The organism is Nosocomiicoccus ampullae, from assembly GCF_001696685.1.
Lineage (GTDB): Bacteria > Bacillota > Bacilli > Staphylococcales > Salinicoccaceae > Nosocomiicoccus > Nosocomiicoccus ampullae_A.
Genome location: NZ_MBFG01000001.1, coordinates 297,062 through 337,531, shown reverse-complemented (window position 1 = coordinate 337,531; position 40,470 = coordinate 297,062). Strand labels below are relative to the sequence as shown.

General features: G+C 33.8%; 44 protein-coding genes (1 of these 44 running past the window's edge). 3 read left to right on the top strand and 41 right to left on the bottom strand.

The annotated features are described in order from the left end of the window. Positions 1 to 17 precede the first annotated feature (17 nt). Entirely contained in the window at positions 18 to 344 is a 327-nt protein-coding gene (locus BBS29_RS01725) for a hypothetical protein (RefSeq protein WP_068128461.1), read from the bottom strand. 90 nt (positions 345 to 434) lie between these two features. Between BBS29_RS01725 and recU the strand changes: the two genes are divergently transcribed. Further along, positions 435 to 1,034: a Holliday junction resolvase RecU gene (gene recU / locus BBS29_RS01720; RefSeq protein ID WP_068128459.1), complete on the top strand. Its 600-nt coding sequence runs from the start codon at positions 435 to 437 to the stop codon at positions 1,032 to 1,034. A 4-nt stretch (positions 1,035 to 1,038) separates the two neighbouring features. After that, positions 1,039 to 3,285: a transglycosylase domain-containing protein gene (locus BBS29_RS01715; protein WP_068128458.1), complete on the top strand. Its 2,247-nt coding sequence runs from the start codon at positions 1,039 to 1,041 to the stop codon at positions 3,283 to 3,285. Positions 3,286 to 3,322: 37 nt separating this feature from the next. On the opposite strand, the gene nth is transcribed toward BBS29_RS01715, so the two are convergent. The 30 genes from nth to BBS29_RS01565 form a co-directional block, all read right to left on the bottom strand. After that, positions 3,323 to 3,988 carry an endonuclease III gene (nth, locus tag BBS29_RS01710; RefSeq protein ID WP_068128456.1) on the bottom strand — a complete coding sequence of 222 codons (666 nt, stop codon included), beginning with the start codon at positions 3,986 to 3,988 and terminating at the stop codon, positions 3,323 to 3,325. A 2-nt stretch (positions 3,989 to 3,990) separates the two neighbouring features. Beyond that, positions 3,991 to 4,590, bottom strand: coding sequence for a DnaD domain-containing protein (locus BBS29_RS01705; protein WP_068128455.1), 600 nt, complete (start codon positions 4,588 to 4,590; stop codon positions 3,991 to 3,993). 62 nt (positions 4,591 to 4,652) lie between these two features. Beyond that, the gene (locus BBS29_RS01700) at positions 4,653 to 5,837 is read right to left on the bottom strand and encodes a pyridoxal phosphate-dependent aminotransferase (RefSeq protein ID WP_068128454.1); all 1,185 of its coding nucleotides are present in this window, start codon (positions 5,835 to 5,837) and stop codon (positions 4,653 to 4,655) included. Positions 5,838 to 5,869: 32 nt separating this feature from the next. After that, the gene (locus tag BBS29_RS01695) at positions 5,870 to 8,368 is read right to left on the bottom strand and encodes an exonuclease domain-containing protein (protein ID WP_068128452.1); all 2,499 of its coding nucleotides are present in this window, start codon (positions 8,366 to 8,368) and stop codon (positions 5,870 to 5,872) included. A 9-nt stretch (positions 8,369 to 8,377) separates the two neighbouring features. Continuing rightward, positions 8,378 to 9,139, bottom strand: coding sequence for a biotin--[acetyl-CoA-carboxylase] ligase (locus tag BBS29_RS01690; RefSeq protein ID WP_068128451.1), 762 nt, complete (start codon positions 9,137 to 9,139; stop codon positions 8,378 to 8,380). After that, positions 9,126 to 10,307, bottom strand: coding sequence for a CCA tRNA nucleotidyltransferase (locus tag BBS29_RS01685; RefSeq protein WP_068128449.1), 1,182 nt, complete (start codon positions 10,305 to 10,307; stop codon positions 9,126 to 9,128). Before BBS29_RS01685 ends, BBS29_RS01690 begins: the two co-directional genes overlap by 14 nt. Further along, positions 10,297 to 11,445, bottom strand: a complete 1,149-nt coding sequence (bshA, locus tag BBS29_RS01680; protein WP_068128444.1) for an N-acetyl-alpha-D-glucosaminyl L-malate synthase BshA — start codon at positions 11,443 to 11,445, stop codon at positions 10,297 to 10,299. The genes BBS29_RS01685 and bshA overlap by 11 nt, the downstream gene beginning before the upstream one ends. A 92-nt stretch (positions 11,446 to 11,537) precedes the next feature. Next, positions 11,538 to 12,236: a zinc metallopeptidase gene (locus tag BBS29_RS01675; RefSeq protein WP_068128442.1), complete on the bottom strand. Its 699-nt coding sequence runs from the start codon at positions 12,234 to 12,236 to the stop codon at positions 11,538 to 11,540. A gap of 53 nt (positions 12,237 to 12,289) precedes the next feature. Next, positions 12,290 to 12,871, bottom strand: a complete 582-nt coding sequence (locus BBS29_RS01670) for a DUF1405 domain-containing protein (protein WP_068128440.1) — start codon at positions 12,869 to 12,871, stop codon at positions 12,290 to 12,292. Between the two features lie 55 nt (positions 12,872 to 12,926). After that, a complete protein-coding gene (locus BBS29_RS01665) occupies positions 12,927 to 13,721 on the bottom strand; it encodes a menaquinol-cytochrome c reductase cytochrome b/c subunit (RefSeq protein ID WP_068128438.1) in 795 nt (264 codons plus the stop codon). 28 nt (positions 13,722 to 13,749) lie between these two features. Beyond that, complete coding sequence (gene qcrB, locus BBS29_RS01660; protein ID WP_040928134.1) at positions 13,750 to 14,424, bottom strand: menaquinol-cytochrome c reductase cytochrome b subunit; 675 nt, start codon at positions 14,422 to 14,424, stop codon at positions 13,750 to 13,752. Positions 14,425 to 14,443: 19 nt separating this feature from the next. Then, the gene (locus tag BBS29_RS01655) at positions 14,444 to 14,944 is read right to left on the bottom strand and encodes a ubiquinol-cytochrome c reductase iron-sulfur subunit (protein ID WP_068128436.1); all 501 of its coding nucleotides are present in this window, start codon (positions 14,942 to 14,944) and stop codon (positions 14,444 to 14,446) included. A gap of 113 nt (positions 14,945 to 15,057) precedes the next feature. Continuing rightward, positions 15,058 to 15,486, bottom strand: coding sequence for a DUF2487 family protein (locus BBS29_RS01650; RefSeq protein WP_068128434.1), 429 nt, complete (start codon positions 15,484 to 15,486; stop codon positions 15,058 to 15,060). 26 nt (positions 15,487 to 15,512) lie between these two features. Continuing rightward, complete coding sequence (locus tag BBS29_RS01645; protein WP_068128433.1) at positions 15,513 to 16,781, bottom strand: tetratricopeptide repeat protein; 1,269 nt, start codon at positions 16,779 to 16,781, stop codon at positions 15,513 to 15,515. Next, positions 16,774 to 18,069: a 3-phosphoshikimate 1-carboxyvinyltransferase gene (aroA, locus tag BBS29_RS01640; protein WP_084778767.1), complete on the bottom strand. Its 1,296-nt coding sequence runs from the start codon at positions 18,067 to 18,069 to the stop codon at positions 16,774 to 16,776. Before aroA ends, BBS29_RS01645 begins: the two co-directional genes overlap by 8 nt. Beyond that, on the bottom strand, positions 18,066 to 19,109 hold the full coding sequence (locus BBS29_RS01635) for a 3-dehydroquinate synthase (RefSeq protein ID WP_068128429.1): 1,044 nt from the start codon (positions 19,107 to 19,109) through the stop codon (positions 18,066 to 18,068). Before BBS29_RS01635 ends, aroA begins: the two co-directional genes overlap by 4 nt. Continuing rightward, on the bottom strand, positions 19,109 to 20,275 hold the full coding sequence (gene aroC, locus BBS29_RS01630) for a chorismate synthase (RefSeq protein ID WP_068128428.1): 1,167 nt from the start codon (positions 20,273 to 20,275) through the stop codon (positions 19,109 to 19,111). Before aroC ends, BBS29_RS01635 begins: the two co-directional genes overlap by 1 nt. 62 nt (positions 20,276 to 20,337) lie before the next feature. Further along, positions 20,338 to 20,784, bottom strand: coding sequence for a nucleoside-diphosphate kinase (gene ndk / locus BBS29_RS01625; protein WP_068128426.1), 447 nt, complete (start codon positions 20,782 to 20,784; stop codon positions 20,338 to 20,340). A 63-nt stretch (positions 20,785 to 20,847) separates the two neighbouring features. Next, entirely contained in the window at positions 20,848 to 21,804 is a 957-nt protein-coding gene (locus BBS29_RS01620) for a polyprenyl synthetase family protein (RefSeq protein WP_068128503.1), read from the bottom strand. Continuing rightward, on the bottom strand, positions 21,788 to 22,495 hold the full coding sequence (locus BBS29_RS01615) for a demethylmenaquinone methyltransferase (protein WP_068128425.1): 708 nt from the start codon (positions 22,493 to 22,495) through the stop codon (positions 21,788 to 21,790). Before BBS29_RS01615 ends, BBS29_RS01620 begins: the two co-directional genes overlap by 17 nt. Beyond that, a complete protein-coding gene (locus BBS29_RS01610) occupies positions 22,485 to 22,946 on the bottom strand; it encodes a hypothetical protein (RefSeq protein ID WP_068128423.1) in 462 nt (153 codons plus the stop codon). The genes BBS29_RS01615 and BBS29_RS01610 overlap by 11 nt, the downstream gene beginning before the upstream one ends. A 58-nt stretch (positions 22,947 to 23,004) precedes the next feature. Next, a complete protein-coding gene (locus BBS29_RS01605) occupies positions 23,005 to 23,277 on the bottom strand; it encodes an HU family DNA-binding protein (protein WP_040928142.1) in 273 nt (90 codons plus the stop codon). A 105-nt stretch (positions 23,278 to 23,382) separates the two neighbouring features. Beyond that, entirely contained in the window at positions 23,383 to 24,123 is a 741-nt protein-coding gene (locus BBS29_RS01600) for a hypothetical protein (RefSeq protein ID WP_068128421.1), read from the bottom strand. Next, positions 24,116 to 24,322 (bottom strand): DUF2768 domain-containing protein, encoded by a 207-nt coding sequence (locus tag BBS29_RS01595; protein ID WP_083286818.1) that lies wholly within the window; start codon positions 24,320 to 24,322, stop codon positions 24,116 to 24,118. Before BBS29_RS01595 ends, BBS29_RS01600 begins: the two co-directional genes overlap by 8 nt. Position 24,323: 1 nt before the next feature. Beyond that, positions 24,324 to 25,376, bottom strand: coding sequence for an NAD(P)H-dependent glycerol-3-phosphate dehydrogenase (locus BBS29_RS01590; RefSeq protein WP_068128419.1), 1,053 nt, complete (start codon positions 25,374 to 25,376; stop codon positions 24,324 to 24,326). Positions 25,377 to 25,392: 16 nt separating this feature from the next. Beyond that, entirely contained in the window at positions 25,393 to 26,703 is a 1,311-nt protein-coding gene (der, locus tag BBS29_RS01585; RefSeq protein ID WP_068128417.1) for a ribosome biogenesis GTPase Der, read from the bottom strand. 93 nt (positions 26,704 to 26,796) lie between these two features. Beyond that, positions 26,797 to 27,978: a 30S ribosomal protein S1 gene (gene rpsA, locus BBS29_RS01580; protein ID WP_068128415.1), complete on the bottom strand. Its 1,182-nt coding sequence runs from the start codon at positions 27,976 to 27,978 to the stop codon at positions 26,797 to 26,799. 55 nt (positions 27,979 to 28,033) lie between these two features. Beyond that, positions 28,034 to 28,630, bottom strand: a complete 597-nt coding sequence (locus BBS29_RS01575) for a lysophospholipid acyltransferase family protein (protein WP_068128413.1) — start codon at positions 28,628 to 28,630, stop codon at positions 28,034 to 28,036. Next, on the bottom strand, positions 28,620 to 29,276 hold the full coding sequence (gene cmk / locus BBS29_RS01570; protein WP_068128411.1) for a (d)CMP kinase: 657 nt from the start codon (positions 29,274 to 29,276) through the stop codon (positions 28,620 to 28,622). Before cmk ends, BBS29_RS01575 begins: the two co-directional genes overlap by 11 nt. Before the next feature lie 15 nt (positions 29,277 to 29,291). Then, positions 29,292 to 30,248 carry a LysM peptidoglycan-binding domain-containing protein gene (locus BBS29_RS01565; protein ID WP_068128409.1) on the bottom strand — a complete coding sequence of 319 codons (957 nt, stop codon included), beginning with the start codon at positions 30,246 to 30,248 and terminating at the stop codon, positions 29,292 to 29,294. Between the two features lie 158 nt (positions 30,249 to 30,406). Here BBS29_RS01565 and BBS29_RS01560 point away from each other — a divergent pair, with 158 nt between their 5' ends. After that, positions 30,407 to 30,652, top strand: a complete 246-nt coding sequence (locus BBS29_RS01560; protein ID WP_068128500.1) for a ferredoxin — start codon at positions 30,407 to 30,409, stop codon at positions 30,650 to 30,652. A gap of 78 nt (positions 30,653 to 30,730) precedes the next feature. Here the strand turns inward: BBS29_RS01560 and BBS29_RS01555 are convergent, their stop codons facing one another. The 10 genes from BBS29_RS01555 to deoB form a co-directional block, all read right to left on the bottom strand. Then, the gene (locus tag BBS29_RS01555; RefSeq protein ID WP_068128407.1) at positions 30,731 to 31,300 is read right to left on the bottom strand and encodes an ECF transporter S component; all 570 of its coding nucleotides are present in this window, start codon (positions 31,298 to 31,300) and stop codon (positions 30,731 to 30,733) included. Then, positions 31,297 to 32,949, bottom strand: a complete 1,653-nt coding sequence (locus tag BBS29_RS01550; protein ID WP_179853820.1) for an ATP-binding protein — start codon at positions 32,947 to 32,949, stop codon at positions 31,297 to 31,299. Before BBS29_RS01550 ends, BBS29_RS01555 begins: the two co-directional genes overlap by 4 nt. A 44-nt stretch (positions 32,950 to 32,993) precedes the next feature. Continuing rightward, positions 32,994 to 33,704, bottom strand: coding sequence for a response regulator transcription factor (locus BBS29_RS01545; RefSeq protein WP_068128401.1), 711 nt, complete (start codon positions 33,702 to 33,704; stop codon positions 32,994 to 32,996). 12 nt (positions 33,705 to 33,716) lie between these two features. Beyond that, on the bottom strand, positions 33,717 to 34,922 hold the full coding sequence (ccsB, locus tag BBS29_RS01540; protein WP_068128400.1) for a c-type cytochrome biogenesis protein CcsB: 1,206 nt from the start codon (positions 34,920 to 34,922) through the stop codon (positions 33,717 to 33,719). A 5-nt stretch (positions 34,923 to 34,927) separates the two neighbouring features. Continuing rightward, positions 34,928 to 36,586, bottom strand: a complete 1,659-nt coding sequence (locus BBS29_RS01535) for a cytochrome c biogenesis protein ResB (RefSeq protein WP_068128398.1) — start codon at positions 36,584 to 36,586, stop codon at positions 34,928 to 34,930. Between the two features lies 1 nt (position 36,587). Continuing rightward, complete coding sequence (locus BBS29_RS01530) at positions 36,588 to 37,130, bottom strand: redoxin domain-containing protein (protein WP_068128396.1); 543 nt, start codon at positions 37,128 to 37,130, stop codon at positions 36,588 to 36,590. An 81-nt stretch (positions 37,131 to 37,211) separates the two neighbouring features. Continuing rightward, complete coding sequence (locus BBS29_RS01525; protein ID WP_068128394.1) at positions 37,212 to 37,943, bottom strand: pseudouridine synthase; 732 nt, start codon at positions 37,941 to 37,943, stop codon at positions 37,212 to 37,214. After that, positions 37,936 to 38,487: an SMC-Scp complex subunit ScpB gene (gene scpB, locus BBS29_RS01520; protein WP_068128392.1), complete on the bottom strand. Its 552-nt coding sequence runs from the start codon at positions 38,485 to 38,487 to the stop codon at positions 37,936 to 37,938. The genes BBS29_RS01525 and scpB overlap by 8 nt, the downstream gene beginning before the upstream one ends. Then, positions 38,487 to 39,194, bottom strand: a complete 708-nt coding sequence (locus BBS29_RS01515; RefSeq protein WP_068128390.1) for a segregation and condensation protein A — start codon at positions 39,192 to 39,194, stop codon at positions 38,487 to 38,489. Before BBS29_RS01515 ends, scpB begins: the two co-directional genes overlap by 1 nt. A 137-nt stretch (positions 39,195 to 39,331) precedes the next feature. After that, positions 39,332 to 40,470, bottom strand: partial view of a phosphopentomutase gene (deoB, locus tag BBS29_RS01510; protein ID WP_068128389.1) — the 3' portion only. The gene runs 34 nt beyond the window's last position; 1,139 of the gene's 1,173 nt are visible here — the last part of the coding sequence; its start codon lies beyond the right edge, outside the window; the stop codon is at positions 39,332 to 39,334.

Below are 40,470 nucleotides of genomic sequence, written 5' to 3'. Positions count from 1 at the left end.
CCCTAATATAAGTACTCTCATATAATCTCCTTATTTATAAAATAATTAAACCACATATTAATAAATTTAATCTTTTCATTATAAAGTCTTGGTTTTAACTCTTTTTTATGACACGCCATTGCAAGCTCTGTAATCTGTTTTGAAAGTTTTAACTGTGTAGAATCGTTAAAGTATCGATCAGTCGGCAATGACTCTATAAATGATGCAAGGGCATCTGCTTCTAATAGAAATGGTTGGATCTCATCATCAAAATGATACTCATACCCATCTTGTGCGAATCTGTATTTACGTTTTACGTCATCAATATATTTTAAAAGACACTCTTTAGTGTACGGTCTATTCAACGTTATCACCCTTTAAAACATTAGATTTATGTATGTATATTATTGTATAATAACTAAACATGAATGAATATAGCCAAGGAATGATCTAATGTGAAATACCCTGCTGGTATTCAAAAAAGTAATGTTACTAGTAATTCAAGGAAGAAAAAAGTACAATATGGACATCGTGGGATGACTCTTGAAAAAGATATTGACACGACAAATAAGTATTATTTAAATACGAATCGCGCAATTATTCATAAAAAACCGACGCCGATTACTGTTGTAAATGTCGATTACCCATCGAGACAAAAAGCTAAAATTACAGAAGCATATTACAAAACTCCATCTACAAGTGACTATAACGGTATTTATAGAGGGAAATATATCGACTTTGAAGTAAAAGAAACACGAAACGAAACTCGCTTCCCTTTTATTAATATCCATGAACATCAAGTTGAACATATGAGAAAATGTCACGAGCACGGTGGCATTGTTTTTATTATTATGAGATTTCATGCACACGACGAAGTGTTTTTATATCCGATTGAGAAGTTTTTAATCCACTGGGACAATTACAAACTTAAGAACGGTAGAAAATCCATTCGTTATGAGGACGTAAAACGTGACAGTCATATTATTACAGAAAAATTTAACCCGCGCTTTGATTATCTTCAAGTGGTAGATGAATTATATTTTGGAATGAGGTAGCAGAATGAAAGATCCTTTATCTAGAAATAAAAGGAATAAAATGAATAAGAAAACATTGTGGAAACGAATTGCACTAATCTTTATGATGGCAGCTGTTTCTATCTTTGTTTTAGGGATAGTCGTATTTGCTTATTTTGCATCGACTGCGCCAGCATTTAGTGTTGAAAAGCTAAAAGACCCTATCCCTTCAAGAGTATTTGACCGTAACGATGAACTCGTTACAACAATTTATCAAGGTATTGAACGTGAATATATCGATATTACCGATACACCAGAACTTGTTACGGATGCAGTCCTTGCGGTTGAGGATAATAGATTCTATGAACATGGAGCGATTGACTTCAAACGTCTTGGCGGTGCTGTTATTAGTAACATAACAGGTGGATTTGGTTCTCAAGGTGCGTCGACGATTACTCAACAAGTTGTAAAACGTGCGTTTTTAACTGAAGAAAAAACGATTAAACGTAAAGCTCAAGAAGCATATTTATCGTACCGACTCGAGCAAGAATATGCGAAAGACGATATTTTAGAAATGTATTTAAATAAAATATATTATTCAGATGGTATTTACGGTGTAAGAACAGCAAGTTTATATTATTTCGATAAAGAACTCGATGACTTAAACTTAAAAGAAGCGGCTTATTTAGCTGGATTACCAAACTTACCAAACGTTTATAACTTATATGTAGACGCTGAAGCAGGTAATAAACGTGCGAACCAAGTACTCGCGCTTATGTTACACCACGGACGTATTACTGAAGATGAGTATAACGAAGGAGTAAATACTGACTTAACAACAAATTTAGTTGCAAGATCTGATGAAGAACGTTCTTCAACTGAACCGAAAGACCCACAATATGCATCATATATAAACGTCGTGAAGCAACAACTTGAACAATCAGATGAGTTTAAAAATATAGATATTTCAGAGCTACTCTCGTCTGGTATAGATATTTACACAAATATGGATGCAAATATTCAGCGTACGTTACAAAACACTGTAAACGATAAAGACTTTTTCTATGGTGATAAATTTAAAAGCGATGATTTTAATATCGCATCTTCAATTATAGATACACAGTCAGGTGCATTAATTGCGATTAGTGGTGGTCGAGATTATCAGGAAGTCGTTAAAGAAAACTTAGCAATCACTCAGCATAATACAGGTTCTACAATGAAACCGATTCTTTCATATGCACCAGCAATTGAAAATATGGAAGTGCCGACGAACTATACGATTCAAGATGAATACGAATATAGCCCAAAACATTTTGAAGGTAAAATTTATAACTATGATAATCAAGGTCATGGTACTGTCACGATACGTGATGCACTGCGTAAAAGTTATAACATACCAGCCGTTAAACTTTTTGAAGAAGTTCGTGAAGAATCAGGAGATAATGTACCTGAACAGTTCGCAAAAGATTTAGGGTTAGATTATTCAAAAAAATCTGATGGTAATTATACGTTATCATTTAACGATGTTCTCGGAGGTAACGAATCTAGATTTAGCCCACTTCAAATGGCGCAAGCGTATGCCGCATTTGGTAACGGTGGTACATTCAATGAAGCGGGAGCCGTTCGTTATATTATAAATTCTGAAAACGAGCAAGTTGATATGGAATATGAAAGCCACGAAGCAATGAAAGACTCTACTGCGTATATGATCACTGATATGTTAAAAGGTACGTTTCAGCCATATGGAAGTGCGGATTATATTAATATGAATGGTTTAAATATCGCGGGTAAAACAGGAACGACGTCATATTCAGAAAGTATGTTAGCTGAATATAATTTACCTTCAAACGCTGCAAAAGATGCGTGGATCGTCGGATATACTCCGGAATATACGATGAGTGTGTGGACAGGATTTACAAGTACTAAAAAAGACGGTGCGACGTCATTTGTCGGAACACAAGAACATATCACACCACAGTGGTTCTTCCAAAATATTATGACACAAATTAGCACGTATAACGGTCAAGACTTCACGATGCCAGAAAGTGTGACTTGGGTGGGTGGTCAAGAATTAGGTGTAGTAAATAGTTCTTTCCAATTTAACCCAAATCGAATTAGACGATACTATTACGAAGCACCTGAGGAAGAAACTGAGGTTGAAGAGGATAATACTGATGAAGAAGTTATCGATGAAACTGAGCCAGAAGAGCCTGTAGAGACACCAGAAAATGGTGATGATGGCAGTACGGATAATTCAGATACTACAAACCCAGACACCGATAGCGGTGAGTAAAATTTAATACAAATAAAAAAGCAAAGTAATTTAGAAATTACTTTGCTTTTTGTTTTAATAAATTTCTCTCTCTTTTTTGTCCTTCTCGGCACATGTACAAAAGTGGACATTCAAAACATTTAGGATTTCTCGCTAAACAATGATAACGTCCAAAGAAGATAAGTTGATGGTGCGCTTTACTCCATCTATTTTCTGGGATTTTTCTCATCAATGTTTCTTCGACTTGGTTTACATTATCTTTCCAACGTGCGATTCCTAGTCGTTTTGAAACGCGTTCAACGTGTGTATCGACAGCGATTCTTGGAGTGTCAAACGCGACACTTAATACGACGTTAGCTGTCTTTCGACCGACTCCTGCGAGTGTTATGAGTTCTTCGTAAGTCGTCGGTACTTCTCCATTAAATTTATCGATTAAATCTCTACATAACTTTTGTATGTTTTTTGCTTTCGTACGGTATAGTCCAATTGATTTGATATCGTTCTCTAGTTCTTCTAGTGGAACGCTTAAATAGTCTTCAGGTGTCTTATATTTTTGAAATAACGTATCTGTCACTTTATTTACAGATACGTCTGTTGCTTGAGCAGATAATAATACTGCAATTGTCAGTTCAAAATCATTTGTATAATTTAGCTCTGCTTCCGCATCTGGAAACATCTCATGGATAATATCGAGTGCTTCCATCGTCTTTACTTTACTCAGCACGACTAAATATCTCCTTTTAACCAATTTTTAAACGGAATAACCGGTTCATTGTTTGATTCTTTTTTTATACTATTCAGTATTTTTTCGACATAACTTAATGATGTAATATCATTTTTATAGGCAATATCAACGCCTTCCTTGATTTGATCTACAGAATATCCATCATCTCTTAACCACGCCGTCATACGTTCATACTCACTCGGCCCGAGCGTTCGTCCATATAGCTTTTCAATATATTGAAATAGATCACTCACATCATTTTTTGTATAAGTATGGGTAGCTTTATTTGTTATGATATTTTCAAGTTTTTTATACAGCGGATTAAAATCGTAACTTTCTACGTGTTTTCCACTAACCACTTTATTATTAATTCCAATAAATTGATTAGCAATTAAATGTTGTATTAACTTTGATAGTTCTTCACGAGTAAAAGTTGAACCGTCAATAATATCATCAAATGTAACTTCTGTTAGACCGTCATTACTATAACTCATTAGACGGATTAAAAGCATCGTCATCTTTTCATCGAGCCCAATAGTTGCATAGTGATCGATTAAAATTTTATTGACAGGAATATTTATATATTTAATATATTCATCCATCCTACTCTCTCCTAGTCGCTAACAATAAAGAGATATTAGCAACTAATATCTCTTTAGATCGATTATTTGTTTAAATATTTGTTAACAAAAGTTTGAATACGTTCTATCGCTTCAGAAAACTTTTCTTCACTTAATGCATAACTGAAACGTAAGTTTGACGGTATACCAAATGCAGATCCTGGTACGAGTGCTACGTACTGTTCTTTCAGTAGCTGTTCAGTGAACTGATCAACACTTTCGAAATTACATTTTTCAACGAGTTCACTCACATCAGGGAATAAGTAAAACGCTCCATTTGGTTTTGCACATTTTATATACGGAAGCTTTTGAAGTTGACTATATGCGTGATCTCTTCTTTTCTTAAATGTTTCATTATATTCTTTTAAGTATGAATTATCTAACTCATAAGCTTTTAATGCTGCGTACTGCGCAGGTGTTGTAACGTTTGAGACAGATTGACTTTGAAGTTTAGACATCGCTTTGATTAATTCTTTGTCACCACAAGCAAAGCCGATTCTCCATCCCGTCATTGCATATGATTTACTGACACCATTAACGACAATTGTATTTTGTTTCATCTTTTCACTCATTTGAGCGATTGAGTAATGCGCGCCTTCATAAACGAGCACTTCGTAGATTTCATCTGAAACGATAATAATATCTGTTTCATCTAAGTAATCTGCAAGTCGTTGAAGCTCTTCTTTACTATAAACTGCACCAGTAGGATTGTTCGGTGAATTTAATACGAGTGCTTTTGTTTTATCAGTCACGTACTGATCTAATATTTCAGGTGTAAGTTTATAGTCTGTTTCACTTGTCGTTTCAGCAATTACCGGTACACCTTCAGCAAATTTTACTTGGTCACCATAAGATACCCAGTACGGAGAAGGAATAATTACCTCATCTCCTCTGTTTAAAATCGCAAAGAATATATTAAATAAAACTTGCTTTGCACCTGCACCGACAAAAATTTCATCGACTGAGTAATCCAAGTTATTGTCACGTTTCATTTTGTCTTTTATTGCTTCACGTAGTGGTAAAATACCAGGTGTTGCAGAGTATTTTGTGTGTCCATTTAACGCTGCTTCATGTGCTACTTCTATTACTTCTTTTGGAGTGTTAAAATCTGGTTCGCCGACAGATAAACTGATGACGTCATTTCCTTCTTCTTTTAGGCGACGGCCTAAATTTGTTATCGCAATTGTCGGACTAGGCTGTAAGAGGTCCATTCTATTTGAAATTTGCACTGTGTTTCCTCCTAAAAATCATATTAATATAATTATAATCTAGATAACATCTCAATGAAAGCGGTCCTATCACCGTGTATAATACTTTTTTCATTAAAGTACTTTAAAAATGCATTGCGATACGGTTTCTCGAGCAACCGCTCATCAAATAACACGACACGGCCACGGTCAGATTCATCTCTTTTAATGCGCCCAACAATTTGTCTAAACATAAATACTGCATCAGGCAGGTCGTGTTTATAAAAATGTCTAAAGCCTTTACCTGCTGGTACTGGGAAAGGTAACTTCGTTAAAAAGATTGTACGATCGTTTAGATTTTCCAAATTAATTCCTTCAGTAAAACTTTCAGTCGCGAGCAAAATACAATTTTGAAGCTGATTATACTGAAGTAATAATTTACTAGGTGTATCGTTTTTATTTTGTTTGATAATAGGAATATCAAACAATTCACTGTCCAGTAAAAATTGATAGACTTCGTTTAGCAATTTATAATTTGTAAATAAAACGATTACTTTATCTTCTTTAATTGAATGATAAGTCGATAAATAATCGACTAAATCTTCAATATATGAATCTCTATCATTTAGGTCGTGAATATCGTTCGGTATAAATAGTTCTACGTCTTTAAACAAATTATCATTAGCAATAATTTTTGTATCAAATTCATCTAAAAACCACGGTTCTAGATGTTTAAATGATCCATTAACTTCTAATGTACCAGAAATTAAAACTTGTCCGTGGAGCCCTTTTAAATGATGAAATAGACGGTCTTTACTATTATTGTTAACGAGTAACGCTGTTTTTTGATAATTATTGTCTTGATGGATAGTATAATTATCTAACGTTAAACTCTTTTGCATATCTTTTAATTTAAACTGGAAATGCTTTAAATAATTATAAAGAGATTCATAATTGTTCGTGTCGACAATCGATTTTAGAACGAAATCGATTAAGTAATTTGAGTGATTTAATTGTTGAATTGCTCGTTTTATTTCCTCGATACGTAATGATGAAAATACATCATCGATTGTTTTATTTAAATCTGTAAGCATACGTACAAGAAAGTCTTTTGCTCGAATATCATTATGTTCAAGATATTCTTTTAACATTTTATCTTTATTGTTTATACCGATTTGAGATAGTAAAAATTTAAGGTCCATATATTTATATTCTGTGATAGACTGACGCTCTACAGTATTTAACACTTGGTGTGCTTCATCGACAATTAAATACTTATTATCGAGTTCTGATAAGCACTCTTCAATAAAGTAATGATTTGTAATGCAAATACGGCTATTTTTTGCATGTTCCACTGCTCTATTATAAAAATAATTGTCATTAGAATTGATTTGAAAATGTGCAGTGTCATAGTAAAGTCGTTCTGGTCCTTTTAATGAAATCTCACCAAAATCACCGGTCATCGTCTCTGTTAACCAAACGAGCAATTTCATTTTTAACATGACAATTTCATAGTTATCATCTTTAAAACTTAAGAGCTTTAAAATGGTATCTATGTCGACGTAATTTGTTTTTCCTTTTAACATAGATACTGGTAATTCATTTAATTTAGACGACTCCAGAAGACGAATTAAACTTTGATAATACATTTGATCTTGTAAAATCTTCTTACTTGTAGAAATCAATACATGCTGATTTGTCTCATTTGTATATACGATACTCGCGATTAGTATTGCTTCTGTTTTACCTAGTCCCGTATAAGCTTCTAGAGCAATATTTTTATTTTCTTTTAGTGCACTATAAATCGTATATATTAAATCGAGTTGATCTTGGCGATGCTTAAAGTTATTTTGATCTATAAAATTTTTATACAAGTCCTCTATTGTGATTTTGTGATTTGATTCAAAGTTAAATTTTGGATGTTGTATAGATAGTGACTGCACTGTATAATCCGCGTCTCTATGATTATTTTCACTTAGAGAAGCAAATAAAAGATCACTGACATTTGTTTCGAGATATTTTGAAATGTTATATAGACGTATTATCGTCTCTTTGTCGAGTTGATTAATTCGCTCTAAAATTTTAATAAATAGTTTTGCTGTTGCAAGTGCATCATCATAGGCACGATGTGCATGTTTTAAAGATAAATTAAGAGTCTCAGACAACATACCAAGTTGATAAGAGTTGAGTGTAGGGAAAAATATTTTAGATAAATCGACTGTATCGAGTGTTAAGTGTGGTTGAAAATGAATACCTGTATTTTGGAATGCGACTTTTAAAAAATTAAGATCGAATTCAATATTATGTGCGATGAAACAACAGTTCTCTAGTAATTCGTATACTTCATTTGAAATATCGTTAAACTTCGGTGCTCCTTTAATATCCTCTAATGTAATAGAAGTTAATTCTGTTACAAAAGCTGGTATATCAGAAGCATCCGACAATAAAGTACTATATGAATTGATTACTTCGTTATTTTTTACAAATACAATGCTTAACTCGATGATATGATCTTTTAATGGATCATTACCTGTTGTTTCTAAATCCACAACAGCAAAACAACTGTCTAACATACTAAATCCCTACTCTTCTATATCTGCACTCAAAACTGATTTAATTTGACCGTCTCGGTCGATTACTTTCAGTATACCAAAATCATCTATATCTATCGCTGTAGCCTCATACTGTTCTGAAGGTGTTGTGATGATAATTTCTTTACCTAATACGGTTGAATAACTGACATACGTATCTCTAATCATACTAAAATCATTTTTTAAAAATAAATCATAATACTTTTCTATATTTTGAAAGAGTGTTTTTACAAATGCTCCAACATCTATCTCTTCATCAGCAAAAGTTTCTAATGCAGCTTTCTTACCTACTTCAGATGGTGAATTGAAAATATTTACACCAATACCACAAACGATAGTATCAAATTGACCGTCTGGGATCATCTCTGTTAAAAAACCACAAAGTTTTTTGCCTTCTACGTATATATCGTTCGGCCATTTTATACCAATCGGACGATTTATAAAGCGTTCAATTGTTTTTGTAATAGCGAGAGCAATAAATAAATTAAACTGCATAAGTTTGTCTCGATTTACATTTGGGCGAACGACAAACGTGCTATAAAATCCACAATTATCTGGTGATTCAAATTCTCTTTTAAATCTACCGACACCTTGTGTTTGATGTAGAGACGACACGACAAAAGAATTTTCAATTTCAAATAGTTTCTCTTTAGCTATTGTTTGTGTCGATGTCACGACATCTTCAAAAATGATATATTTAAAATATTTACTATTCTCTGCTGATTGTAAAACTGACTGTTTAATGATATTCATTGTGCACCCACTCTATAATTGCGTCAAAATCGTTTGGTAATGTTTCGAACAATATTTGGCGTTCAATTTCATCTAATAACTCTTTTAGCCATGGTCCACCACGTTTATTTAAAGAATTCATTAAATCGTTACCGTTCACTGCAAGGTCTTTTTTACTTTGAATTGTTAATGATTCTTTCTTTTGAATTGCTTCTAATAGGTCATCTTCCATATTTATATTTAATGCAGAGTTATCACTTAAGATTTTTAACATATTTTTTAACAACATTGTGTCGTATTTATAGGCAACAATGACTGTTTCTAATTTGTTTTTTAAGTCATCGTATAATTGAATTGAAGTGTTTATATACTTTTTGTCTTCATTCGATAGTTTTAATTCATTTTTAAATGAGACACTATCATTGAATAATAACTGTATAATAATCTCATTATTTAATGTATGTACTACAGACTTTTTTAAATCATCTTTACCCACACGATTAAAAAATGGAATGTATTTATACATATCGCTTTCTATTAGTAATCTTTTAGACGCTTCTATATTTATACCCTTATATAGCTTTTTCAATTCTTGCACAATACGTTCTACCGATATATGTTGAACGTTAGAAACTAACTTTTTAATCGCATTATATGAATCTTCATTTAAATCAAATTGTAGTTGAGACATAAAGCGTAATGCACGTAACATTCTAAGTGCGTCTTCATTAAATCGTTCGTCTGGATTACCGACGGTGATAATTTCTTTATCCTCTATTGCGGATTGTCCGTCATAAGGGTCATACAGCTTAAAATGTTTGTCCATTGCGATTGCATTCATCGTAAAATCACGTCTTGCGAGATCTTCTTTTAACGATGTTGTAAATTCAACACTGTCCGGACGTCTAAAGTCTGAATACGTCGTTTCAGTACGGTACGTCGTCACTTCATAAGGTGTTTTGTTAATAACGACTACAATAGTCCCATGCTCAATACCAACATCTATCGTATGTTTAAATAATGCTTCAATTTGTTTCGGTAGCGCATTTGTCGTGATATCGATATCACCGACTGATTTACCCATACAATAGTCTCTAACTGATCCTCCAACATAATATGCTTCAAATCCGTTAGATTCTAATGTATCTAGAATAAATTGTCCTTCTTTAAATGCGTTCTTATTTGTCATCGTTATTGTCCTTAATAATCGATCTGTATAAGTCTTCATATTGAGCGACGATTTCTTTTTCTGAGAAACGACTTCTGACGTCTGTAATCATCGCTTCTCTCATCTCGTTATATAACGCTTCGTTTGTCATAAGCTCTACTGCATATTGAGCTGCATTTTCTTTATCCATCGGATCAACGATAAATCCTGTTTTTTCATGTTGAATCACTTCAACAATTCCTCCCGCATTTGAACCAATTGGAACACAGCCACAGTTCATAGCTTCAAGAAGTGCAAGACCAAAACTTTCTTTTAAACTCAGTAACATAAATAAGTCACTCATCTTATAAAATGACGTCATATCTGATTGTCGTCCGACGAGATGTACGTTATCACCAACTCCTAGTTCATGTGCCAAGTCATATACAACACTCATTTCTGGCCCATCCCCAACTAACACAAGATCACTTTTAACTGATTCTCTAACTAATTTAAAAGCTTCTACAATTGTCGTTATGTTTTTAATTTTTCTAAAGTTGGATGAATGAACAATGACTTTAGAATCTTCATCAATACCAAGCTGCTGTTTCATACGACTTCTAACTACTTTAATATTGTCACGATTAAATCGTTTTTCATCGACAAAGTTATAAATTGTTTTAATCTCTTTATTAGGTTGAATCATTTCTTCTGTTTGCTTTTTTAAACTATAAGACACAGCCGTTGTAATATCAGATTTCTCGATACCAAAGCGAATTGCAGGCTCTAAACTTCTATCATGACCTAGTACTGTAATATCTGTACCGTGAAGTGTTGTTATAATACCTACGTCACGTTTTGACATTTGATTTGCTAAAATACCTGCAACCGCATGAGGAATTGCATAATGCATATGTATACAATCTAATTGATGTACATCGATGACTTCAGCAATTTTCGACGCGAGTGTAATATCATATGGTCTATATTTAAAAACGTTATAATCATTAATTTCTACTGTATGGACATAAATGTTTGAGTAGTTTCCTGCGAGACGAAATGGAACACTTGATGATATAAAATGGATTTCATGACCGAGTTTCGCCATCTCAATTGCGAGTTCAGTCGCAACAATTCCACTTCCACCAACACTTGGATAACATGTTACTCCTATTTTCATTTAAATCCTCCTAACATACGTATTCTTTATAAGTATAATAAAGAATAGTTCTATTGTGAATTAAAAAAACTACTCAATAAATATTGAGTAGTTTAGTTATTACGTGCTATGAGTATTAAACGAACGAGCTCTGCGATAGCAGTTGCTGTTGCTGCTACGTATGTCATTGCTGCTGCACTTAATACTTTTTTAGCATGTCTGTATTCTTTTTCGTTAACGATATTTAAACGTTCTATTTGTTTCATCGCTCGATTTGATGCGTCGAACTCAACAGGTAATGTGACGATTTGGAATAATACAGCGAATGCAAATAGTCCAATACCACCCCATAATAGGTAAGTTCCAAGAGTCGGACCAGATGATTGCATACCAGCTGTTAAAACGATACCTGCCATAATCAAGAAGAAAGCAAAGTTACTTCCGAATTGTGCAAGAGGGAAAATCGCGGCTCTTAAATTTAAAAATTTGTAGCCAGTTGCGTGTTGAATCGCGTGCCCTACTTCGTGTGCTGCAACTGCTGTACCAGCAACTGATGGTTTGTCATAGTTATCTGGTGATAATACGACTACTTTTTTCCCTGGATCGTAGTGGTCTGTTAAATGGCCTTTGCCTCTTAGTACTTCTACGTCATAAATACCATTTTCTCTTAAAATTAACTCCGCAACTTCCTTACCAGTTAAACCACTCGTCGAACGTACTCTACTATACTTTCTAAACGTAGACGTAACATTCATTTGAGCGAGCATAGGTACGATTAATAGAATTGCGAAATAGATAATATACATTAACATAAAACAACTCTCCTATTCTCACTTTACATCATACTTTAATTATTAATTTAAAGTCAACGCATACGATTTATTGGAACTAACGTTTTAAGTAATATTAAAACGATAACCGTTAACCAAAACGATAAATAACCAATATGATCACTAAAGCGGTCTAATGACCCGTATTTTGGGTATTGCATATATACATAATCAATCACATCGTTGTGGAATAGCCAAAATGCTGTTACATAAAAATGCCACGGTTTTATCTCTAAATGTGGTAAAAATAAAAATGCTTGAAGTGCCATAATGCTATGAGAAAAAATAAGCATGACACCGACAGGTGTTATCATATTTATCTCTATAAAATATAAAAAGTTCATAATTACAGCCCAAACACCGTATTTGATTAATGTCGTAAAAGCTAATGCGTCGATGAGACCATATTTTTTATTAAATAAAATCGCTAGTATGACGATACATAAGAATAAAGTTGCAGTTGGACTATCAGGAACAAATGGATAAAAATACCATTCAGTAACGGATAACTGCCCTCGGTACCAGTAGTAACCATAAATGGTACCTAAAAAGTTAGATATAAATAACAAAATTAAAAATATTCTATTATACATTAATTGATAAAGATAATGAATCATATATTCACCTATAAAAATACCCTCAATGCGTGCTTGCATCGAGGGTACGATTTAATTATTTTTCACCAGTGTTTTCAGCGTTCTTTTTATCTGTAAGTTCAAGGTTTGCTATGAATTTAGAGATTTCGTCAATCTCTTCTTCTGTTAACGAATCTTTAAATGGTGGCATTGTTTCAGCACCATTTTCTACGAAAGCTTTAACAGTTGCTTCATCCAGCTCAGGAGTTACTAAGTCTGGACCAGATGCTCCTGTTAATTCTCCTCCGTGACAACTTGTACAGTTCGTTCTAATTAATTCATTGAATACTGGATCTTCTGCATCTAAGTTAGAGAACACAATTTTACCTTGTTCAGATTGTTGCTCCCAATCGTGATATGCAACTGATTCCCATGTTGCATAGAAAATAATCGCTACAGAAACTACCATTAAGCTTGTTGCTACTGGACGTTTTTTCCAGTTTCTATGTTTAGAGTTATCTAACCAAGGCATTAATAGTAATGCACCCATTGCTAGACCAGGAATAATAATCGCACCAACTACGTTAAATGGACCTGATGCATATGTGTATTTTAGAATCTGGTATAAGAATAAGAAATACCAGTCAGGTAACGGAATGTAACCTGTGTCAGTTGCATCAGCCATTCTTTCAAGAGGTGCCGGGTCAGCAACGATTAAGCATAGGAAACCGACTAAGAATACCGCGCCCGTTAACCACTCTTTTAATAAGAAGTCGGGATAGAATTCTTCTGTTCTACCAGGGAATTCTGAGTAGTCGCGATTTAATTTCGGCTTTTCGTAGCTTTGAACTCGTGAGTCTCCAACAAATTTAAGACCTTTACCGCGCTTCATTGATTTCTACCTCCCCTTAAATTAGGTCCTATAGTGGACCTGAAATTCCTTGTCTACGTATTAGGATAAAGTGTATCCCCATTAATACAAATAATGCCGCAGGTAGGAAGAATACGTGAATCGCAAAGAATCTTGTTAATGTTTGTGCTCCTACAATTTCAGCATCTCCTGCGAGTAATGTTTTAATCCATTCACCGATAAATGGAACTGATTCAGCAATATCTAAACCAACGTTAGTTGCGAATAATGCTTTCATATCCCATGGTAGTAAGTATCCTGTGAATGCTAATCCAAGCATAACCATGAAGAGTAGAACACCTACAACCCAGTTTAACTCACGTGGAGATTTATAAGCACCTGTAAAGAATACTCTTAGCGTATGTAAGAACATCATTACAACTACTAAACTTGCACCCCAGTGGTGCATACCGCGAACGATCATACCAGCCGCAACATCGTTCTGTAAGTAATATACAGAATTCCAAGCGTTAACGATGTCTGGTACGTAATACATTGTTAAAAACATACCGGATAGAACCTGAATTACTGTAATGAAGAAAGTTAATCCACCAAAACAGTAGACGAATGCTGAGAAGTGATAGGCAGGGTTAACGTGCTCAGGCACTTCGTGATCAGCGACGTCTCTCCATATCGGAGTGATATCAATTCTATCATCAATCCAATCGTAGATACGATTTAGCATAAAATCCCTCCTATTTTACTCAAACAAGCGTGTTCTCTTTTTTCTTACCAATTGTGATGTACCCATCTTTTTCTCCAACCTCGAACTCATCTAATGGTCCACGTGGAGGTGTTCCTGGTACGTTGTTACCATCTTTAGTGTACAGTCCGTTATGACAAGGACAGAAGAACATATCTGGGTTACCATCGTCTCCAGCCCACGTTACTGTACAACCTAAGTGTTTACACACTGGTGATAAACCGATGAGCTTATTACCATCTTTGTAGACCCATGCGAAGTTTGTAACTTCACTTTCGTACCAAGCATCTTGTTGAGTAAATGTGAAATCAACCTTTTGAGGTTCTTCTGTTATTTCACTTACTTTAACGCTCGTAACGATTTCGTCACCTTCAGCATCTGTCTGGAATAATGGATCTAAAGCGAATCTACCCATTGGTAGAATCATTCCGGCTGCCATAAAAGAACCGACACCCATTAATGAATAGTTTAGAAATTGGCGTCGAGTAACTTTATTTGACATTCCATTTCCCCCCTCAAACTTACAAACTTTTCTATATTAATAACTAAGACATATTAAGTTTATCCTATTAAATAAGCACGGTCAATAAGTCTTTTCATATTTTAGACAAACTTTTATTGATTCCAAAATTGAATAATTTGTTTTAATACATTTGTCATCTCATCTTTTACTAGAGATTGCATCACATCAGGCTCCATTGTTTCTAAAGGAATGCTATTTAGCTTAATGAGTTCTAAGTCGTTGATATCACGTGGATTCACAGTTAATACAACGACGTGTTTAAAGCCAAATTCCTTTAATTGAGCACCATAATCTGAGACGTGTGACACGTCGTTGTTAATTACAGAAAATAAGGGTGTGATAAGTAATCGACCTTTTAGTTGTTTCTCTAGCAAATAAATTACGTGTTGCATGAGTTCAATGTTATTTGCGTTCTCTTGTCTTCTATTTGTAATATCAATATCTATGACAGGTATAATCGCAGTGTCTACAAATTCAATTTCATCTTGTATAAGAGATAAGTCTTGATAATTATATAGCATTAAAATCCCTCTTTAATAATTATATTCTAAAAATGATCGATATCATCTTGTATACGTTCTAACTCTAACTGCCATTCTGGATTTGATGGTTCCAGTGCAATCAACTGTTGTAAGATATCTACTCGTCGTTCATCTCTAATTTCGCTTAGATAAGAATAATAATCTGATAAAAATTCAACGTTATCTTTTAAAAACTTAGCAGCTTCTTCAAAATATTGCATTGCATTTTCATCATTTTCATTTCGCGCTTCAATCGTTCCAAGTAAATGAAGTGCTTCAGGTGATAATTCTTTAATATCTAAATGTTTTATATAATCGTTAATTTCATCAGTCGTATCGGACTCTAATATACTTTGGAATAATTTTAATAGTGCATCTTCATACTCAATATCTAATTCAGTTGCACGCTTAAAATAACCTTTAGCATCTTCTAAAGAACCGAGCTTTAAGCTTAAACGACCGAGATGGTAAAACATTAACGGATTTAGATCATCGATGACGACGTAATCTTTTAATAGATCAGTCGCACCTTCAAAATCGTACTCTTTTTCTTTAATCTTCATAAGTAAAATATATGCGTTCGTATAGTACGGTTCATTTTTTATAACGTTATCTAACATTTTCTCAGCTTCATTATATTGTTCTAGCTGGAAGTGAACGAGACCTTTTAAGAAATAGTCATCATTTTCTAGTTCATGGTCCTCTACTTCATTGAAATAACTTAATGCCATTTCTGACTCCATTAAATTACTATAAATGTTAGCAAGTCTTAAATTAATGTTAATATTGTTGATACGGTCAACTGTCTTTAACGTGTTTTTATAGTAATAAATTGCTTCTGTTAAATTACCTTCATAATAATATAATTCAGCAATTGCAAAATCTATAATTGCGTCATTACTTAAAGAACGAGCTTTCATTAAATGCTTTAATGCGACATCGTTTAAATGCATTTGTTGAAATACTTCTGCTTTTAAAAATAACACAGTCGGTGTTTCTTTTGCCTCATTTAAGAGAAGTAAGGCATTATCTATGTCTCCATTTGTAATATAAATATCAATGAGATAGGAAAGTATATTGTCGTCGTGTTCATTAGACTCATATAGATATTTAAAAATTGTTAGTGCATAATTTTTTTCACCAATTGAATCTAATAAATCTCCTAAGACAAAAAGAAGCTCTTCATCTTCTTCTTCTGTATAGTCAGTTAGATGATTAATAACCGCTTCAATCGTCGCTTGATTATACGTTCCTGTTTTTAACTCATCAATTGCCTTCGTAATTGTATTATTCATAGTCCACCTCTATTTCCAGTGATTCAATATCTTTTAATATATTTGGGTACGACACGTTTAAATGAGTCGTATCATCGATATTGAGTCGTTGATTCATTTTTATTGTCATAATGATTAGCATCATAATGATTCGGTGATCGCTATAACTTTTTAATTGTTCATTTGCTTTTTGTAAGTTTTGGTTCTCTAATATTTCAAATCCATCATCATAAATATTAAAATCTGCACCGAATTTTTCTAGTTCACGTGTGACCGCTAATATGCGATCAGTTTCTTTAACTCGTAATTCGTGTGCATCCCGTATTATACTTTTACCATTCGTAAAGAGTCCTAGGACTGTAAGAATTGGAATTTCATCGATTAGCTTTGGAATTAATGGCCCGTCTATAATAAACGGTTTTAGATTTTCCTTATATTTTACGCGGATATCTCCATACGGTTCACCGGCGTTATTTCTTTCTAAAACTTTAATATCTGCACCAATCATTTTAAAAACAGTAATAATGCCATCTCTAGTTTTATTTAGAGATACGTTTTCTATAGTTATATCACTTCCAGGAATAATTGCTGCAAGAACCATTAAAAATGCAGCACTTGAAATATCACCAGGAACGGCAACCTCTTTTCCTAATAAATTATAGCCAGGGTGTACGGTAATCGTATTACCATCAGTATGAATATTCGCTCCAAAATCTTCTAACATACGTTCAGTATGATCTCTAGAAATATCTTTTTCAATGATCCTCGTTGGACCTTTTGCTCCTAACGCTGCAAATATAATTGCACTTTTTACTTGAGCACTTGCGATTGGCATATGATACGTAATACCGTTTAGAGATTTTCTTTTAATATTAATTGGAGGAAAATTTTCACGTGTAAGTTCTATAGACGCGCCCATTAGCTCAAGTGGTGTCTTTATACGCTGCATCGGACGTTTTTGTATCGTTTCGTCACCATTAATAGTTGCATTGAAGTTTAAACCCGCAATAACCCCTGTTAAAAGTCTTGTTGTTGTACCGCTGTTTCCGGTATATAGTATGGTGCTAGGTTCTCTCAGTGACTCCACACCATTACTTTTTATAACGATTTTCTCATCTATTAATTCAATTGATACACCGAGCTGTTTCATACAATCGATTGTCATTAAAATATCATCACTAATTAACGGACGATATATTGTCGTCGTACCTTTACTTAAACTCCCTAACATAACTGCACGGTGCGTAATTGATTTATCTCCAGGTACTTCTATCGTGCCTCGAAATCTCTTTTTATATTTATCGATCATATAATCTCCTGAAATTCTTTTAAATAATGTGTTAATTCATCGATACATATATTATCAAACTTTGGTGTACCGAATGCTTCAAGTAAAACGAATTGAATTTTGTCAGTTTCATTATTCTTTTTATCGTGTGACATCCGTTCAATTAAACTCGGAATATTGAGTTCGTTTAAATAAGACACGTCATAACCAACTGATTTAAAATATTCGACATATTTTTGTAAATTGAATGATTTATTTAGTCGCTCATTTGAAACATAAAGCATAAATAATAAACCTAAGACTACCGCATGTCCGTGCTTTAATTGATATTCATATTCTAATGCATGACCTAATGTATGTCCTAAATTTAATGCTTTACGGACGTTAGATTCAGTTTCATCTTCTGTGACATATCTAAGTTTTGTTTTAATACCAGTAATAATAAATGGCTCTAGTTGTTCTATGTGTGTACAACGTCTATTTTGATGCATTAAATTTTCTACAGTAATTTGATCATTTAACATTGCATGTTTAATGACTTCTCCGAATCCACTGAGTATTTCTTCGTCATCTAACGTCTTTAAAAAGTTTAAATCAAAAATAACTGCTTTTGGACGATAAAATGTGCCGACTAAATTTTTTCCATGTGGACGGTTAATTGCGGTTTTACCACCGACAGATGAGTCGTGACTAAGAAGTGTAGTTGGAACGTGTATATAATCGACACCACGAAGTATAATACTTGATAATAACGCACCCGCATCCCCTGTCGCGCCACCACCGATAACGACGATTAAACTATTTCTTTTTATATTTAAATCTAATAGTGAATCAATTGTATTCATAACGGGATTAATATGCTTAAAAGCTTCACCTCTCGGTGCTTTTATTACATGATTAAGCTGTGAAAATTTAGTTTCATATAATTCATATACATATTCATCGATAATATAATAGACGTCTTTATAGTCTTTTGTGTAATCATGAATAAGTGTGTCATAAATATTATGACCGACATGAATCGTATAATTGTCATCATTATAAGCCGTTTTAATGTCCATTAGTATTCCTCTAAACGCTGATTATATTTTTTTATATTTTCTTGAATATCTGAGAAATCATCGCTACCAAACTTATCCAATATCGCTTTTGTAATCTCGATTGCAACCATATGTTCTGCGACGATACTCGCTGCCGGAACAGCAGTTGGATCACTACGTTCAATCGTCGCCTTAAATGGTTCTTTCGTGTCGATATTGACACTCATTAATGGTTTATAAAGTGTTGGTATTGGCTTCATTACTCCGCGTACGACAACAGGCATGCCTGTTGTCATTCCACCTTCAAAACCACCTAAATTGTTTGTCCGTCTCGTAAATCCATCGTTAGGATTATATAGAATTTCATCATGGACTTGACTGCCTGGATAGTCAGCCATCTTGAATCCCATTCCAAATTCTACACCCTTAAATGCGTTAATGCTAACGATAGACTGTGCTATTTTACCATCGAGTTTTGTATCGTAATGTACGTGTGAGCCAAGTCCAACAATCGGATTTTTAACGATGACTTCTACAACTCCACCGAGCGTATCTCCAGCTGCTTTTGTTTGATCGATTAACAATTCAGCTTCTTTAGTTTTGTCATCCGAAACCATTCGAACAGAAGATGATTCTTTATTATTTTTAATTTCATCAAACGTATATGTGCCGTCATCTATAACTGTACCTATTTGAACGACACGACTTGTCATTTCAATATTTAAAGCGTGCAATAACTCTTTACAGAGTGCTCCAACGAGTACACGTGCTGTCGTTTCTCTTGCTGATGAACGTTCGAGTACGTTTCTTAAGTCTCTGTGATTATATTTCATTCCACCGACTAAATCAGCATGACCAGGTCTTGGTTCTTTAATCACTCTTCTCATCTTTTTAATTTGTTCATCTGTAATCGGTTCAGACTGCATCACGTTTACCCATTGTTTGAAATCATCGTTATTCACTTCCATTTGAACGGGACTGCCTAACGTATAGCCATGTCTTACGCCACTACCAAATTCAAATGTGTCTTTCTCTATTTGCATACGGCGACCTCGACCGTATCCACCTTGACGCATGAATAATTCCTTAGTCATACGTTCTTTATTGATCGGAACATTTGAAGGAAATCCTTCAACAATCGCCGTCACTTTTTTACCATGAGATTCACCTGCTGTTAAAAATCTCATTGAATCCACCTCTTATTTATATAAAATAAAAAGCTGAGTAGTTATACTCAGCCTTGTTATCATTAATAGATCCAATCTTTATTGATTAAGCTATAATCGATAAGCTCTGATTCATCAAAGAAAAGATTAATTTCACGCTCAGCACTTTCAGGTGAGTCTGAACCGTGAATAATATTTTTACCAACTGTTAAACCAAAGTCTCCGCGGATTGTTCCTGGAGCTGCTTCTTGAGGGTTTGTAGCACCAACAACTAAGCGAGCAGTACTGATGATGTTTTCACCTTCTAAAACCATTGCGAATACTGGTCCTGAAGTAATGAAGTCTACTAACTCACCGAAGAATGGCTTTTCGCTGTGTTCACCGTAGTGAGTTTTAGCAAGCTCATCTGATACTTGCATTAATTTTGCACCTACAATTTTAAACCCTTTGTTTTCTAAACGCTCAACGATTGGTCCAATAAGGTTTCTTTGAACGCCGTCTGGTTTAATCATTAAAAATGTTCTTTCCATTTGACATAATCTCCTTTAACTAGTCTCTGTATATCATATCATTTATGAGTAATAAATGTCACTTTAATTTAATCTGTCTCTCAGTTTTTCTACTACTTCAACTAAATATTCTTTAATTGGTGACTCAATATCCGTCACATTTTGTAATGCGTCATCTAAATATTTATTACTTATTGCTTTTGACTCTTGAATCGCATTAGATTCTAATATATATTTGGATAATTCTTCACTGTTTGCTCTATGCTTACTATACTTTTTTAACATTGATCTAAATGTGCTATCTTTATTTCTGAGTAATAGTACAGGTAATGTATAATGACCATTTTTTAAATCTGAAAATTTAGGTTTACCAAGGATTTTTTCACTAGCTGTAAAATCTAAATAGTCATCTATAATTTGAAAACTCATTCCAACGTTATATCCGTATTCAATCAAAGATTTAAGTACTTTTCGATCAACATTGGTAGCAAATGCTCCAAGTTTAATACTTAATACGATGAGTAACGCTGTCTTTTTATAAATTTTATCTAAATAATTATCTATTGTCTGCATATCGTCAAACTGAGTATCGAATTGGAACAGCTCTCCCTCTACAATTTGACGCATCGCAAGAGCATATGTGTCGTGAAACTCTTGATGTTCTATGTGAGACACTGCTTCTATCGCACTGGAAATTAAAAAGTTACCTGTATTAACTGCTTGAAAGTAACCATGTTTATAAAACGTAGTCTTACGTTTTCTTCTCGTCTCTGAGTCATCGATAATATCATCATGAACTAAGCTTGCCATATGAATTAGTTCTAAACTCGCTGCAGTTTTAATTAAATCATTATATTTATCTTTGTCCCCTAATTTACCAACGAGAAGTGCAAGTGATGGTCTAAGCTTTTTACCGCCTGTGACGTATAAATTAAAACTTTCATCGTTTACTATAGAAGTTCCTGGGTCTAGATTCTTTTTAATATACGCCTCTATTTTCTTTAAATCAGGCTTTATAAAAGATTTAAACGGTTTTGTCATAATCAATCGGTTTATATGCTAAATGGGTTGCAGCCATACCCATGTTATGAGGGACTATTTTTATATTTGTAAACCCAGTTGAATCCATTAAATCTTTTAACTCTTCTTTTGATAGAAAATCTCTCGTTGACTCATAGAGCCATTTGTACTCTTCGCCACTTTTCGCAAAGATTTTTCCAAATAATGGCATGATTTTACCGAAATATATGTTAAATAATGTCGCAACGACTTTGTTATTCGGATTAGATGTTTCTAGAATAACGAAATGACCGCCTGGTTTTAGGACTCTAGCCACTTCAATAAGCGCTTGTTTATAATCTGGTAAATTTCTTAAACCAAAACCAATCGTAATCAAATCAAACGAATTATCTTCAAACGGTAAATCCATTGCATCACCTTGAAGTAACTCTACATTTTGAAGATGTTTCACTTTACTCTCTGCAACTTTTAGCATGTTTTCACTGAAGTCTAATCCAATTACATTTACATTAGGATTACTTTCAGCAAGTTGAATTGTCCAGTCACCAGTTCCACAACATAGATCTAATACATTATCATCATCGTGAAGAAAAATTTCAGACATCGTCTTTTTACGCCATACATCATGTTGTTTAAAACTTATAATGTCATTCATTTGGTCGTAATCTTTTGAAATTGTGTTAAATATATTTTGTATTTTATTATCTTTCATTATTTTCACCATCATCTAAAAATGCTTCAATCGTTTTATCTATAGTGTTACTGATATATCCATTTGAAATTAAATAATCAATCGGCGTAAACAATAACTCTTTTTTATTTTTAAACGATAATTGATTCATTTCATAACATTTTGATTTTTTTGAGATTGATTGTTTTGTTAGCACTACTATATCAGATAGTATTTTGTAATGACCTTTATCTGCCATCGCACTGTAAAACTCTGTCATTAATAAATCATTGTATAAAATATGTGTTTCGACTGTATCTTTGTTAGGCTCTTCATCGAGTAGAAGTAATGCGATATTAAATTTTATAACAGCTTCAATCATTTCTTTATCTTTAAATAAATAATATGTATCATCAGTTAGTTCATTTACAAAATTTGAATATTTGTTTTGAATGTCATCATCAAAATAAGTCATAATTTCACTTAACGCCAACAAAAAAATCACCCTTATAAATGAATAGACCTAACATCAGTTAGGTCTATTAAAATTCTTATTTTACTGCGTCTTTTAGAGCTTTACCTGCTTTGAAAGCTGGTACTTTAGATGCTGCAATTTCAATTTCTTCACCAGTTTGTGGGTTACGTCCTTTACGTGCAGCACGCTCACGTACTTCGAAAGTACCGAATCCGATTAATTGAACTTTTTCACCTTTAGTTAGTGATCCTTGGATTGCTTCGAAAACTGCGTCTACAGCAGCACCTGCATCTTTTTTAGTAAGATCAGCTTTGTCGCTTACTGCGTTAATTAAATCAGTCTTGTTCATAATTAAATGACCTCCTAGATTCTATATAATGATTAATCATTATGTTTTGACTTTACCACAGGAATGCCGTCACTTCAACATATTTCAGCATTCTTTAGTATATTATTATTTATTTGCTTCTTTTTTTATTTTGCTCGTCATAAAGATAACATTATTGTTTTCATCGACGGTTAATTCTGGACTGTAAATCGGTACGACAGGTGTTTGTTCATATAAAACGTGGCGTACGTCTTCGCCAGGTTTAAACGACAATTCTTGGTCATCAATGATATGTTGCACATCTTCACGATAATCAACTAAAAATTCTTCTCCACCGTTAAAGTATACGTTTAATGGATTACCTGTATATGGGCTCGTAACTGTTGGATTTTGATCGAGGTGATAATGATCTAAATCTAACATATAAACGTTCGGACCGACCGTATCACCTAATTTAACATGGTCACTAAGTATGTTTAAGCGAGTCGTTAACGAGCGAATTGTGTTCGTAATTCTTAAATCTGCGATTTTAACTTTAGGATCTGTATCTTCATCGATAATGACATATTGATAATGTCCACCATTTTCAAACGCTGTCGGTGGAATATCACTAATATAGTCCGGAACTAATTTGTTAAAGTCTACTTGGTATTGTAAATACTCTCTATTTTCTAGATGATTTTCAGTTGTTTTAAATGGTAATAATCCATCGTTATCTTCTTGGAATTGTTTGACTGCGTTCTCGACCATTTTAATTTGTGATTCTTTTGGCTGTGCATTTTTATCACGCTCACTCTGTGGATACATACAAGCACTTAGTAAGAGTGAAACTGATAATAAAACGAATAGTTTTAATGCGTTACGCATGGTTACTGCCTCCTAATACGAGTATCATTGTTATAAATGCAAATATTAGAAGTAACCATGCAATAATTGACATGATAATACTTACGAAACGATATGGCATTTTATAACGTGCGATATATATTAAGAGTGCCGCAAGTGCCATCGCACCCATCGAATAAAACGACACCCACATTAAATCCATTCTAGATATATCAAACATTTTATTTCTCCGCTTCTAAATGATTTCTCATAATTTCTAATAAACCTTCCGTTTCAGACTTTCTTTCTCTCATCATTAAAGAGATTAAAGCATCTGTCTCAGAGATTGATTCAAATAAATATTCGTACAATACATTCGTAATCGGCATATCGACGTCGTGAATTTTTGCAAGCTCGTATGCTGCTTTTGTCGTGTTAACACCTTCGACGACCATTCCCATATTTTCAACAATATCGTCGAGTGACTGTCCACTAGCGAGCATCTTACCACATCTGAAGTTTCTAGAATGTTCACTCATCGCTGTTACAATTAAGTCACCGACACCTGTTAATCCCATAAAAGTTAAAGGATTCGCACCCATTTTAGTACCGAGTCTTGCGATCTCATGAAGACCTCGCGTAATAACAGCAGATTTTGTATTATCTCCAAATCCTAGACCATCTAAAATACCAATTCCTAGGGCGATAATATTTTTAAGCGCACCACCTACTTCCACGCCAATTAAGTCATTGTTTTCATACACTCTAAAGTATTTATTTATAAATATATCTTGAATTTGCTTTTGACCTATTTTATTTATTGAGGCTGTACTTACTGTTGTCGGTTGTTTTAATGCGATTTCTTCTGCGTGTGATGGTCCACTTAAAATTGCGACGTCTGTATAATTTTTTTCGTCAATTTCTTCAATGATAATTTCAGACACACGTTTATGAGTACCTAGTTCTAATCCTTTAGCAACGTGACATATTAACACTTGTTTATCTAATTCATTTAAATAATCGTTAATTTGTTTACTTACAGTTCGGACTGCTTTTACTGGAACTGCGAGTATTAATATATCACCATGCTTAATAGCATCTTTAAGATCATCTGTCGCTTTAATTGTCTCACTTAGCGTAATATCTTTTAAATAGTTTTTGTTCGTATGATCTTTGTTGATTTCTTGAACAGTACTTTTATTTCTGCCGTACATTAGTACATGATGATTGTTAGAATCGAGTATCATTGAAAGACTTGTACCAAAACTACCTGTCCCTATCATTGTTATATTCATAAAATTCTCTCCTATATTAATTTCGACGACGTGTAATGATATGAATTGGTGTTCCTGTAAAGTCAAAAGCTTCTCTTAAACGATTTTCTAAGTATCGCTTATAACTAAAATGCATGAGCTCTGGATCGTTTACAAAAACTACAAACGTCGGTGGTGCGACGCTGACTTGAGTCCCGTAGAAAATATTTAATCGTTTTCCTGTCTTATCTGTCGGTGTAGGATTCATTGCAACACTATCTACTAGCACTTCGTTTAACGCACTCGATTGAACGCGTTGCTTATGTGCATTATCGACTGTATGAATAAGTGGGAATAACGTATGCACACGACTTTTAGTTTTCGCTGAAACGAATGCAATTGGTGCATAATCTAAAAATCTAAATTGATCTCTAATCTTTAGTTCGAATTTACGCATCGTTTGTGTATCTTTTTCAACGGCGTCCCATTTGTTAACGACTATAACAATTGCTCTTCCTGCTTCATGTGCAATTCCTGCAATGCGTTTATCTTGTTCTCGAATACCTTCTTCGCCGTTTAAAACGAGTAAAACTACGTCGCTTCGTTCAATCGCAACGTTAGCTCGTAATACCGAATATTTTTCTGTGTTTTCGTACACTTTTCCTCGTTTACGAATACCCGCCGTATCAACAAATGTATAGTTAAACCCGTCTTTTTCAAGTTTTGTATCGATAGCATCTCGAGTCGTCCCAGCAATATTCGAAACAATGGCACGATCTTCACCGAGTATTGCGTTGACTAAACTAGATTTACCAACGTTCGGTCGTCCAATTAAAGAAACTTTAATTGAGTCATCTTCATCCACTTCATAGTTTAATGTACTAAAGTTTTCAATGACTTTATCTAGAACATCACCTAATCCTAAACCATGAGAACCAGATACTGGATAAGGTTCGCCTAGAACTAATTCATAAAACTGATATATTTCTGAACGCATTTCGTAAGAATCGATTTTATTGACCATTAATACGACAGGTTTTTTTGAACGATGTAAAATATTCGCAACGTGAACATCATCATTTGTAACACCTTCACGTCCATTTACTACCATTACTATTACATCAGCTTCATTAATTGCAATTTCTGCTTGTACTGAAATTTCATTTTGGAATAAGTTGTCATCGAGTTCAATTCCACCAGTATCTATGATATTAAATTCATGACCGAGCCAATCTCCTGTAGCGTATATTCGGTCTCTTGTAACGCCTGGAGTATCTTCTACAATTGATTTTCTTTCTCCAATAATTCTGTTAAATAACGTGGATTTTCCAACGTTCGGTCGTCCCACGACTGCTACTGTAGGTATCATTCAACTTCCCTCATTTCTCTTATATTTTATCATAACTCTAATTTTATTCTATAAAAAAATAAAGAGCGAGTTCCCTCGCTCTTTTACGTAAGATTAAAGACCTAAATCTTTAAGTTTATCACCTAAAATATCTCTTAATGTAGGTGCATCGTCTTCTTCGTCTTTATAAACTGTTTTATCTTTTTGTTGAACTGAACGTTGTGGTTTTTCTTTTGTTGCTTTAATTGAAAGTGATGTTTTTTCGTCTTCTTCGTTGAATCCGATAATTTTAACATCGACTTCTTCTTCTGCTTTTAATACGTCTTGTGGGTGTTCAACATGATCATATGAAATTTCTGATACGTGTACAAGCCCCTCTACACCTTCAGCCACTTCTACGAAAGCACCGAAGTCTACTAGGCGTTTAACAGTTCCTTTTACGACGTCACCGACTTTATGATCGTTGAAGAATTTATCGAACGGACTGTCTCCAGCTTGTTTAATTGAAAGTGATACTCTTTCGTTATCTTTGTCTACTGAAAGAATTTTAACGTTGACCGTGTCACCGATTGAAACAGCATCTTCAACGCTATCTACTCTGTTGTAGTCAATTTCTGAGATGTGTACGAGACCATCTACCCCATTAACATTAACGAAAGCACCGAAGTTTGTTGTACGAACAACTTCACCTTCAACGACTTCACCTTCTTCAAGTGAATCGAAGTTTTTAAGTAATTCTTCTTTTTCAGCTGCTTCTTCTAAAACGCGTCTGTTTAAAATAATACGGTTATTTTCTGGATCAACGTCTTCAACTTTAACGTCTAGAGTTTGACCATCAAATTGAGTAAGGTCTTCAACGAATTGTGTTGAAATAAGTGATGCCGGGATGAAACCACGTGCACCGACGTCAACAACTAATCCAGCAGGAACAACCTCAATTACTTCTGCTTGAATTGTTTCATCGTTATCTTTTTTTGATTTTAAGTCATTGTATGCTTCTTCTGTCTCATACTGACGTACAGAAACAACTACTGTTGACTCATCTTCGATTTTAATTACTTTAGCTGTAAGCTCATCATCAAGACTTACAATCTCATCTGTTGTATCAATTCGTTTTGAAGTTAATTGACTAATTGGAACGACTCCAGTCGTACCGTCTTCAAGTTCAACTTCTACAAATTTTTCTTCAACTTTAGAAACTTTACCAGTTACAACGTCGCCTTCGTTGTATTTAGACTCAACAGTTTCTATGTTTTCAACTTCTAAGTTTTCTTCAAATTTTTCTTCGTTTGTCATACCGTTATCCTCCAATTTTAAAACGCTTAATACTATTAAGTTCCTATAAATCTAGCTATTTGTCAAGGTGTAAAGGTCCATTTAACAAATTATTTAGATTATTTTCTAAAATTTTCGTAATATCTTTTCTCTTTAATCCATCTTTCCTTAACTCATCTGTATATATTGGTTGACCGAATATAATCGTTACGCCATTTTTATCATCATAATTTCCACGTACAGCAACTGGCACAATCGGCGCTTTTGCACTCATTGCGATAAAGCTTGCACCTTCTTGAAGAGGTCTTAACTCATCCTTTTTATCTTTGTTACGTGTCCCTTCAGGAAACATTAAAAGCATACGTCCCTCTTTTAATGCCTCGATCGACGTTTTTAATGCCGCACGATCTCCTTTACCTCTATTGACAGGTATTGCATTTAAATTACGGATTGCTGCTCCGAATAATTTATTTTTAAACAGCTCAGATTTTGCAAAAAATGACATCTCACGTTTTACGGAAATACCAATTGCTGGTGGATCGTGTAATGATTTGTGATTTGCAGCGAGTAAAACTGGACCTTCTTTTGGAATGTTGTTTTCACCGATGACTGTGATTTTATGACGGACTCGGTAATATAACGTCACAAATACTTTCATAATTTTATAAAACATTGTCGTTAATCCTTTCGCGTGCATAATTTAAAATTGCCGATGCAACTTCGTCAATCGTCATATTATCAGTATTAATCTCTATTGCACTGTCTGCTTTTTTTAAAGGTGAATGTTCGCGGTTCATATCACTTTCATCACGTGCGATGATTTCTTTAATTAAATTATCTAATGTAATATTATTTCCACGAGCTTCTTCAATAAGTCGACGTTTTGCACGAATTTCAGGACTCGCTGTTAAATAAATTTTTAACTCAGCATCTGGAATTACAACAGTACCGATATCTCTACCGTCCATTACAATACCTTTATCTGCTGCTATTTCACGTTGCATATCAACGAGATAATCACGTACAAAATCGATCGAAGCAATAGAACTTACTTTATTTGTTACTTCACTATTACGAATATCTTTCGTAACGTTCGTATCGTTTAAAAATACATCTCCAGATTCACTAAAATTTATTTTAGCGTCTGTAATATTTGATTCCGTAAGTGATTCACTTAGATTCAGAGAATATAAAGTAACCGCTCGGTACATTGCACCGGTATCTAAATATTTATAATTTAAATGGTTCGCAACAATTTTTGCGATGGTACTTTTACCAGCGGCAGCAGGACCATCAATTGTTATATTAATTTTTGACATTCATGACACCTTTTCTTATGGAATAATGAGTTCTTGACCAACTGTTAAGTTGTTTCCTGAAATACCGTTCGCGCTTCTTATTTTCTGGATGTTTTCTTCTGTACCAGCTCCGTAATATTTAAGTGCAATTCGGTATAAGTTATCTTGCGCAGTAACAACGTGTGTCGCTCCGACTTTTTTCTCTTCTTCTTCTTTCTTTTTAGCCTCTTCAGCTTGGCGTTCACGTTCTCTTTCTTCAGCTGCTTTTTGTTCGGCCTTCTTTACGTCAGATTCTTTCTTAGACGAGATGACTGATTGACCAAGCTTTTCAAGACTTGCGATTTGTTCTTCAGAGTATTTCGCTGGCAGATTACCATCTTTATTTGAAGCGACTTCTTCACCGTCTTTATTATCTTTACTCTTTTTATTAGAGTTACTATCTTTGTTTTTTGCAAACTGCTTTTCTAATTCAGCTTTTTTACTTTCAAATTCTTTGTCAATTTGTCTCGTGTTCTCTTCTTTTTTATCGCTTGCAACAGATTTTTCATCTATACCGTCACCTGAAGGCCAAAAGTTAGAGACAATCATTACACCTAAAACGAGAGTTAACGGAATTAAAAGTGCGAGTAAAACGAGTAGAGACTTTTTATTTTTATTGTTTTTAATTGATTGAGTGTTTAAATGTTTGTTTTTAAAATCTTTTAACTTTGATTTTGATTGCTGCATCTCTTTAGAAAACTGATCACCATATTTCGATGAAGTACTCTTGAAGGATGCTAAAATTGCAGCAATTACAGACTTATCGTCATCTTTTTTAGGTTTGTTTTCTTTTTTATTTTCATTTTTTACAGTTTTATTTTCTTCACGATTATACTTCGCGCTACGGCTGAACTGTTCGTCTACTTTATTTTTTCTAGATCGACGTCTTGTTCGTTCATCTTTATTTGTATCAGTACGTTTATGCTGTATATCTTTATAAAAATCATCTTTCATAATACATTCCTACCCTACATACATTAGTACTTTTATTATAGTCTTTTTTCCTATACTTTTAAAGGGAATTCGAAAGCGAGGAATTTTTGAAAAGCAATTGGTTGAAAAGAAGAAATAAACACCTTAATATAGTGTTATTAAGAGGTGACAATGTGACGATTAAATATACTATTTCTGACAAGGACACTTGTATTGCTTGTGGAGCATGTGGAGCATCAGCGCCGGATATTTTCGATTATGACGATGACGGGATTTCGTACTCCATACTCGATAACAATGAAGGTATAACACCTGTTCCTGAAGAACTCCTTGGTGACCTTGAGATGGCGTATCTAGGGTGTCCGACAGATTCCATAAAAGTAGCCGATGAACCGTTCGACGGAGATCCGTTAAAGTTTGAATAAAAAAGAGTACTCTGTTTTTAATGAGCTGCACCCCTAAAGTTGGACACTAAAATCCAACTTTAGGGTAGCACATCAGTTTTACAGAGTACTCTTTTCTTTTTGCTTTTTCAGTATTGGAATTAATTTTGTGTGAACGATATAGATGACTACACCGAGTAAAATACCTTTTACGATGTTAAATGGAATGATACCTACTGTTACAAGTGTTTTTACGTTTTCAAACACTGCACGCTGATCTAAAATCATTCCATATAATGGTAATAAGATAAAGTAATTAAGTATCGATAACACGAACGTCATGAATAGTGTACCGACGACAATTCCCGTTATTAAACTTTTGCTCGTTTTACTTTTAACATAGATAATATATATCGGAATTAAGTAACTAAGTGATGCGAGTAAATTCGCTATCGGACCGATTGGTTCACTGGAAACGAGAAAACCATATATGATAATTTTTATAACTATAATTAAAACTCCGACTCCACCACCGAATAGTATAAATCCTATATAGGCAGGAATATCTGCAATATCAAACTTTAAAAATGGTGGAAAGAATGGTAGTGGTACGCTTATCAGCATGAGTATAAAAGAAATCGCTGATAAAATACTAATCATAATTATTTTGTAAATCTGTGACTGGTTCATAGTTGTTCTCCTTTACTTAACGTCATAATAAATGTCGTGCCTTTTTCGTACTCGCTATCAACCGTAATTGTTCCTTTATGGCCATTAATAATACTTTTTACGATACTAAGTCCAAGACCTGTACCTTGTTTACCTCTGGTTCTTGCTTTATCTTCTTTATAGAAACGTTCAAATATACGATTTAGCGTTGAAGCTTTCATACCAATACCTGTATCAGATAATGTAATCACTACATGAGTGTTCGTTTCGTCAATGTTTATTGATATAGTATCTCCGTCTGAAGTATATCTAATTGAATTATCGATTAAATTCGTAAACACTTGGTACATTTTATCATAGTCAAAAGGAACGAGAGAATTATTTAGCCTATTTTTAACTTTAAAGTTCAACTGATTTTTCTTCATTTCATAATCAAATCGCTTCTGTAAATCAGCCATCAACACGTTTAAATCATTTACTTTAATATTAAATAATCCCGATTCAGTTTCTAACTTATTAATTTCAATTAACTCGTTGATTAAGTGATTCATACGGTCAGATTCTTCTTTAATAATACTTAACATATTCTTTACTTCTTTTGGATCAGTGACAATTTCATCTAGTAATGCCTCAGTATAACCAGTGACCATAACCATTGGAGTTTTTAACTCATGAGATACACTCGATATAAACTGTGCGCGCATCGTCTCTAGTTTCTTCTCATGCGACACGTTACGGATAGTCATCGTAACACCTGTTTTTGACTCTGCATAATTCACAGGTGTAAAGAAAATTTCAATATACGTATCTGTATCTAGCTCTTCAGTAATCGAATAAGATTCAAAGTTTTCCCGACAGCGAATAATACATTCGTTAATTTTTTCTATTAAGCTTTCATGCTGTGAAATCTCTTTGAACCATGTATTACCTTCTTTATTTCGGTAAATTTGACAGTTTGATTCATCAAAAAATACTATACCATCAGAAATTGATGTGAATATTGATTCTCTCAAGTTTTTCTCATACTCGAGGTTATCGATATTTCCTTTAATATCTTCACTCATCTTATTAAATGCAAGTGTCAATTCTCCGATTTCATCAAAATTTTTAACTTCTAATTTTTGGAATTTTCCACTTGCCATTTTTAACGAAGCATTTCTCAAATCAATTAATGGATCAGTAATTCTTTGGATTAAAATAAAAGCAAATAACGTCGTAACGATAAATAATACAAAAGCACTCACTGATATGATCATCGTAATATCACGTATCGATTTATAAATCGGTGACATATCCGAGTATTTTATAAGCATTGTATCTGTATCATAGTACTGCGTCATATTAAGCACTTTTACCATGTAATCGATGTTTTCTTCATCTTTAACGAAAAAAGTATCCTCTTGTAGGCCTTCACTATTTAAAATGTAGTTAAACACAGATCGGTCTGTCTCTGTATTACTCGATACAAATTGACCGTCTTGGTAAATGATTAAGTTCTCTTCAGTAATTACTTTTGTAGATTCAATGACAGGTTCGTGTTGACTGAGTATTTCTTGTTCTATACGCTCTAAATCGTTTAATAGTTTTTGATCGCTACTATTTAGAGCGTAGTTTCTAAAGTAAAAAGCTAAACTAATGGACAATATAATTAAAACTGCGGTTACTATCATGATGATAGTAAACCACAGTTTTACAACTAAACTATTTTTAAGCGTCATTCTGTAACCACGAATTTATATCCGACGCCCCAAACAGTTTGAATCATTAAACTTGCATCGACAGATACATCATTTAACTTCTCTCTCAAACGTTTAATATGTGTATCGACTGTTCGTAAATCACCGTAAAACTCATAATTCCAAACCTCTTTTAACAGTTCTTTACGATCGAATACTTTGTCAGGATTTTCAGCTAAAAATAGTAATAACTCGTACTCTTTCGGCGTTAAATTTACATATTGTCCATCTACAGTTACTTTGTGTGCGTCGTTATCAATTTCTAGATGCTCATAGACGATAATGTCGCGACTTGATGAATCGAATTTCATATACGCAGTTTGTGATGAACGTTTTAAAATAGCTTTAGTTCTCTGTAACACTTCTCGTGGAGAGAATGGCTTTTTAACGTAATCATCAGCACCTGCTTCAAAACCTTCTAATACGTCATTTTCTTCACCTTTAGCAGTTAATAAGAGAATCGGTGTTGACTTATGCATTCTTAGCTGTCTCGTCACTTCAAACCCATCTTTTCCAGGCATCATTACATCTAAAATAATTAAATCAAAGTCTTCATTCAGTGCAAGTTCTAAAGCATCGTCACCATTATCTGCTTCTGTAATTTCATAATCATCTGCTTCTAAATATAAGATGACAAGTTTACGAATTCTTTCTTCATCATCTACAACCAATACTTTACGTTTCGACATTTCGTCACCTCTTTAAGCGTATGAATGTAAGCCAGCGACAATTAAGTTAATTGCGACTAAGTTGAATAAGATTAAGAAAAATCCTGCAACGGCTAACCACGCTGATTTTTCACCTTCGTACCCTCTATTAATACGTAAGTGTAAGAAAATTGTATAGAACATAAACGTAATAAACGCCCATGTTTCTTTCGGGTCCCAGCCCCAGAATCTACTCCAAGCTGCTTGTGCCCAAATTGCTGCGAAGAAAATACCACCTAATGCAAATAATGGGAAACCGATTATTACTGAACGATATCCAATGTCGTCCATTAAGTTTAAGTCGGCTTTATTTGCAACTGGTTTAAGTAATGTGTAAATACGTCTTCTTAAAATGAGTCGTAATAAACCATAAACAATTAAACCGACACCAAGAGACCAAATCACCGTATTTAATGAATGAGCTTTAATGATCGGTGGCACTTCAATACCTGTTGTAAAGTGTTCTGTGCGGTCGTATTCATTATTTCCTAAATGCTCAACTGGAATTGAGTCTTTATAGTTAATTAAGCTTGGTAAATTATACGTTACAACGGAGTCATTCCCTTGCTGATCAACGTAGAAGAAGTCTGCTTCGTATTTCACGACACCGCGCATAAGAACCATGATTAACATATATGTCAAAATGACGATTATAAAATACGTAATTGCTTCTAGAGAAAATGATCTCCAAGACTTTTCATTCTCCGGAATAATTTTTAGTAAATAAATGAATCCCGCAACAGCACTCATCGATAATATCCCGTATGAAATCGTTACTGTTATTACGTGAATTGCAAGCCAGTTACTTTGTAACGCTGGAATAAGTGGTGCAACATCTGTTGAGAATAACGCACCATATCCAAGTAATAATAATGAAATAGGAATCGCAAATAATCCAAAAACTTTCGTCTTATAGTAGTGATACGTTACTAAGTATCCAAAAATTAGCATGATAGAGAACATTGCAATAAATTCAAAAAGGTTTGATACTGGCGCATGTCCAGTTGCAAGCCATCTAAACACAAAATATGCAAGCTCTAGTACAAATGCAAGAGTAACAATCCAAACTGCTATATTCGCGTAACGCGCTGATCTTTTAGAGCTAATACTCATACCAAGTGGTACGAGTGATATGAGTAATAAAATAAATCCTATATAAATTGAGATGTTACTTATTTTTAATAGTAGATGATCGGTCATAACCATTATCCTTTCATTCGTTCGTTATGAACTTTTGAGTCGCTATCTTCTACATAGCCTAAATTATACTTATCGAGTGCTTCATTAATCTCTTTTGTAATACTGTAGTAGTTACGATTCGTATGTGCTGCAAGTGTAAGACCATTATCAGTATTAATCCATATACGTCTATGGTTAACATATGAACCGATAAACACACCGATTAAGAAAATAACAAAACCTGCACCGATTAAGAACATCGTTTTATCTTTCTTAAGTGTTAATACACTAACAACTTCGTTTTCCATCGATACAAATTTAATACTGTATTTATTATCTTTGGAAATATCTGTTGTATTCTGTATTTGAATGAGAGAATACTCCTCGCTACCTTCACTGTCATTAACTTCAAATAAGAATGCAGGATTTCGTGGAACAGGTGTGTTAGAAATTAACGTTCCGTTATTACCAACTCCAGCATAGTCTGGTGCAAACGACCTAAGTTGGACTTCAAAGTCGTTTCCATTTTTACCTTTAACTTTGTACGTATCCAAGTAATCTTTAAAGACAATCTCAAACGGCTCGGATAATACATTCCCTTCTTTATCTTGAAGTTCAAACGTCATCGACTTCATCGCAGACATATCAAAGCTCGACTGGTATAAGTGATAACTGTCATGTATAAACGGATGGTTTACTTTTATTTCAGCTTGATCGATTTCTTTTAAATCAGGCTCTGAACCTACGATATCTGCAGATTCATTTTCATAAAACGTAATATTTGTTTGATAGTTACTTGCAAGTTCACCTTGCGTACTTAAAGATTTATCGAACACTGATCCTGAATCTTTATCGTACGTGTCAATAATAAATTTGTCGTTACGAATATAATATTGACCTCCTGTACCTGGAAGTTGTACCGTCTCTCCTTCAGGTGCATAGACAAGTTCATCTAAATACATTCCAGGGAAGAAGCGAAGCATACTTCCGATTAATAATATAATTAATCCAGTATGGTTAATGTACGGACCATAACGAGACAAACGCCCCTTTTCAAGGAGGTACGAGTTATCTTCTTTGCGAATATTATATTTTTTCTTTTTAAATTCACTAATTAACTGATCAACATCATCATTTGCTACATCTTCATTATGTAGGTATATTCTTTGTCTTTTGTAGTATGAAGGGTGTTTTTTAACCCCTTGATTATATAGTGTTTTAAATAATGGTACTCCACGGTCGATACTTGCCGCAATAATAGACAATGCGAGCATTGCATTTAATAGTAAGAACCACCATGAAGAATATAAGTTATGCAATCCTAAACTATAATATAATTTTCCAAACGAACCATAGTTTTCATAGTAATAATCACTTGCATTTGCACCGACAGGAATAAAGTATTCTTGTGGTAGAATCGTTCCGATTGCCGATGCGATAGCAATTAACGCGATAATAATGACACCGTTTCTAATGGAAGTGAAAAATATCCATATTTTATCGAATAAAGAAGACGATTTTACTTTAGAACGAACTGCACTTCCATCATAACGCATGACATCCTTAATTTTCTTTTTGTCATAATCTTCATTAATCAGTAATCCACATGACTGACATAATTGAGTTCCCGGTGGATTGACATGTCCACAGTGCGGGCATTTGATTGAATCATTTTCGCTAGACATATTATTCACCTTTATCATTTAATACTTTTATAAAATCTTGTATGTCTTCTTGAGTTAACTGATGTTCTTGTTTTTTAACAATTTTATTATTTTTATCAACAGCAATCGTCGTTGGTAAAGGTCCAACGTTATAAGCTTTAGTTACGCTACGATCACTATCCATAGCCATTCTTAAATTGACTTCTTCGTCAAGGCTGTTTAAGAATTGATTTATTTGTTGTTTGTTTTCTGAAACATTGACTGTAATAATCTCATAATCACTACCATCACCTAAATCGTTCGCTTCACTTAAGTGTGGCATTTCTTCACGACATGGTTTACACCATGTACCCCAGAAGTTGATGATGACTCCTTTTTCTTTAGTGAGTTCATATAGATGTATGACCTCACCTTCTGTTGTTTTCAATTTAAAATCTACAGCGGTATCTCCGACTTTTGTCGATTGATTTTTCGATGAAAAATTGAACCACAGAGTCACAGCAGTTAATACAACGATTCCGATAATAATCGTTATACGTATGATATTACGTACGGATCTACTCAATGAACTCTCCCCCTCTTTAATATCTTATATATATTATAGCAGTTATAGTATCTTGTTTTTGACAGAACTTTGACAATTAAACTACTTCGAAACTGCTTTTGCATGTCCGACTAATTGTTTAGCTTCATGTGGTGTTAAGAAACGATATTCACCAGTCGGAACTCCTTCAATTGTTAAGAAATCGTAGCCGATACGCTTAAGTTTAATTACTTCTGCATCAAAATATTTAAACATACGACGGACTTGATGGTTTCTACCTTCAGTAATCGTTAATTGTACAATCATATCCATATCTTTTTTATCTCGAATCACTTCAACGATTGCTTTAGAAGTTTTTCCGTCTTCCAGCATAACTCCGTTTTCTAACTCTTTAAGTTCTCTATTTGTTAAACTTTTATTTATTTTTGCACGGTATGTTTTTTCTACCTCATAACGTGGATGGGTCATATAATTTGTAAATTCTCCATCGTTTGTGAGTAATAAAATTCCCGAAGTATCGTAATCTAGACGACCAACTGGATATATGCGTGTATTTAAGTGGTCGAACTTGTCTACAACCGTACGACGATCTTTATCGTCACTTACTGTAGACACCTCTCCTGTCGGTTTATGGTAAAGAATATAAATGGGCGTTTCATTTTCAATTGGAATACCATTAACTTCTACTTTGTCTTTATCAGTAACGAACGTTGCAAGTTCTTTACATACTTTATCGTTTACTTTTACTTGACCATCTAATATTAATTGTTCTGCTTTACGACGGGACGTTATACCTGCATCTGCAATTTTTTTGTTTAATCTAACTTTACTCATCATTTTCTCCTTTTAACTGATTAAAGAATAGTTCGATATGTTCATCTTCTTCAATTTCATCGGCACTTGGTAAATCTGTAATTGTCTCGAGACCGAAAATCTCTAAAAATGTCTGTGTCGTCTTATAAAATGTTCGGCGGTCATTTTCAATGAATACACGTTGAATCAAATTCTTATTTAAAAGTGTCTGAATTGGACCGTCTGGAGATACACCTCGTAACTCTTCAATCATACCTCTTGCTACTGGTTGATTATACGCAATGATAGACAATACTTCCAAAGCTTGGTTTGACAATTTATTACTTGGACGTTCCTTTAATAACTTTAGAATGTATTCTTCAACAATCGGAGTCGTTTTTAAATAATAAATGTCTTCATGAACGAGAATATTTAAGTGTTTTTTATGTTTGTTGTATAACTCTACAGATTGTTCTAACTCATCTTTTGTAATTGGGATATTTTTAATTAATGATGACTCTTTCACACCAATGTCTCCTGCGATATAAAGCATCGCTTCTACGATATCAATTTTTTCTACACTCATTATGCTACGTCCTTTAATTTTATAAATGTATATTCATCGTTATTTTTTTCGAACTTAAATGTGCTTTGGCTAATACCTTCTAACAGCGTTAGGAATATTTGAACGACTTGATATCGTTTTACGCCAGACGAAAACATTTCTTCTAACGTTAATTCATTCTGATTTTCAAACCGTTTTTTTAAAAAGAGTGTCGCTTCCTCATGTGTATACGATTCTGTTGTAATAAAACTGTGTGTATTTTGAACGTCAACTCTTTGTCTTACTTTGTTATAAGCTGTAATGAGTTCTTCTAGGGAAATAGAAAATGTATCACTCACTTCGACTTCTTCAAATTCATGAGGTGCTTTCACTAAAAATTGTTCAGCTGCTTCTTTTAGTTGCTTTAACTCCTCAGCATACATTTTATAGTTCTGATACTCTAGCAATTGTGAAATTAACTCTTCACGCGGATCTTCTGTATATTCTTCAAGTGGCGGTTCAGGTAAAAGCATCTTACTTTTAATTCTTAAAAGCTCGCTCGCCATAACTAAATATTCACTCGCAACGTTAATTTCAAGCTCTGTCATCTGCTTAATATAATTCATATATTGTTCCGTTAAAACTGCCATCGGTATATCATAAATATCAATTTCTAACTCTTTAATAAGATGAAGTAATAAATCGAGTGGTCCGTGAAAGACGTCTAACTCTACTTCATAATTTTTCATAAGTTCACAACCTATCTTTAATTAAAAAAGACTAAACGTGACGTTTAGTCTTAGACGACGTATATCCAGTAAATGAAACCCCAAATTAACGAGACGATCAATATAAATAGAAATACAAATACTTTTGCCTTATCCATCTATTTTATTTCTCCTAAAAAGCTATTACCATGTGTACTAAATTGTACATTAAAATTGTCTGCAATAGTAGCAGCTACATCACTAAAAGTTTTACGGTCATTTATTTTTTTGTAATCAAACTGCTTTTTTGAAGTTACAATTAATGGAACATACTCTCGTGTGTGGTCTGTACCTGTAAATGTTGGATCATTACCGTGGTCTGCAGTGATAATCAGTAAATCATCTTCTTTTAATTTACTAAAAATCTCTGGTAAACGGTCATCGAATTCTTTTAATGCATCCGCATATCCTTCACTATCTCTTCGGTGACCATAAACTGCATCAAAATCTACTAAGTTAGTAAATGATAGTCCCTCAAAATCTTTATCCATAACATTGAGTAATTTATCGACACCATCCATATTATTTTTCGTACGAACCATATCGGTAATACCTTGACCGTTGAAAATATCATTTATTTTACCGACGGCATATACTGTATAATCGTTATCTTTTAACGCATCTAATACAGTCGGTTCAAACGGACTGAGTGCATAATCGTGACGATTTTCAGTTCTTGTAAATTTACCTTTACCTACTCCAATGAATGGTCTTGCAATTACGCGACCAACTAAAAACTCATCGTCTAATGTCAGTTCACGGACCGTTTCACAAATCTCATATAATTCATCGACAGGAATGACCTCTTCATGTGCAGCAATTTGAAGTACAGGGTCTGCTGAAGTATAGACGATTAAATCACCCGTCTTCATATGGTCTTCACCGTAATCATCGATCACTTCAGTTCCTGAATATGGTAAATTACATACGACTTTACGATTCGTTTTTTCTTCTATTTTTTTGATAAGTGCGTCAGGAAATCCGTCTGGATATGTTTTAAATGGTGTTTTAATGTTTAAACCTGCAATTTCCCAATGACCAGTCATCGTATCTTTTCCACGTGATACTTCACTCATCTTCGCAAAAAATGCATTCGGTTGTTCAGGACAATTTAATCCAGGTAATTCTTCTATACATCCTAGACCAAGTGATTCAAGGTTTGAAAGATCTACTGCTTTAGACTCTAACGTGTGTTTTAAAGTGTGTGCTCCTTTATCACCAAAGTTTTCAGCATCTTTAGCTTCTCCTATTCCAACAG

Coding starts and splice junctions, on each gene's coding strand:
- bshA (WP_068128444.1), bottom strand. CDS start 11,445: ATGAAAATAGGAGTAACATGTTATCCAAGTGTTGGTGGAAGTGGAATT.
- aroA (WP_084778767.1), bottom strand. CDS start 18,069: ATGATCGATAAATATAAAAAGAGATTTCGAGGCACGATAGAAGTACCT.
- BBS29_RS01535 (WP_068128398.1), bottom strand. CDS start 36,586: ATGTCTAGCGAAAATGATTCAATCAAATGCCCGCACTGTGGACATGTC.
- cmk (WP_068128411.1), bottom strand. CDS start 29,276: ATGTCAAAAATTAATATAACAATTGATGGTCCTGCTGCCGCTGGTAAA.
- ccsB (WP_068128400.1), bottom strand. CDS start 34,922: ATGACCGATCATCTACTATTAAAAATAAGTAACATCTCAATTTATATA.
- BBS29_RS01600 (WP_068128421.1), bottom strand. CDS start 24,123: ATGCGTAACGCATTAAAACTATTCGTTTTATTATCAGTTTCACTCTTA.
- BBS29_RS01705 (WP_068128455.1), bottom strand. CDS start 4,590: ATGGATGAATATATTAAATATATAAATATTCCTGTCAATAAAATTTTA.
- BBS29_RS01675 (WP_068128442.1), bottom strand. CDS start 12,236: ATGTTAATGTATATTATCTATTTCGCAATTCTATTAATCGTACCTATG.
- BBS29_RS01635 (WP_068128429.1), bottom strand. CDS start 19,109: ATGGACATTAAAACGGCTTATAATGATGACAATTATACGATTCATGTC.
- BBS29_RS01565 (WP_068128409.1), bottom strand. CDS start 30,248: ATGAAAGATGATTTTTATAAAGATATACAGCATAAACGTACTGATACA.
- BBS29_RS01595 (WP_083286818.1), bottom strand. CDS start 24,322: ATGTTTGATATATCTAGAATGGATTTAATGTGGGTGTCGTTTTATTCG.
- BBS29_RS01515 (WP_068128390.1), bottom strand. CDS start 39,194: ATGAAAAATTATGAAGTAGAGTTAGACGTCTTTCACGGACCACTCGAT.
- BBS29_RS01605 (WP_040928142.1), bottom strand. CDS start 23,277: ATGAACAAGACTGATTTAATTAACGCAGTAAGCGACAAAGCTGATCTT.
- BBS29_RS01545 (WP_068128401.1), bottom strand. CDS start 33,704: ATGTCGAAACGTAAAGTATTGGTTGTAGATGATGAAGAAAGAATTCGT.
- scpB (WP_068128392.1), bottom strand. CDS start 38,487: ATGAGTGTAGAAAAAATTGATATCGTAGAAGCGATGCTTTATATCGCA.
- ndk (WP_068128426.1), bottom strand. CDS start 20,784: ATGGAAAGAACATTTTTAATGATTAAACCAGACGGCGTTCAAAGAAAC.
- BBS29_RS01590 (WP_068128419.1), bottom strand. CDS start 25,376: ATGAATATAACAATGATAGGGACAGGTAGTTTTGGTACAAGTCTTTCA.
- BBS29_RS01620 (WP_068128503.1), bottom strand. CDS start 21,804: ATGACAAAACCGTTTAAATCTTTTATAAAGCCTGATTTAAAGAAAATA.
- rpsA (WP_068128415.1), bottom strand. CDS start 27,978: ATGACAAACGAAGAAAAATTTGAAGAAAACTTAGAAGTTGAAAACATA.
- BBS29_RS01685 (WP_068128449.1), bottom strand. CDS start 10,307: ATGACAAATAAGAACGCATTTAAAGAAGGACAATTTATTCTAGATACA.
- BBS29_RS01650 (WP_068128434.1), bottom strand. CDS start 15,486: ATGCTATATAATTATCAAGACTTATCTCTTATACAAGATGAAATTGAA.
- BBS29_RS01550 (WP_179853820.1), bottom strand. CDS start 32,949: ATGATAGTAACCGCAGTTTTAATTATATTGTCCATTAGTTTAGCTTTT.
- der (WP_068128417.1), bottom strand. CDS start 26,703: ATGATACCTACAGTAGCAGTCGTGGGACGACCGAACGTTGGAAAATCC.
- BBS29_RS01690 (WP_068128451.1), bottom strand. CDS start 9,139: ATGAATATCATTAAACAGTCAGTTTTACAATCAGCAGAGAATAGTAAA.
- BBS29_RS01715 (WP_068128458.1), top strand. CDS start 1,039: ATGAAAGATCCTTTATCTAGAAATAAAAGGAATAAAATGAATAAGAAA.
- BBS29_RS01655 (WP_068128436.1), bottom strand. CDS start 14,944: ATGTCAAATAAAGTTACTCGACGCCAATTTCTAAACTATTCATTAATG.
- BBS29_RS01525 (WP_068128394.1), bottom strand. CDS start 37,943: ATGAGTAAAGTTAGATTAAACAAAAAAATTGCAGATGCAGGTATAACG.
- BBS29_RS01575 (WP_068128413.1), bottom strand. CDS start 28,630: ATGTTTTATAAAATTATGAAAGTATTTGTGACGTTATATTACCGAGTC.
- BBS29_RS01555 (WP_068128407.1), bottom strand. CDS start 31,300: ATGAACCAGTCACAGATTTACAAAATAATTATGATTAGTATTTTATCA.
- BBS29_RS01665 (WP_068128438.1), bottom strand. CDS start 13,721: ATGAAGCGCGGTAAAGGTCTTAAATTTGTTGGAGACTCACGAGTTCAA.
- BBS29_RS01695 (WP_068128452.1), bottom strand. CDS start 8,368: ATGTTAGACAGTTGTTTTGCTGTTGTGGATTTAGAAACAACAGGTAAT.
- BBS29_RS01615 (WP_068128425.1), bottom strand. CDS start 22,495: ATGAAAGATAATAAAATACAAAATATATTTAACACAATTTCAAAAGAT.
- qcrB (WP_040928134.1), bottom strand. CDS start 14,424: ATGCTAAATCGTATCTACGATTGGATTGATGATAGAATTGATATCACT.
- BBS29_RS01645 (WP_068128433.1), bottom strand. CDS start 16,781: ATGAATAATACAATTACGAAGGCAATTGATGAGTTAAAAACAGGAACG.
- BBS29_RS01670 (WP_068128440.1), bottom strand. CDS start 12,871: ATGATTCATTATCTTTATCAATTAATGTATAATAGAATATTTTTAATT.
- aroC (WP_068128428.1), bottom strand. CDS start 20,275: ATGAGATTTTTAACAGCAGGTGAATCTCATGGTAAAAAAGTGACGGCG.